Source organism: Myxococcus qinghaiensis, from assembly GCF_024198215.1.
Lineage (GTDB): Bacteria > Myxococcota > Myxococcia > Myxococcales > Myxococcaceae > Myxococcus > Myxococcus qinghaiensis.
The window spans coordinates 230,687-282,301 of record NZ_JAKCFA010000016.1 but is presented as its reverse complement, the minus strand read 5'-3'; the positions used below and the strand labels follow the sequence as shown (position 1 = coordinate 282,301).

Annotated in this window: 30 protein-coding genes (1 of these 30 running past the window's edge); 18 read left to right on the top strand and 12 right to left on the bottom strand. The window is 68.7% G+C overall.

Annotation, left to right across the window (positions count from 1 at the left end; translation table 11 throughout):
• Positions 1 to 20: 20 nt before the first annotated feature.
• Positions 21 to 1,496, bottom strand: a complete 1,476-nt coding sequence (locus LZ199_RS28430; protein ID WP_253996913.1) for an AAA family ATPase — start codon at positions 1,494 to 1,496, stop codon at positions 21 to 23.
• A 597-nt stretch (positions 1,497 to 2,093) separates the two neighbouring features.
• On the opposite strand from LZ199_RS28430, the gene LZ199_RS28425 reads away from it, so the two are divergent.
• The 4 genes from LZ199_RS28425 (at position 2,094) to LZ199_RS28410 (ending at position 9,597) form a co-directional block, all read left to right on the top strand.
• Positions 2,094 to 3,707 carry a DUF4041 domain-containing protein gene (locus LZ199_RS28425; protein ID WP_253996912.1) on the top strand — a complete coding sequence of 538 codons (1,614 nt, stop codon included), beginning with the start codon at positions 2,094 to 2,096 and terminating at the stop codon, positions 3,705 to 3,707.
• A gap of 297 nt (positions 3,708 to 4,004) precedes the next feature.
• Complete coding sequence (locus LZ199_RS28420; RefSeq protein WP_253996911.1) at positions 4,005 to 5,417, top strand: L-serine ammonia-lyase; 1,413 nt, start codon at positions 4,005 to 4,007, stop codon at positions 5,415 to 5,417.
• A 123-nt stretch (positions 5,418 to 5,540) separates the two neighbouring features.
• The gene (locus LZ199_RS28415; RefSeq protein ID WP_253996910.1) at positions 5,541 to 8,300 is read left to right on the top strand and encodes a TonB-dependent receptor domain-containing protein; all 2,760 of its coding nucleotides are present in this window, start codon (positions 5,541 to 5,543) and stop codon (positions 8,298 to 8,300) included.
• A gap of 1 nt (position 8,301) precedes the next feature.
• On the top strand, positions 8,302 to 9,597 hold the full coding sequence (locus LZ199_RS28410) for a hypothetical protein (protein ID WP_253996909.1): 1,296 nt from the start codon (positions 8,302 to 8,304) through the stop codon (positions 9,595 to 9,597).
• An 8-nt stretch (positions 9,598 to 9,605) separates the two neighbouring features.
• On the opposite strand, the gene LZ199_RS28405 is transcribed toward LZ199_RS28410, so the two are convergent.
• On the bottom strand, positions 9,606 to 10,523 hold the full coding sequence (locus tag LZ199_RS28405) for a class I SAM-dependent methyltransferase (protein WP_253996908.1): 918 nt from the start codon (positions 10,521 to 10,523) through the stop codon (positions 9,606 to 9,608).
• A gap of 321 nt (positions 10,524 to 10,844) precedes the next feature.
• Here LZ199_RS28405 and LZ199_RS28400 point away from each other — a divergent pair, with 321 nt between their 5' ends.
• The 9 genes from LZ199_RS28400 to LZ199_RS28360 all read left to right on the top strand — a co-directional run bounded on the left by LZ199_RS28400 (position 10,845) and on the right by LZ199_RS28360 (position 23,703).
• Positions 10,845 to 12,056, top strand: coding sequence for a tetratricopeptide repeat protein (locus LZ199_RS28400; protein ID WP_253996907.1), 1,212 nt, complete (start codon positions 10,845 to 10,847; stop codon positions 12,054 to 12,056).
• On the top strand, positions 12,053 to 13,177 hold the full coding sequence (locus LZ199_RS28395) for a HupE/UreJ family protein (RefSeq protein WP_253996906.1): 1,125 nt from the start codon (positions 12,053 to 12,055) through the stop codon (positions 13,175 to 13,177). Before LZ199_RS28400 ends, LZ199_RS28395 begins: the two co-directional genes overlap by 4 nt.
• A 105-nt stretch (positions 13,178 to 13,282) precedes the next feature.
• Entirely contained in the window at positions 13,283 to 14,809 is a 1,527-nt protein-coding gene (locus LZ199_RS28390; RefSeq protein ID WP_253996905.1) for a DUF4331 domain-containing protein, read from the top strand.
• 4 nt (positions 14,810 to 14,813) lie between these two features.
• Entirely contained in the window at positions 14,814 to 15,122 is a 309-nt protein-coding gene (locus LZ199_RS28385) for a hypothetical protein (RefSeq protein ID WP_253996904.1), read from the top strand.
• Between the two features lie 326 nt (positions 15,123 to 15,448).
• Complete coding sequence (locus tag LZ199_RS28380) at positions 15,449 to 16,270, top strand: carbonic anhydrase (RefSeq protein ID WP_253996903.1); 822 nt, start codon at positions 15,449 to 15,451, stop codon at positions 16,268 to 16,270.
• 271 nt (positions 16,271 to 16,541) lie between these two features.
• Positions 16,542 to 16,847 (top strand): hypothetical protein, encoded by a 306-nt coding sequence (locus LZ199_RS28375; RefSeq protein ID WP_253996902.1) that lies wholly within the window; start codon positions 16,542 to 16,544, stop codon positions 16,845 to 16,847.
• A gap of 184 nt (positions 16,848 to 17,031) precedes the next feature.
• Positions 17,032 to 20,418 (top strand): DUF4082 domain-containing protein, encoded by a 3,387-nt coding sequence (locus LZ199_RS28370; protein ID WP_253996901.1) that lies wholly within the window; start codon positions 17,032 to 17,034, stop codon positions 20,416 to 20,418.
• A 208-nt stretch (positions 20,419 to 20,626) separates the two neighbouring features.
• Positions 20,627 to 21,313, top strand: coding sequence for an SRPBCC family protein (locus tag LZ199_RS28365; protein WP_253996900.1), 687 nt, complete (start codon positions 20,627 to 20,629; stop codon positions 21,311 to 21,313).
• Positions 21,314 to 21,561: 248 nt separating this feature from the next.
• A complete protein-coding gene (locus tag LZ199_RS28360) occupies positions 21,562 to 23,703 on the top strand; it encodes a catalase (protein ID WP_253996899.1) in 2,142 nt (713 codons plus the stop codon).
• 2 nt (positions 23,704 to 23,705) lie between these two features.
• On the opposite strand, the gene LZ199_RS28355 is transcribed toward LZ199_RS28360, so the two are convergent.
• From LZ199_RS28355 to LZ199_RS28320, 8 genes are all read right to left on the bottom strand, one after another.
• A complete protein-coding gene (locus LZ199_RS28355; protein WP_253996898.1) occupies positions 23,706 to 25,121 on the bottom strand; it encodes a hypothetical protein in 1,416 nt (471 codons plus the stop codon).
• A gap of 47 nt (positions 25,122 to 25,168) precedes the next feature.
• Entirely contained in the window at positions 25,169 to 27,481 is a 2,313-nt protein-coding gene (pbpC, locus tag LZ199_RS28350) for a penicillin-binding protein 1C (RefSeq protein WP_253996897.1), read from the bottom strand.
• Positions 27,478 to 33,450, bottom strand: coding sequence for an alpha-2-macroglobulin family protein (locus LZ199_RS28345; RefSeq protein WP_253996896.1), 5,973 nt, complete (start codon positions 33,448 to 33,450; stop codon positions 27,478 to 27,480). The genes pbpC and LZ199_RS28345 overlap by 4 nt, the downstream gene beginning before the upstream one ends.
• 276 nt (positions 33,451 to 33,726) lie before the next feature.
• Positions 33,727 to 35,148, bottom strand: coding sequence for a serine/threonine protein kinase (locus LZ199_RS28340; RefSeq protein ID WP_253996895.1), 1,422 nt, complete (start codon positions 35,146 to 35,148; stop codon positions 33,727 to 33,729).
• A gap of 75 nt (positions 35,149 to 35,223) precedes the next feature.
• Positions 35,224 to 35,706 carry a GNAT family N-acetyltransferase gene (locus LZ199_RS28335; RefSeq protein ID WP_253996894.1) on the bottom strand — a complete coding sequence of 161 codons (483 nt, stop codon included), beginning with the start codon at positions 35,704 to 35,706 and terminating at the stop codon, positions 35,224 to 35,226.
• 60 nt (positions 35,707 to 35,766) lie between these two features.
• Positions 35,767 to 36,726, bottom strand: a complete 960-nt coding sequence (locus tag LZ199_RS28330) for a hypothetical protein (RefSeq protein ID WP_253996893.1) — start codon at positions 36,724 to 36,726, stop codon at positions 35,767 to 35,769.
• 21 nt (positions 36,727 to 36,747) lie between these two features.
• Entirely contained in the window at positions 36,748 to 40,719 is a 3,972-nt protein-coding gene (locus LZ199_RS28325) for an annexin (RefSeq protein ID WP_253996892.1), read from the bottom strand.
• A 164-nt stretch (positions 40,720 to 40,883) separates the two neighbouring features.
• A complete protein-coding gene (locus LZ199_RS28320; RefSeq protein ID WP_253996891.1) occupies positions 40,884 to 41,702 on the bottom strand; it encodes a hypothetical protein in 819 nt (272 codons plus the stop codon).
• A gap of 272 nt (positions 41,703 to 41,974) precedes the next feature.
• Between LZ199_RS28320 and LZ199_RS28315 the strand changes: the two genes are divergently transcribed.
• From LZ199_RS28315 to LZ199_RS28300, 4 genes are all read left to right on the top strand, one after another.
• On the top strand, positions 41,975 to 44,233 hold the full coding sequence (locus tag LZ199_RS28315) for a family 2 encapsulin nanocompartment cargo protein terpene cyclase (protein WP_253996890.1): 2,259 nt from the start codon (positions 41,975 to 41,977) through the stop codon (positions 44,231 to 44,233).
• 50 nt (positions 44,234 to 44,283) lie between these two features.
• Positions 44,284 to 45,693: a family 2B encapsulin nanocompartment shell protein gene (locus LZ199_RS28310; protein WP_253996889.1), complete on the top strand. Its 1,410-nt coding sequence runs from the start codon at positions 44,284 to 44,286 to the stop codon at positions 45,691 to 45,693.
• A gap of 15 nt (positions 45,694 to 45,708) precedes the next feature.
• Positions 45,709 to 47,115, top strand: a complete 1,407-nt coding sequence (locus LZ199_RS28305) for a family 2B encapsulin nanocompartment shell protein (protein WP_253996888.1) — start codon at positions 45,709 to 45,711, stop codon at positions 47,113 to 47,115.
• Positions 47,116 to 47,427: 312 nt separating this feature from the next.
• Entirely contained in the window at positions 47,428 to 49,182 is a 1,755-nt protein-coding gene (locus LZ199_RS28300; protein ID WP_253996887.1) for an alpha/beta fold hydrolase, read from the top strand.
• 81 nt (positions 49,183 to 49,263) lie between these two features.
• Here LZ199_RS28300 and LZ199_RS28295 read toward each other — a convergent pair whose 3' ends face one another.
• Positions 49,264 to 50,148, bottom strand: a complete 885-nt coding sequence (locus LZ199_RS28295; RefSeq protein WP_253996886.1) for an SRPBCC family protein — start codon at positions 50,146 to 50,148, stop codon at positions 49,264 to 49,266.
• Positions 50,145 to 50,573 carry an ArsR/SmtB family transcription factor gene (locus tag LZ199_RS28290; RefSeq protein WP_253996885.1) on the bottom strand — a complete coding sequence of 143 codons (429 nt, stop codon included), beginning with the start codon at positions 50,571 to 50,573 and terminating at the stop codon, positions 50,145 to 50,147. The genes LZ199_RS28295 and LZ199_RS28290 overlap by 4 nt, the downstream gene beginning before the upstream one ends.
• Positions 50,574 to 50,887: 314 nt before the next feature.
• Between LZ199_RS28290 and LZ199_RS28285 the strand changes: the two genes are divergently transcribed.
• On the top strand, positions 50,888 to 51,615 hold the 5' end (the start) of the coding sequence (locus LZ199_RS28285) for a hypothetical protein (protein WP_253996884.1). It continues 1,195 nt past the right edge of the window; the window shows 728 of its 1,923 coding nt (coding positions 1–728); the start codon lies at positions 50,888 to 50,890; its stop codon lies beyond the right edge, outside the window.

Sequence of the window (51,615 nt, the reverse complement as noted above, 5' to 3'; positions counted from 1 at the left end):
ACAGCCGGTCGAACGCCCCCTCATCCGCAGAGGGCAAATACCCGAATGGACCTCTTCCCACGCGACCGCCTCCTTGAATGCGGTCGCGGCAGTATGATCCTTCTCGCCCTTAACTGATCGGCATTGGTCTTAAAGCGCGAGTACGTCCTCGTGAGTCGATTCTGATAAGTCTTTACTTCAGACAGGAGTTGGGCCTCTGTTTCTTGAGCATCGTCGAGCCGTTGGCGTAGCTCTGCGGGGCGGGGCCGAATCTTCCCATCATTGAGTGAAGGCAACGGCTCGATCCGCGCTGGCGATTTGAGCGCGCGGGAAGTAACTTGCAAAGAAAGGCGATCCTCCTCTCTCTGGGCTAATTGTAGTTGTCCCTTAGTGGCACGCCTCCGGTCGTCGAGAACACGTTGAGCGCGTAGCTTCTCAGAGAGTTGCGACTGGAGACTTGAGAGTTCCTGCCAATCGCCGGATTCCTCCATCGTCCCACAGACAAGACATTGGGAATCATTGGCGTGTTTATGCGCAAGGCGCTGCAATTCCGCACTGTGCGATCCACATGCAGGGCACAGTCCTCGCTCCAGCAGCTTTGCAAGCGGAAGTCGTCGCTCAGTTTCGATCTCGCCTAGTGACTCCTGAACAAGCGCAACCTCCGCTGCATCAATTTTAGTTCGAAGCTGCTCGACATCGTGGCTTCGCTGTGCGAGTTGACGGTCGAGATCCTGTAGCGTATTTTCGGCAACTGTTCGTGCGCCAATTGCGCGTTCGAGTGCCTCAAGTACATCAATTGCGCTTGTCCCGGATTCGTCCTGCTCGTCCGGTCCAGGAGCTATCGGTGGCACCTCACTGGCACTAGGCTTGAGCCGTTCCACCTTTTGCCCAAGCATACCTTGAAGCTTGCCCACCGCCACGTGTGCATGCCTCCGGCTTGAATCAACCTTCTTTAGATTCTCCCTGCTCTTGCGAAACTGTTCTTCGCTAATTGCTTCAGGGCTAAGCAGCATTAGTAGGCGCACTTGGGCTGAGGCATCCCAGGCTATCGCGCGCCGATCTTCTGCAAGGTAAAGTAGCCGATGTACGACGAATGCGAAGTCATCTATCGACCTGAAGCCTGCAGTTTCCAATTCGCTCGCGAGTACGGAGGCCGCTTTTTTTCTATCCGTGATCCACTCGTCTGAATCCGTGAGTTTTACGGCGGAGACGCTGGAGGAGGAAAAGTGCCTTCGGATCCCAATACGCCGCTGGCCAAGATGAAACTCAATTTCAACAAATGCACTTGACGCTTTTTCTGGGTCAATGCGGCCGGAGAACCACTTGTGGTTCCAGCGGAATGAACGGTCAGGCTCAAACTGCTTCGTAATGCCGCCGCTAAGCGCATATGCAATGGCCTGTATGGTGGTGGTTTTCCCGAGGCCATTGCCGCCTAGAATGAAGTTGACGCCGGCTGTGACCTCTCTCGAAATGTCGCTCTTAAATACCGGTGATGCACCGGAGACCTTGAAGGACATCAACCTGGGAAGTAGCACCTTTGTGGTCATATCGGCTTCTCAGCGGCTTGTTGCCATTGGGGCTTCCGTGGTTCAAAATCGACTCAGCCAGAAGGATTCTGCTGAAGTATTCCTTGAGTGGAACGTGCAGTTCCGTTCAGTTGGAGCGTGCCTTCTTTGGAATAGCCAGTAAAGAGGGAACGTGCCTTATGACTTAGGCCTGATCCATTCTTAGGTGTCGGCGAATTCGTAAGGACGGATCCAAGAGTGCAGCGCGCTGGAATAGAGCTTCGCCCTTCGGGCTATGCCGGAGGCCCTCGACTGCGGATACCCGCTTGACACAAGGACGAACCGCTTGGCCACCCCCCCAATCTTGTCAACACCATGAACTCGACGACGACGCTCTGCCGAGTTCTCCAGCGCAATTAGACCAACCGCCCCTCCCGCAGTCCATCCCCTGTCTTTGACTCAAAAGAGCAGGGATCCCTGCGAGTACTCGGTAGTGCAGGGAATGGAATACCCCCCAGGGGTGATACCCCGGCAAACCTCCCCAGGCGCACAGTCCTCCTCCTCCACGCCAGAACCTCACGGCGGGGACACCTCACGGGGGAGACCTCCATGCAGCCTGCCGTCCTGGCCCTGGCGATTTCGAGCCTGCTGTTGACCGGGCTCCTGGTCCGCACCGCCCTCCAGCTCCGAGCCGTCCGCGCCCGCTTCAAACCCGTGCTCGACGTGGAGGCCGAGCGACAGCGCGTCCTCTCCTCCCTCGAACGCCTCAAGGCCGAGTCCGAGCACATGCTCGCCACCGAGCGCAACCGCGTGGCCTCGGAGCTCGCCCGGGAACGCGAGCTCGCGGACGCCGCCATCCGGGGCGCGAAGGCCGACCTGGAACAGGTCAGGACCTCCACCGACCAGGCCATCCGCCTCGAACGCGCCCGCATCGCCTCGGAGCTCACCCAGGCTCGCGAACAGGCCCAGACCGAACTCACCCGCGCTCGCGAGCAAGGCCGCACGGAGCTCGCCCGCGCCAGGGAACAGGCGGACGCCGCCGTCCGCGAAGTCGAGGCCCGCCGCAATCACGCCCGCGAGGAACAGGCCCGCCTCGAACCCCTCATCGTGAAGCTTCGCGCCGAGCTGCGCCCCCTCGAAGAGGAGACCATCCTCCGCTCCTACGGGTTCTACAAACCCATCTACAACCTCTCCTCCTCGGAGAAGTACGAACAACGCCTCGACACACTCCGCGAACGACAGAAGGCCATGCTCAAGGGCAAGCAAGCCGCCTTCTGCAAGATTCAATGGGAGGTCAATGGCAGCAAGGCCGAAGGCAAGAAGCAGACGGAGCGCACCCTCAAGTTGATGCTCCGCGCCTTCAACGGCGAGGCGGACGCCTGCGTGGCCAAGGTCACCTACAAGAACATCAAGGCCATGGAGGCCCGCATCCAGAAGGCCTCCGAGGCCATCAGCGGCCTCACCGAGATTCAGCAGTGCTTCATCGCCACTGACTACGTCGAGCTGAAGCTGGAGGAGCTGCGCCTCGCCCACGAATACGAAGAGAAGCGCCAGGAGGAGAAGGAAGAACAACGCCGCATCCGCGAGCAGATGCGCGAGGAGGAGACCGCGCAGCGAGAGCTCGAACGCGCGAAGCTGGAGGCCGAGCGCGAAGCCCAGCGTGACGAAGAGGCCCTTCGCAAGGCCCGCGGGGAGCTGGAGCGCAGCAAGGGCGCCGAGCAATCCAAGCTCCTCGAACGCATCGCCGAGCTGGAGCGCCGCGTCGCCGAGGACCAGGAACGCCAGCGCGCCATCTCCCAGGCCCAGCTCACCCGCACCGGCCACGTCTACGTCATCTCCAACATCGGCTCCTTCGGAGAGGACATCTACAAGGTCGGCATGACGCGACGACTCGTCCCCCAGGACCGCATCGACGAGCTGGGCGACGCCTCCGTCCCCTTCGAGTTCGATGTCCACGCCATCATCCGCACCGCGGACGCGCCGTCGCTCGAAGCCACCCTGCACCGGACGTTCGCCCAGCGCCGCGTCAACCGCATCAACGAGCGCAAGGAGTTCTTCCGCGTCACGCTCGACGAAGTGGCCAAGGCCGTGCGCGAACACCACGGCGAGTTCGAGCTGACCCGCATCGCCGAGGCCGCCGAGTACCGCAAGTCACTCGCCCTCACCGAAGAGGAGCGCCGCGCAAGTCCCACCCCTCTGCGCCCCGAGCGCGCCGTCGCCTGAGCCGCCACCCCGCACCCCTACCCCCACCGGGTCGTCGCGCGTTCAACCCGACTCGCGAGGGCTCGCTCCACCCATTCCAGTCTCCGAAGAGAAGAACAGCCCAGCGCTCACGACGCAGTGCGTTCGCCATGGCTTCCCGCGGCAAGAACCCGCGCATTCCCCCGGGCGTGCTCGCTCGCCACCTCGCCGAGCTTCAGCTCCTTGGCACGCCAAGAAGTCGCGCGCTTCACATGGAGCAGGAACGTCACGCCGCGAGGCGCTGGGACAAAAGTGGAAACGTGGCATGTTGCGCCCGCGATGGCTGTCAGCGTTTTCGACCTCTTCAAGATTGGTATCGGTCCCTCGAGCTCCCACACGGTGGGGCCCATGCGAGCCGCGCGCACATTCGTGCTGCGACTGGTGGAGCGCGGTCACCTGGAGAAGCTCACGCGCCTGAAGGTGGAGCTGTTCGGCTCGCTCGGCGCCACGGGCAAGGGCCACGGCAGCGACAAGGCGGTGGTGCTCGGCCTTCGCGGCGACACGCCGGAGGCCGTGGACGTGGAGGCCATCCCCGCCATCGTCACGCGCTGGCGCACCGAGGGCCGCATCAGCGTGCTCGGTCAGCGGGACATCGTCTTCAAGGACGGCGAGCACCTGGTGATGCACCGCCGCCGCAGCCTGCCCTTCCATCCCAACGGGATGCGCTTCTCCGCCTTCGGCGCGGACGGCGCGGAGCTGGACGCGTGCGTCTACTACTCCGTGGGCGGCGGCTTCGTCGTCGATGAATCCGCGTCCGTCGGACAGGACCCGCTGCGCAAGGACACCACGCCCCTGCCCTTCCCCTTCCAGTCCGCGGCGACGCTGCTGGAATTGTGCGAGCGGGAGCGCATGCCCATCAGCGCCCTGATGATGGCGAACGAGAAGACGGTGCGCTCCGAGCAGGACATCCGCTCCGGCCTCTTGCGCATCTGGGACGTCATGCAGGCCTGCGTGCGTCGCGGCTGCGCGTCCAGCGGCATCCTCCCGGGTGGACTCAAGGTGGAGCGCCGCGCCGCCGCCATGTACCAGCGGCTGCTCAGCCGCCCCGAGGCGGGCCTCACCAACCCGCTCACCGTGCTCGACTGGGTCAACCTCTACGCGCTCGCCGTCAACGAGGAGAACGCCGCGGGAGGCCGCGTCGTCACCGCGCCCACCAACGGCGCCGCCGGCATCATCCCCGCCGTGCTGCACTACTACTGGCGCTTCTGGCCCGGGGCGAGCGAGGACGGCGTGGTGCGCTTCCTCCTCACGGCCGGCGCCATCGGCGTGCTCTACAAGGAGAACGCCTCCATCAGCGGCGCCGAGGTCGGCTGCCAGGGCGAAGTCGGCAGCGCGTGCTCCATGGCCGCCGGCGCGCTCACCGAGGTGCTCGGGGGCACGCCGCTCCAGGTGGAGAACGCCGCCGAAATCGCGATGGAGCACAACCTGGGCCTCACCTGCGACCCCATTGGCGGCCTGGTGCAGGTGCCCTGCATCGAGCGCAACGCCATGGCCTCCGTGAAGGCCATCAACGCCTCACGCATGGCCCTCTCCGGCGACGGACGCCACTTCGTCAGCCTGGACAAGGTCATCCGGACCATGCGCGACACCGGCCGCGACATGAAGGACAAGTACAAGGAGACCGCGCGCGGCGGGCTCGCCGTCAACGTGCTCGAGGTCGCCAACCTCAGCGTCGGTCTGCCGGAGTGCTGAATGGCCCTCGGGGGCCGTGCCGGACCCGCCCCCATGGGTAGACAGTTTCGCTTGTCTGTGCTTGGGCCCCCATCGGCGGTCGCCTGAGCCAGCGCCGGGAGGTGCCCTCGTATACGTCGGACCATGGGCTCCCCCCGACCCGTCCTCGTCCTGCTCCTGCTCTGGACTGTCTGCCTTCCAGCTCCCGCTCGCGGACAAGCCGCTCCGGCCGCCACCAGTGAGCCCCGCGCGGTGGAGGTCGACGTCCAGGCCACGGACGCGGGCACCACGGTCTCCGCCGAGGACGCCGAGCGGCTGAAGCTGGCGGCGGATGGAGGCAGCGTCTCGCTCCTGACGCCCCAGCTCGTGACGGAGTCCCCCGCCGCCTGGCCCGAGGGCGTGGAGGGCTCCCCGGACGAGGTGAAGCTCATCCTCCAGATTGACGAGCAGGGCCTCGTCGTCGACGTGACGGTGAAAGAGCCGGCCATGCTGGCTCCCCTCACGGACGCCGCTGTCCGCGCCGCGCGGGGGCTGCGCTTCACCCCCCCGAGCCTGGGCGGGGGACCGGTGTCGGTGCGCCTGCCCTACGCCTACCATTTCGAGCCCCCTGCGGCCCTGCGCTTCACCCAGTCCCGACTGCGCGGTGAGGTCCGCGCCATGGGCACCCGCGTGCCGCTGGCGGACGCGGCCCTGTTCCTGGACGGCGCGGAGGAGCCGGTCGCCGTCACGGACGTGGACGGCCGCTTCGCGCTGGAGCTGGCTCCAGGCGCCCACACGTTCCGGGTGCGCGCCCCGGCCCACCAGCCCGCGACGTTCGAGGAGTCGCTCGAGCAGGGCCAGTCACTCGACGTCGTCTACCGGCTCCAGCCCACCCGCTTGAATCCCTATGAGACGGTGGTGAGGGATGACCGCCCCCGCACCGAGGTCAATCGCATCACCCTGCACGAGCAGGAGCTGCGCGAGGTGCCCGGCACGCAGGGCGACCCCTTCCGCGTCATCATGTTGATGCCGGGCGTGGGCAGCGTCGCCTCGGGCCTGGGCTATCCCGTGGTGCGCGGCGGCCAGCCCGGCGCCACCGGCTACTACCTGGATGGCGTGCGCGTCCCCATGCTGTACCACCTGCTGCTCGGGCCCGCGGTGGTGCATCCGGAGTTCATCGACACCATCGACTTCCATCCCGGGGCGCCGCCGGTGCAGTACGGACGACTGCTCGGCGGCGCGGTGGAAGGGCGGCTGAGCAAACCGCGCGAGGACAGGCCGCACTTCACCGCCTACGCGGACCTCATCAACGCGGGCGGCTTCATCGAGGTGCCCTTCGACAAGACAGGCACCTCCGTCACCATGGCGGGGCGCTACAGCTACACCGGGCTGCTCATCCCCCTGGCCTACGCCCTCCTCAAGCCCCACGAAGACAATCCCATCCACGCGGCCTTCTGGGACTACCAGGCCCGCGTGGAGCAGAAGGTGGGCGAGGGACGACTGCGCCTGTTCGCGCTCGGCAGCTCCGACGACGCGGGCGAGGCCACCGACACCTATGAAGACAGCATGGGGGCCACCATCGTCTCCCGCTTCCACCGCGTGGACCTGCGCGGCACGCATCCCCTGGCCGGCGGAGAGGGCGAGCTGGGCGTCACCGTGGGCAAGGATGAGGTAGGGCTCCTGGGGTATCGCCGCGTGATTCGGGTGCCAGGGAGAGCCCCCGAGGAGGTGCTCGCGGGGAAGTACGCGCTGGAGCAGCTCAGCTTCGCCGCCCGGGCCGGCTGGAAGCGGAGCCTGGCGAAGACTTTGGACCTCCAAGTGGGAACGGACGTGGAGCACCGGCGCGTCGCCACGGCCATCACCGGCTCCGCGCGGCCTCCAGGCTGGCGGCCGACGGACGACGCCCATCCCCTCAAGCAGCCCTCGGCCCTGGCCACCTTCGTCGGAGGCTTCGTCGGCGCGACGTGGCGTCCCTCGGAGACGTGGGTGGTGTCTCCCGGCGTTCGCGTGGATGGCTACCACCTGGTGCCCGGCATCCAGCACGTCGTCGTGGAGCCCCGGCTGGCCGTGCGCCACCAGCTCACGGAGTCCCTCACCCTCAAGGGCGGCGGTGGCCTCTACCATCAGTCCCCCACCGTGCTGCTCCACCTGCCGGCGCTGGACGTGTCGGGCCTGCGCTACGGCGTCCAGGAGGGCGCCCAGTTCGACGTGGGCGCGGAGTGGAAGGCCACCGAGGGACTCGAGGTGACCGCGGACATCTACTTCAACCCCCTGTTCCGCACGGTGGAGTTCGACGTGCAGGACATCCTGGAGAACCGCAAGCGACGAGGTCAGCAGCAGGAAGTTCCCGCGGCCCGAGGCCATGCGTATGGTCTGGACTTGATGGCGCGACACCCGCTGGGCCGCGACTGGTTCGGCTGGGTCAGCTACAGCTTCCTCCAGAGCAAGCGCCACCGGCGCTTCGCGCGCTACGCCGATGACAACTCCATCCGGGAGATGACGGAGGGCGAGCTGCCCTTCGCCTTCGAGCAGGCGCACGTCTTCAACGCCGCCATCAGCTACAAGCTCGCGGACAACTGGACGGTGGGGACGGTGGTGCACTTCAACACCGGCCGCCCGGAATCCGGAGAGGTCTCCTCCGTCACCCAGCGCCCCGTCGTCAACGAGGGTGGCTTTCGCACCTGGACAAGACAGGACGCGGACCGCGTGGAGCGACTGGCGCCCTTCTTTCGCGTGGACTTCCGCGCCGCGAAGTCCTGGGCGTACGAAGACTTCAACCTCGAGGCCTATCTGGACATCCTCAACCTCTCCCTCCAGCAGGAGGTCTTCGCCTACGAATACGACCGAAGGGCCGGAAAGCTTCACCGCGAGGCCATGGGGTTGCCCGTCATCCTGCCGATGCTCGGTTTGAAAGGGAGCTACTGAGATGCGTCACCCCTACCTCTGTCTGGGATTGCTCTCCCTCCTGCCGCTGGCCTCGGGCTGCGAGCGTCTCCAGGATGACCCCGTCTTCGTCTACGGACGCCTGGAGCAACGCGACGGCACGCCCGTCAGCGGCGGGGTCCTTCCCTATGCGCGAACCATCCACCGAGACCCCAAGGGCGAGACAAACCTGGTGTACGAGCTGCCGGACTTCAGCGCCTATGGGGAGGTCTCCACCGAGGCACGCGGGGACTTCTTCCTGGAGATGCGCTACGGCGACGTGGAATCCATCGTCACCCCCAACCTCGGACTCCAGCCCTATCGCTTTCGCACGTCATGGAGGGACGAGGTCGGCGCGGGTGTCTTCGCGTCCTTCATCTTTCACGACGATGTGGAACTCCCCACGCTGCGCATCTGGGACTCCCAGCTCACCGTGACGCCGCAAGCAGAGGGTGCCGTGGTGACATTTGGCGCGCCGCCCCCCCTGCCGGAGGCCCCGATGAATGGCGAGTACTTCTCGGATGTCGGCTCCGATGGGAACTTCATCCCCCTGCTCCCATCGACGCCCGAAGCCACGCTCTTCATCCAGAGTGGCGGACAGATGCTGTTCCGGACCTGGCTCCCGAGCTCACTCCTGACTGTGAGCCGCTACGTGCTGGAGGACTTCGCCGAGCCCACCGTCATGCTTCGCGCGGTGTCGCTGGGTGAGTTCATCTTCTATCCGCTCGGGGGAAAGACCTCCATGCTCTGGCTCCGCATGGATTGGCGCACCGAGGAACTGCCCCTGCCTTCGGGCGGGCTTGTGCCTGTCAGTCGAGGCGCCGCGTGCCAGCCCTCGCCTCCCGGTGGCTGTCCGTGGACGGATGGAAAGCTCGACCCCGTCCCTGTCGGAGAAAAGCCCGTGGAGTCACTGGTCGTCACGCTCGCCGAGCCACGGACGCTTCGCCATGTGGTCGTCCGTGGCGCGGAGGAGGCAACCCCCGCTGGCTTCGTGCTGGAGGGGAGTCAGGACTCCGAGCAGTGGACCCGGTTGGCGGTGTTGCGCAAGATTTCGGAGGAAGACACGGTGTCGCGACACTGGATGATGCGGGCGCGCTTCGAGAAACAGTCGCAGTGGGACAGCCCCTTCGACGGGCAGCTCTCCCATATCTGGGGACCCCACTTCATGGAGGCTCCCCTGGCGGCGGACGCGGGCCCCGTGCGGTACGTGCGGCTGCGCGCGGTGTACTTCAACTTCGTGGGCGACCCCCAGCCCAGCACGATGATGGCCCCCATCTCCGAGCTGTCCCTGTTCGAATAGCGCGGCCCTCAGCCCGCGCGCAGCGGCACGTCCCACCGCCGGGCGAGCCTCGCCTGCTCTTCCGGCGCGCGCACGTCCGGAGAGGGCAAGGCCACCCCCGGCCGGTGCAGGACATACAGGTTCCAGAGGCCCCGGAGCCCCAGCGCTTCGATGTCCGCGGACATCCGCTGCTCCAGCACCGGGGCATGCACGAAGCCCGCGGACTCGAACTGGCGACGCCACCAGGCGAACGACGCAATCGTGACATGTCCCTCCAGCGGCCTTCCCCATTCGTCGCGCGCCAGGTCCTCCTCCGGCACCGGGCCCGTGTAGTCGGGCCCGAGCGATTGATAGTGCGCGAGCCGCTCCGGCCGCACCTTCCCGTCGAACCAGCCGTCCGGCCCCGTGCCGCACGGGCCGAAGGACGGCGCCGTCACGACGAGGAAGCCCCGAGTCACGCGGTACAGCTCCGATATCGCGTGAGGCACCAGGGCCGGCGGCAGGTGCTCCAGCGTCTCGAAGGCAGACACCAGTTCGAACTGGCCATCGTCGAAGGGCAGCCGCTGGGACAAGTCACCGAGCGACAGGTGCGGCTTCACGTCCCACGGAGCATGGTGGATGGCGAAGTCACTGAAGTCGCTGCCCTTGGCGTCCCAGCCCAGCTCCCGCAGCGCCTGCACCGTGAAGCCCAGCGCGCAGCCCGCATCCAAGGAGTCGCGCACGTCGAAGTGCTTCCACAGCAGATAGGCGGCCTTGTTCGCGTGGCTGGAGTCCCGGCGGTAGTGCTCGTAACCGCTGTTGCCTTCGCGGTCTTTCGGGTTGCGTCCGGCGCCGTAGTAGCTGGCGCCGTACAGGTCCTGACTCTTCTGGGCGAGCAGCAGCGACAGCTCGAAGCTCAGCAGCTCCAGCCCGCTCCTCAGGGGCGGAACCCTGGTGACACCCATCATCACCAGCCGCCGCGCCTCCAAAGCGAGCCGCCTTCGGACACGGGCGGGCAATCGCTGGAGGCCGTCTTTGGCGAGGAGGGATGAGAGTCTCAAGAACAAAGCTCCAAGAGGCAGGGCGCCGTCGTTTATGACACAAGGCGCCAGGACAAGGGACCCGGCCCCCTCTCGAGAGCCGGCACATGGGCAGCGGCGGGCCCATGAGGCATACGGAGCGCGGCGGAGTCCCCGGTCACCCGCCCCAGTCGACACGGAGCCCTCCGGCGCACCCCTCCGATAATCGGCGTGAAATCCAGGGACGACACAGGGCCGTAAGGAGGGGCAATGCACTCCGTCATGCGGCCCCGTCACAGCGTCCTGGGTGTCGTGCTCGCACTGGCCTGTGGTTGCAGCCGGGGACCCGACACCGCGTCCGCGCCCTTCACGCCCCCAAGCGACACGGAGGTCCTGGAGCAGGTGCCCGCCCGGGCGACCGACGCCCGCGCTCGCGAGCGCGCGGCCCTGCGGCAGGAGCTGGACGCCCGGCCTCGTCAGCTGGAGCTGGCCGTGCGGCTGGCTCGCCTGGAGCTGAAGGAGGGACGCGCTCGGGGAGACCCACGGCACCTCGGGTGGGCTCAGGCCGCGCTCGCGCCCTGGTGGGACGAGCCCCAGCCGCCGCACGAGGTCCTCCTGCTGCGCGCCACCCTGCGCCAGAGCCGCCACGAGTTCGACGCGGCCCTCGCGGACCTGGACGCCGCCGTGCGCGAGGACCCGAGAGACGCCCAGGCCTGGCTGACGCGCGCCGTGGTGCTGGGTGTCCGGGGCCGGCACGCGGAGGCGGAGAAAAGCTGCGCGCCGCTGGACACCCTCGCCGGAGCGCTCACCGCCGCCGTGTGCCGCGCGCAGGTGGACAGCGTCGCGGGTCACTCGGGGCGCGCCTATGCGCGGCTCTCCGAGGCCATGTCCCGACGCGGGGCCCTGGGCAGCCCTGAGGAGCAGGCCTGGGCGCTGTCCACCCTGGGCGAGGCCGCTGCTCGCTCGGGAGACTCGCGACGCGCGGAGCTGCTCTATGCGCAGGCGCTCGCGGCCGACCCGGAGGATGCGTACACCCGCGCGGCGCTCGCGGACCTGCTGCTGGACTTGAACCGGCCGGCCGAGGCCTCGCGGCTGATGAAGGACCACGCCACCGATGACGGCCACCTGCTGCGCCGCGTGCTCGCCGAGACGGCGCTGGGCTCGACGGAGGCCGGGGCGCTCACCACCGAGCTGGCCTCGCGCTACGCGGCCAGCCGGCTGCGGGGAGACACCCTGCACGGACGGGAAGAGGCGCGGTTCGCGCTGCACGTGGAGAAGGACGCGAACAAGGCGCTGACGCTCGCACGGGCCAACTGGGAGGTGCAGCGCGAGCCCTGGGACGTGCGCATCCTGCTGGAGTCCGCGCTCGCCGCCGGCGCACCCGATGCGGCGAAGCCCGCCCTCGCCTGGCTCGAGGCCATCGCCTGCGAAGACCCCGGACTGCTCGCCCTCGCCACGCGCCTCAAGGAGGCAGCGCCATGAATCGCTTCCTCGCCCTGCTCGTGCTGCTCCCCTCCGTGGCCCTGGCCCACAAGCCGAGCGACAGCTACCTGCGCCTGGAACGCGCCCCACACGGCTTCACGGGCCGCTGGGACGTGGCGCTCAGGGACCTCGACGCGGTGCTGGGCCTCGACTCCAATGGAGACGGCGCCCTGGCCTGGGGCGAGGTGCGCACCCGACAGCAGGACATCATCCGTCACGTCCTCTCGCGGCTGTCCGTGGGCACGGCCGGCGCGCCCTGCCCCACCACCCCCGAGGGCGAGCTTCGCGTGGCGCGGCACTCCGACGGGGCCTATGCGGTGCTCGACTTCCAGGCGGCCTGCTCCACCCAGCCCTCCGCGCTGACGCTGGACTACACGCTCCTGTTCGACCGCGACCCGCAGCACCGAGGCATCATCCAGGTGGACGGCGGACAGGGCCAGGGCACCCTCGTGCTCTCCGCGTCCCACCACACCGTGGACGTGCCGCTGGCGAACCTGTCCGCGTGGAGCCACTTCGGCGGCATGGTGCTCTCTGGAATCGAACACATCTGGGCGGGCCTGGACCACCTGCTGTTCCTGCTGGCGCTGCTCTTGCCCTCCGTCCTGAAGCGCTCACCCGAGGGCGGATGGGAGCCCGTGGACCAGTTCGGCCCCGCGCTGCGGGACGTCGTGAAGGTCGTCTCGGCCTTCACCGTGGCCCACTCGCTCACGCTGAGCATCGCCGCGCTCGGGCTGGTGGCGCTGCCCTCCCGGCTCGTCGAGTCCGCCATCGCGGTGAGCGTCATCCTCGCGGCGGCCAACAACGTCTTTCCCTACCTCCGAGGCACCCGCTGGGCCGTCGCCTTCGCGCTGGGCCTGCTGCACGGCTTCGGCTTCGCGTCGGTGCTCGCCGACCTGGGCCTGCCCGCCGAGGGGCTCGCCACGACGCTGCTGGGCTTCAACGTGGGCGTGGAGCTGGGGCAGCTCGCGTGTGTCGCCGTCTTCCTGCCCGTCGCCTTCATGCTGCGCGGAGCGACGGTGTATCGGCGCGCGATTCTCGTCGGCGGCTCGGCGGCCATCGGCCTCATCGCCTGCGTGTGGCTCGCGGAGCGGGCCCTGGACGTCAGCGTCCTGCCGCTCTGACCCATCCAATCGCCTCGCACCGCCGTAATACATGCACCACCGGATGCGCGGCGCCGTCTGGGCCCGCCGGTGGGACTCGCCCCCCAACGTAGTGTGGAGACACGCATGCCAAGACGACAACTCGCGAGCGCGCTGGCGCTCGCGGCGGCGCTTCTCGTACCCACCGCCCAGGCCTCCAGCCACCGTGAAGCCCCCTTCATCACCCGGATGCCCAAGGTCGACGCCACCGACTTCTACATGTTCCGCAGCTATGAGCCGGACCGGGGGGACTTCGTCACCCTCATCGCCAACTACCTGCCCCTCCAGGACGCGTACGGCGGCCCCAACTACTTCTCGCTGGACCCGGACGCCCTCTACGAAATCCACGTCGACAACACCGGGGACGCCATCGAGGACCTCACCTTCCAGTTCCGCTTCACCAACACCCTGAACGGCGCCAACGGCATCACCCTGAACGTGGGTCCGGCTGGCAACACCAAGAGCGTGTCGGTGCCCTTCACCAACGTGGGGGCCATCACCGCGGCGGACCGGAGCGCGCAGACCGTCCAGGAGAACTACACCGTCAAGCTCGTCCGAGGCCCCCGCCGCGCGGCGGCCGGACAGGACGTGACGAACACCGCGGGCGGCGCCGCCGTCTTCGCAAAGCCCGCGGACTACGTGGGCACCAAGTCGCTGGGCAACGCCGCCACGTACGAGGCCTACGCCCGCCAGCACATCCACAACGTCAACATCCCCGGCTGCACCGGCACCGCGAAGCTGTTCGTGGGCCAGCGCCGCGAGCCCTTCGCGGTGAACCTGGGCCCCGTGTTCGACCTGGTGAACGCGCCGGCGGCGGTCATCATCGACCCGAGCAAGCGCGACGCCGTGCCCAATCCACTGGCGAAGAAGAACATCACCACGCTGGCGCTCGAGATTCCCATCTCCTGCCTCAAGGCGGGCACCCAGGACGTCATCGGCGCATGGACCTCCACCAGCGTCCGTCAGGCGCGCGCCATCAACCCCACTGCCTCGTACACGGCGCCCTCCCGCGAGGGTGGCGCGTGGACGCAGGTGAGCCGCCTGGGCATGCCGCTGGTCAACGAGGTCGTCATCGGCATCAAGGACAAGGACCGCTTCAACGCCAGCCAGCCGAAGGACGACGCCCAGTTCGCCGACTACGTCACCCATCCCACGCTGCCCGCCATCCTGGAGCTGCTCTTCAAGGAGGATGGCGTGAGGGCGCCCACTGTCTTCCCGCGCGCGGACCTGGTGGCCGCCTTCCTCACCGGTGTAGCCAACGTGAATGCGAACGGGTCCACCGCGGAGATGCAGCGGCTCAACACCGCGCTGCCCGCCACGGCGAAGGCCGGGCAGAACAACCTGGGCGCCGCCGCGTGCTTCGTCAACGGCCAGCTCACCCTGAACAACCCCGGGTGTGACCCGGCGGGCTTCCCCAACGGTCGCCGGCCCGGCGACGACGTGGTGGACGTGGCGCTGCGCGTGGCCATGGGCTACCTGCTCGCGAACGACACGCAGGCCCCCTCGCGCAACCTCCCGTTCCACGACGCGGTGCTCCAGGATGCCTCCCAGTTCGACGCCGTCTTCCCCTACCTCACCACGCCCCAGGCGGGTGCCAACGGCGACGGGACGTGAGCCCATGAGCACGCTCCGAGCAGTGGCCTGTGTCGCCGTCCTTGGCACCGTCCTCGCCTACACGGGATGCACCAACGACGACCACGACCCGCCGCCCTTCCCGCCCCATCGGGACGCGGGAACGAACACGGACGCCGGCACCGACGCCGGGACGGATGCCGGAACGGATGCGGGCGTGGAGTTCACCGCCTTCGTCAGGGACCTGGTCATCAACCAGACCTCTGACACCACGACGCCGGTGACGCTCGACGACAAGAACCTCGTGGACAGCGCGCCCGCGGACGCGTTCGCCCCGGCGTTCTTCCAACCCTGAGCGCATTCCCGCCTCACCCGACCTGAAGCAGCGGGGCCGCGGACACCCAGGTGTCCGCGGCCCTTTTTCATTTCCGCCAGCGCACCGCGCCACGAGAAAATGAGAGTCTTTGCGCGGTGCGGTGTCACATTGCTGTTTCATTTCACATTATTTCAAAACATTCCGAATAATTCCGGATGGGTTAACTACGGGACCCAACCCGAGACGCAGGTGCCGGCAACGGCACGACACCCATGAACCCCGCTTGATGCTGGGGCCGTATCTGGCGTGAGCCGGAGAGGCCCCACGGGTGTCGGACGCCTGTATGCAACAAGGAATCCACACCCATGTCACTCATCCGAACTGTTTCCGTGCGCGCCCTCCAGGGCGCGTTGATGACCTCCCTGTGCCTGAGCTCGGCTGCTCTCGCCAATGACACACATCGACAATCCTCCGCCGCCACGAGCAGCGAGGAGGCTCACTGGGGCTATGCGCAGACGCTGAGCCCCGAGCACTGGGACGAGGTCGCCGGCGCGGCGATGTGCTCCACGGGCGTGCAGCAGTCCCCCGTGGCGCTGTCCACGTCGGGCTCCGCGCACACCAACGTGGCGGCGCCCAGCTTCCACTACGGCACCAGCCGGGTGCGCATGGTCAACAATGGCCACACCGTGGTGTTCAACTATGACGCGGGCAGCACCATCACCGTCGGCGCCAACGAGTACAAGCTCGCGCAGTTCCACTTCCACACCCCCAGTGAGCACACCAAGGACGGCGTGAGCTATCCGCTCGAGGTGCACCTGGTGCACACGGACGCCAATGGCACGCCCAAGGCCGTCGTGGGCGTCCTCATCGAGGAGGGTTTCCTGAACGCGGCGCTGTTCACCGCCTTCCGCCACCTGCCCCGGCACGAGGGCGAGGAGAGCGCTCCGGCGGGCGCGCTCATCAACGCCAGCGCGCTCCTGCCCTTCAACCGCGCCTTCTTCCAGTACGCGGGCTCGCTCACCACGCCCCCCTGCAGCGAGGGGCTCCAGTGGTTCGTGATGAAGAATCCCATCCAGATGTCCGACGCGCAGATCGCCGCGTTCGAGCGGATTCCGCACATCAACCCGAACAACCGTCCGGTGCAGCCGCTCAACGGCCGCACGGTTGGCGTTCAGTCCGCCCACTAGGCTCGCGGACGTCACCACCGGGTTCTGGAGCCTGTGACTCCAGAGCCCGTTGAGCCACGAGACCCGGTAGAATCATGGGATGAAAGGACCGCTCTCCCTCCGCGTCGCGCAGTCAGTCCAGCTCAAGGCCAGCCCGGAGGCAATCGACGAGCGGCTGACCGCCTGGGTGGGCTCCTTCAGGCTGCCACCGTCTCCTGGCGGGCACAGCGGCCCTCAGTGGTATGCGGGCCGACGGCACGGTCCTCGCCTTGTGATTCAGAGACAAATCCCGGTGTGGGAACCCGCGGCCGAAGTGTGGCGCCCGGTGTACCACGTCGAGTCGGAGCTGGAGCGCGTGTCCGAGCGTGACGTCCAGGTGGTGACCCGGCTGGCGTGGCACCCCGAAATCATCGTCACCCTCCTGGGGCTGACGGGAGCGATGTTCGCGGCCCATGGACTCATGTCCGGGGCACCCGAGTTCTGGGGACTCGTGGCCCTGCTGGCTGTCGGCGTGAGCCTGCGCTGGTTCCTGGCGGCCAGACGTGTCCGGCGCGAAGCGCGTGTCCTGACGCACGCGCTGGAGATGCTGGACGCCTGAAGACGGCCCGGAGGAATCCACGCGGGGAGACCGTTTCGCGTCGTGCACGCGGAAAAATCGAGCAAGACGGCAACAGCAAGTGAGACCTGTGCTCACGGCATTGTCGGTGTCAGAGACAGACAGCAAGATGCCGCGGTTTCCGCGTCCCCCTCTGTCCTGTCGTGCCCCCCAAGGAGAAGTCCGAATGACACCGTCGATGTCGCGACCCCACCAGGTCACGAGCACGCCACGCGTCCACGCGCTGGCCCTGCTCGCGGCCGTCCTGCTCGTCCTCCCCACCGCCGCGCGCGCCCAGACGACGTACACGCTGTTCACCCCGGCCTCCACGCCGGCCGTCCCCTCCGTCACCAACGACTTCTCCGCCGTGGAGGTCGGCGTGAAGTTCCAGTCCGACGTCGAGGGCGACATCCTCGGCATCCGCTTCTACAAGGGCACCGCCAACACCGGCACCCACGTGGGCAGCCTCTGGAGCGCCGCGGGCGCGCGCCTCGCCTTCGCCACCTTCACCGGGGAGACGGCCTCCGGCTGGCAGGAGGTGACGTTCTCCACGCCCGTGCGCATCAGCGCCGGCACCACGTACGTCGCCTCGTACCACGCGCCCGGCGGCGCCTACGGCTTCACCAGCGCGGGCCTGGCCTCCGCCGTGGACTCCCCGCCCCTCCATGCGCTCGCGGGCGGCACCAGCGGCGGCAACGGCGTCTTCTCCTACGGCGCCGCCGGCACCTTCCCGTCGAGCAGCTTCGGCAACTCCAACTACTGGGTGGACGTCGTCTTCCGCCCCGCCGCTCCCGTCACCCTGTGGCCGTCCACCGCCACGCCCGCCGTCGCCTCCGTCACCAATGACTCCATCCCGGTGGAGCTGGGCGTGAAGTTCAAGACGAACGTGAGCGGCAATGTGCTGGGGGTGCGCTTCTACAAGGGCGCCGCCAACACCGGCACCCACGTGGGCAGCCTCTGGAGCGCCAACGGACAGCGCCTGGCCTTCGCCACCTTCACGGGTGAGACGGCCACCGGCTGGCAGCAGGTGACGTTCTCCACGCCCGTCGCCATCGCCGCCAACACCACCTATATCGCCTCGTACCACGCCCCCGTCGGCTCGTACGCCTTCGACAACGGCGGCCTCGCCAGCGGCGAGGACAACGCGCCCCTCTTCGCGCTGCCCGGCAGCACCAGCGGCGGCAACGGAGTCTTCACCTACGGCGCCGCGGGCTCCTTCCCCATCAACAGCTTTGGCAACTCCAACTACTGGGTGGACGTCGTCTTCCAGGCCACCGGCGCCCAGCCTCCGACGCAGCCCCCGGGCAACACCTTCCGCCTCTTCGCCCCCACCGCCACGCCCGCCACCGCCACCGCCAATGACACCGCCGCCATCGAAGTGGGCGTGAAGTTCCGCGCGGACGTGGACGGCCTCGTGAGGGGCGTGCGCTTCTACAAGGGCAGCGGCAACAGCGGCACCCACGTGGGCAACCTGTGGAGCGCCGCCGGCGCGCCCCTGGCCTCCGCCACCTTCACCAACGAGACGGCCGTCGGCTGGCAGGAGGCGACGTTCTCCGCCCCCGTCGCCATCACCGCCGGCACCACGTATGTCGCGTCGTACTTCGCGCCGCTCGGCGGCTACTCGTTCGACAACAACGGGCTGGCCACCGGCGCGGATGCCCCTCCGCTGCACGCCCTGCCCGGCGCCACGACTCCGGGCGGCAACGGCGTCTTCGTCTATGGCTCCACGTCCACGTTCCCCAACGGCAGCTACCAGAACTCCAACTACTGGGTGGACGTCGTCTTCGAGACCTACGGGCCGCCGCCCCGTCCGGGCGTCCAGGGCGCGGGCCCCGTGCTGGTGGCCACTTCTCCCGGCAATCCCTTCACCGACTACCTGCGCGAAATCCTGGAGGCCGAGGGCATCGCCGCCTTCGCCACCACGGATGCCGGCAACCTGGGCGTCTCCGTCAACCTCAATGACTACAAGGTGCTGGTGCTCGGCGAGCAGACGCTGACCACGGCCCAGGTGACGCTCATCACCAACTGGGTCACCGCCGGCGGCAGCCTCATCGCCCTGCGGCCCGCGGCGAACCTCCAGTCCCTGCTCGGCCTCAATGCCTCTCAAGGCACGCAGGCCAATGGCTACATCCTGGTCAATGCCACCCAGGCCCCGGGCACGGGCATCACCGCGGAGACCATGCAGTACCACGGCCTCGCGGACAAGCGCACCGTCGTCACCGGCACGCGCACCGTCGCCACGCTCTACTCGGACGCCACCAACGCGACGACGTTCACCGCCGTCAGCCAGCGCACCGTGGGCACCGGCACCGCCACCGCCTTCATGTATGACCTGGCGAAGTCCGTCATCTACACGCGCCAGGGCAACCCCGCCTGGCAGGGGCAGAACCGGGATGGCTCCTCCATTGGGCCGGGAGCGCGCGCCAGCGACATGTTCTACGGCAACGCGTCCTTCGACCCGCAGCCGGACTGGGTGAACCTGGCCAAGGTCCAGATTCCCCAGGCGGACGAGCAGCAGCGCCTGCTCGCCAACGTGCTGCACCAGACGAGCACCACGCCGCTGCCGCGCCTCTGGTACTTCCCCAGCTCGAAGAAGGCCGTCGTGGTGATGACGGCCGACGGGCACCCGGGCGGCGCCACCACCCAGCGCTGGAACCAGTACCTCACGGACAGCACCACCGGGTGCAACGTGGCCGACTGGGCGTGCATCCGCGGCACCGTCTACGACTACGTGGGCGGACTGAGCACCACCCAGGCCAACAGCTACGTGGCCCAGGGCTTCGAGTACGCCCTGCACATCAACACCGGCTGCGCGGACTACACGGCCAACACGCTGGACCCGAACTTCTTCACCCCGCAGCTGGCCAGCTTCGCGTCCGCCTTCCCCGCCGTCCCCGCGCCCGTCACCAATCGCACGCACTGCATCGCGTTCAGCGACTGGGCCACCCAGCCCAAGGTGTCGCGCCTGCACGGCATCCGCATGGACACCAACTACTACTACTGGCCCGACTACTGGGTGCAGGACCGCCCGGGCATGTTCACCGGCTCCGGCCTGGCCATGCGCTTCGCGGACGTGGACGGCACCCCGCTGGACGTCTACCAGCTCGCCACGCAGATGACGGACGAGTCCGGCCAGTCCTATCCGCTGCACATCGACACGCTGCTGGCCAACGCGCTGGGCACCAAGGGCTACTACGGCGCCTTCAACGCCAACATGCACGTGGACTCGCAGCCGTCGGCCGGCTCCACCGGCTCGGCCGCCATCATCGCGTCCGCCAAGCGTGACGGCGTGTCGGTCATCACCGCGAAGCAGCTCCTGGAGTGGCTGGACGCCCGCGAGGCCACCCAGGTGTCCACCGTGGCCTTCACCGGCACGGTGCTCACGTTCAACCTGACGAGCCCCGCGCGCAACCTGTCCCTCATGGTGCCCCGGAGCACCACGACGGGCCGCACGCTGGTGTCCGTCACCCGCGCGGGCTCCGCCGTGACGACGGTGACGCGCACCATCAAGGGCGTGGACTTCGCGTTCATCGACGGCGCCCTGGCCGGCACCTACACCGCCACCTACAACTGAGTCACTCGCGCCCCCAAGGCGCGAACACACTCCCCGGGGCTCGACGCATCGCATCCGCGTCGGGCCCCGTTTCCTTTCTGCGCCGATGAAACCCTGGAGGTCCTGACCGTGACGTGGGGTGCCTTGCGTCGGATGGCCCGCAGCCTCTATGACGCGCCTCCGGGAGGGCGCCCCGCTGGCGGCCCCCCGAACAAGGACTTCACACCCCATGCTCAAGAAGATTCTCGTCGGCCTCGCCGCCCTGCTGCTCCTCTTCGCGGGCGTCGTCGCCACGCGTCCCTCGGAGTTCACCGTGACGCGCACCGCGACGCTGCCGGCGTCCCCGGACATCGTGTTCGCGCAGGTGAATGACTTCCACCTGTGGAGCGCGTGGTCGCCGTGGGAGCGGCTGGACCCCAACATGAAGCGGACGTACTCCGGCGCGGAGTCCGGTGTGGGCGCCGTCTATGGGTGGACGGGCAATGACGACGTGGGCGAGGGGCGGATGACGCTCGAGGAGAGCAAGCCCTCCGAGCTGGCCCGCATCAAGCTGGAGTTCATCAAGCCCTTCGCCGCCACCAGCGTCACCACCTTCACCTTCAAGCCCACCGCGGCCGGCACCGAGGTCGTCTGGGCGATGAGCGGCACCAACGGCTTCATCGCCAAGGCGATGTGCATGTTCATGGACATGGACGCGATGGTGGGCAAGGACTTCGAGTCGGGCTTCGCCAATCTGAAGACGGTGGTGGAGGCGGAGGCGAAGAAGCGCGCCGAAGCCGAGGCCGAGGCCGCGCGCGTGGCCGCCGCCGCGAAGGCCGAGGCGGAGAGGGTCGCCGCCGAGGCCGCCGCTGCCGCCGAGGCCGCTGCCGCCGCCGCTGGCATCCAGCCGGCCATGGCGGCGCAGCCCACGCCGTAGCCGCATCCCCGCCTGACTGCCTCGGGCAGTCCTCCCGACGCCCCCGTGTCGCGGTCCACCCGGTCCGCGCGTGGGGGCGTCTTCGTTTCCGCCGCACGCAGTGTCGACCGTTGACACCTCGGGGCACCCGACGTGGCGGGTGGTGAACGCTCGCGCGCTTCCCCTGTACCTCTCTTTCCCAGACATGTGGCGGCGGGCGTAGACCGCGAGCGCGCCGCATCCCGGCGCCATTCCCCTGGGAGCTGCTCATGCCGCCGCGAAGGACTCCGTCGAAGCCGACCCCTCCCCCGCCCAGCAAGAACGAACAACTGGAAGCCTACCGCGCACACCAGGAAGACACGGTGCTGACGACGGACCAGGGCATCCGCATCTCCGACACGGACAACTCGCTGAAGGCGGGCCTGCGGGGCCCCACGCTCCTGGAGGACTTCCACTTCCGCGAGAAGATGATGCGCTTCGACCATGAGCGCATCCCGGAGCGCGCCGTCCACGCGCGCGGCGCGGGCGCCCATGGCTACTTCCAGGTCTACGAGTCACTGGAGCGCTACACCCAGGCGCGCTTCCTCACCGACCCGAATCTGCGCACGCCCGTCTTCGTGCGCTTCTCCACCGTGGGTGGCTCGCGGGGCTCCGCGGACACCGTGCGCGACGTGCGCGGCTTCGCCACCAAGTTCTACACGCCCGAGGGCAACTACGACCTGGTGGGCAACAACATGCCCGTCTTCTTCATCCAGGACGGCATCAAGTTCCCCGACTTCGTCCATGCGGTGAAGCCGGAGCCGCACAACGAGATTCCGCAGGCGTCCTCCGCACACGACTCGCTGTGGGACTTCGTCTCGCTCGTCCCGGAGACGGCGCACATGGTGATGTGGCTCATGTCGGACCGGGCCATTCCGCGCAGCTTCCGGCACATGGAAGGCTTTGGCGTCCACACCTTCCGGCTGGTCAACGCCAAGGGCAAGGCCACGCTGGTGAAGTTCCACTGGAAGCCGGTGCTGGGCACGCACTCGCTCGTCTGGGACGAGGCACAGAAGGTGTCAGGCAAGGACCCGGACTTCCACCGCCGGGACTTGTGGGATGCGATTGAGCAGGGGAACTACCCTGAGTACGAGCTGGGCCTCCAGCTGGTCCCCGAGGGCGACGAGCTGAAGTATGGGTTTGACCTGCTGGACGCGACGAAGCTCCTGCCCGAGGAGCAGGTGCCGGTGCTGAAGGTCGGCAAGCTGGTGCTGGACCGCAACCCGGACAACTTCTTCGCGGAGACGGAGCAGGTGGCCTTCTGCGTGGCCAACGTCGTCCCGGGCATCGACTTCACCAACGACCCGCTGCTCCAGGCGCGGCTCTTCTCCTACCTGGACACGCAGCTCACGCGCCTGGGCGGGCCCAACTTCGCGGAGCTGCCCATCAACAAGCCCGTCTGCCCGGTGAACAACCACCAGCAGGACGGCTTCGGACGGCAGACCATCAACACCAGCCGAGCCAACTACCACCCCAACTCCCTTGGCGGCGGCTGCCCGATGCTGGCCAACCCCAAGTCGGCCTTCGTCCACCGGCAGGAGCGCGTGGAGGGGCACAAGATTCGCGAGCGCAGCGGCAGCTTCGGGGACCACTTCAGCCAGGCCACGCTCTTCTTCAACAGCCTGTCGAAGCCGGAGCGCGAGCACCTCATCTCGGCGCTCGAGTTCGAGGTGAGCAAGGTGGAGCGCCCGGAGATTCGCGAGCGCGTGGTGAACCAAGTGCTGGTGAACATCGACCGGCAGATGGCGGAGCGGGTGGCGCGCGCGGTGGGTGTCGCTCCGCCAAAGCCGCCCAAGGCCTCGGAGCTGGTGGCGGGCAAGCCCGCGCCCAAGCTGACGAAGGTGTCCCCGGCACTCAGCATGGAGAACTCGCCGCACGACTCCATCAAGACGCGCAAGGTGGCGGTGCTGGTCGCGGACGGCTTCGCGGGCAGGGAGCTGTCCCAGGTGCGCAAGACACTGGAGGGGCTGGGCGCCCTGGTCGAAATCGTGGGCCCCACGCTCGCCCCCGTCTCCAGCGCGGACGGCGGCGAGGAGACGCCGGTGAAGACGTTCCAGAACACGTCCTCCGTGCTCTTCGACGCCGTCTACGTCCCGGGCGGGGAGAAGAGCGTGGCCACCCTGAAGAAGCTGCCCCTGGCGGTGGACTTCGTGCGGGAGGCGTACGTGCACTGCAAGGCGCTGGCGCTGTCCGGCGCGGCCACCACGCTGCTGGACGCGGCGGGACTGTCCCAGCCCATGGCCAAGGGGCTGGATGACGCGATGGGCGTCGTGCGCAGCGCGAAGAACGAGACGCGGGGCTTCGGGCAGATGTTCGCCAAGGCCATCGCCGCGCACCGCCACTGGGTGCGCGAGGCGCCGCCCCCGGCGTAGCGTCAGCCGGGCGTCCGCCCCACGAAGAGGCCCAGCGCGAAGGCCGCCCCCATGAGGAGCAGCACCAGAATCATGGGGACGCCGCCTCGCGCCGGGGCCCTCGCGGCCGGCGCCGCCAGTCCCGCACCGGCCTGCTCTTCGGGGACGATGAGGCGGACCTTGATGACGGCCTTGACGAGCACGTCCTCCACGTCATGGAGGAAGCGCTCGTACTCCTCGGTCGCCAGCTCCAGGGGCTCGCCGTGGTGGGCCTCGTAGCGCTTCGCCACGCCCTCGAAGCCGCGCAGCTGGGCCTCGCGCTTCGACACGTCCACCCAGCCGCACACGACGGAGGGGCCGGTGCCCTTGCGCGGCACCAGGGAGATGGACTGACGGGCCTGCTTGCCTCCGCCGGTGCTCGGCCCTTCCGGGTCGTCGATGCGCAGCACGCGGTGCGGCCCGCGCCCGTACATCTTCTTCCCCAGGGCGTCGCGAAGCTGCTCCGCGAGCAGCGCGGAGTGGTTGGCGAACATCGTCCGCAGCGCGGGGCCGTCCTCCGCCGCGGCGGCCACCTTGCCGGCGGCGGGCTCCAGAGGACTGAGCCGCACCACGCCCGCGGTGAGGCCTGGCGAGGGAGGCTTCTCGCCCCCCTTCGACAGCCAGCCGGTGCCCTTCGCGGGCGGTGGCGGCTTCGGAGACCCGGGGGCCTTGCCCTTCTCCGGCCGGAGCACGGGAGGCGCGGGCGGGCGCAGCTCCGTGGCGGGAACGGCCGGAGCGCCACTGCCCCGAAGCTCGGTGGCGAAGGGCAACAGGTCCTCGTCGCGACGCTCGCCGGTGGTGAAGAGCTGGTACTCCTCGTCGCCGCCCTTCACCGCCGCCGCGGAGGTGTCCTCGTCGTCGTCATCCATGGCGGAGACGTCGGGCCCCCGTCCTCGCGCGCCCGTGGCTCCACGACTGGCGCCTCGTGCCTCCGTGGCGATGACCTCCTGACCGCGCCCCGAGGGGCCTCGGCCGGTGCCTCGCGCTTCCGTCTGGATGACCTCCTGACCTCGGCCGGTTCCGCGTGCTTCGGTCTGGATGACCTCCTGACCTCTTCCTGCCCCACGCGCTTCGGTGAGGATGACCTCCTGACCTCGGCCGCTCCGGTCGTCCGAGGCGCCCCTGCCGCCTCCGCGCGGCTCAGGAGGACGGGCCGTGGCGGCACGGCCTCCACGGGCCTCCGCGGACTGGCCCTTGCGCACATCGGTGATGATCTCCGCCTGCTCGTCGAGCGGGCCGATGCGCGTCTCGGAAGGAGCTGGCTCCGGTGGCGCCAGGCGTGTCTCCTCCGGGCGATAGGCAGCGGGGATGTCCCGCGTCGCGTCCTCATCCTCCTCGGGCGCGATACGCGTCTCCTCGCTCCGGCCGGGCCCGCTGCCCCGCCTCTGTCCGTTCGCCATGGCCACTCCTCGTCCCGCCGAGGATAGCCCGGCCCGTGCCCGTTGGGTCAGCGCACGAGGCGAACCCGCAGCGTCCTGGCATCCGAGCGGCCCCGGTCATCCACCGCCCGTACCACGTACGTCCCTGGTTTCGCGTCCCACTGGAGCGGCTCCCCCCGCGAGGCCGTGCCCACGAGCTGCTCGTCCACGAACCAGAACACCCGCCGCACGTCCGCATCCGTCACCGCCGACAGCGGCACCGCGCGCGAGGACTCCGACGAGGCCCGCAGGTTGTAGTCCACGCCTTCCTCTGGCGTGGTGATACGCGGCGCGGTGCCCGTGCTGGCGCTGTGCTCCAGGCCGCAGTCCTCCCCCTCCGGAGGCGGCACCCGCCGTGGCAGCCCCGCCTTCTGGAACAGGCGCAGCAGGTCCGACGGCCAGAACTCGAACACCTCCGCGCGGCTGGAGGGCCCCGGCCCACACGCCCGCAGGCCCGTGCGAGTGTCCACCCACACCTCGCGGTGCACATCGCACGTGTGGATGGGCGAGGTGCCCGGAATGAACCACGTGTCCACCTTGCGCGAGCAGTGCGGCCCCGGCAGCCCACCGGACAGCGCGCACACGCGCACGCGGCTGACGCCCGGGGGCGCCGTCTGGCGCACGCGACGCACGTCCGGGTCGCGCGAGCGCACCGAGTCCACCAGCTCGAACATCAGCGGCGCGGCGGCCGTCTGCCCCACGAACGCCGGGTTGGGCTGGCCATCGAAGTTCCCCACCCACACCGCCACGACATAGGGGCCCACCACGCCCACGCTCCACGCGTCCCGGAAGCCGGTGGACGTCCCCGTCTTCCACGCCACCGTCACCGTGTCGCGCGTCCACTCGGAGCGAAAGGACTGCGAGGGACGGCTCGCCGTGGCCAGCGACTCCAGCACCAGGAAGCTGGCCTCCGGGCTCAACAGCTTCACGCCCTCCTCCACGGGGGCATCCACCGTCCAGCGCAGCGGGCGCAGATGTCCCCCGTGGCCCAGCATCGCGTACAGCTCCACCAGCTCCGACATGGTGACTTCTGCGGAGCCCAGCGCCAGCGAGAGGCCATAGTGAGCCTCGTCGCGAAGGTCCGTCACGCCCGCCTTGCGCAGGAAGCCATGCAGGCCGGGTGCGCGCAGCTGCTTCGTCAGCGCCACCGCCGGCACGTTGCGGCTGCGCACCAGCGCCTCCACCGCCGGGAGCGGGCCCGCGAACTCCCCGTCGAAGTTCTCCGGGTCATACCCCCGGAAGCCCAGCGGCGAGTCCTTCAACATGGTGCGCGGGTGCAGCAGGCCCTCGTCGAAGCCCAGCCCATAGATGAACGGCTTGAGCGCGGAGCCCGGCGAGCGCTTCGCGTGTGTGCCGTCCACCTGTCCGTCGATGCGCGCATCGAAGAAGTCCGCCGAGCCCACCGCCGCGCGCACCTCCATCGTCCGCCAGTCCACCAGCATCGCCACCGCGTTGCGAATGCCCACGTCCCGGCGCCGCTCCACGTACTGCCGGACGTGGCGCTCCAGCAGCCGTTGCAGCGGCAAGTCCAGCGTGCTCGTCAGGCTCGCGCCCACGGGAGCCCGCCGCAGCACGCTGCCCACGAAGTGCGGCGCGAGGAAGGGCAGGTCCTCCGGCTGGTGCACCGGGAGCGGCTGGGCCAGGAGCGGCCGGCGCTCCGCGTCCTCGGGGTGTTGCACCCGCCAGCGCTCGAAGAGGCGCAGCCGCGCCGCGGTCAGCGCCCCCGCGTCCCGGCCCGGGTCCCTGCGCGCCGGGCTCTGCGGAATGACAGCCAGGGTGAGCGACTCGCCCAGCGTCAGCCGCGCCACGTCCCGGCCGAAGTAGACGAGGCTGGCCGCGCCCACGCCCTCCACGTTGCGGCCGTAGGGCGCGAGGTTGAGATACGCCTCCAGGAGCTCGTCCTTCGAGTAGGTGCACTCCAGTTGCAGCGCCCGCAGCATCTGCCGGAGCTTGCCGCCGGGCGTGCGCGACTCGATGCCGTAGCGGATGCGCGCCAGCTGCATGGTGAGCGTGGAGCCGCCCATGCGCCGCCCGCCCGTCAGGTACGTACTCCACACCGCGCGCCCCAGGGCCACGGGGTTGATGCCCGGGTGCGCGCGGAAGTGCTGGTCCTCGTGGAGCAGCGTCGCCTCCACCAGGGTGGCGGGGATGCGCTCCAACGGCACCCACAGCCGGTACTTCTCGTCCGGGGACAGGGTGAGGCGCAACAGCCGACCCTCGTGGTCGAACACCGCCTGCGAGAAGCCCAGCCCCTCGCGCAGTGGCGGCCGGGGCACCGCGACGTACAGCGCCGCGAGCCCCAACAGCACCACCAGCACCTTGCGCCACCCCCGTCGAATCACGGCGCCGTCACCGTCACCTGCGACGCCACCGAGCGAGCGCGGACGCTCCGGTCATACATGCCCTCGGCGAAGGCCGGAGGCATCACGAAGCGGCCCGAGTTGGTCGCCTTGATGCGGTAGATGAACTCCGTGACGGTGGTGCCCGCCGTGCCGTAGAGCACCACCCGGTCCTCGCGCACGTCCACGTACTCGGGGCTGAAGCTGGAGCGGTCGCTGCCCACTGGAGGCAGCCACCCACCGGCCACGGGCGCGGGCTCCGGCTCCCGGTAGGAGTTGTCCGGCGGCTCGTCGTCGGCCCCGCCCTCGTAGGACTCGTCCCCTTCGGAGGAGCTGTCGCCCTCGCTGTACTCGGAGTCGCTCTCCGGCTCGGACTCCGGCTCCGGCTCCGGCTCGGGAGGCGCGGGACGCTCCAGCACCACCTCGAAGCCGCCCGGCAGCAGGTCGGTGATGGCGACGTGGGACGTGTTGCCCTGCAGCCCGCGAAGCTTGAGGTGCACCTCCACCTCGCCGCCCAGCGGGACGTCCGTCACCACCTTGCCGTCCAGGCTCCTCAGCTCGCGCTGCACCTCCAGTCGCTCGATGATGGGCACGGTGGGCACCTGCGTGTCGTAGCCCGCCTGCGTCACCTGGAAGAACAGCGGCGCGTTTGCCCCTCTCTTCACCCGGACGGCGGTGGCCTGCTCGGAGAAGGCGACCTTGGGGAAGAGGCCCTCCGGCACCGTCAGCGGACGCATGCTGTCCGCCACCTTCTCCAGCAACGCCACGCCCGCGCGAGACGGCGTGCCCTGCTCGCCCAGCGCGTTCGCGTAGGCCTCCAGGCCGAGGATGGCGTAAGCGGAGGACAGCGTGTTGAAGCGCTCCTCGGCGAGCGGCTTCGCCAGCGCCACCAGCATCTCCCCGGTGATGCTGGAGAGCCGCTCGGGGAAGTGACGCGAGAGCAGGTAGAGCACCTGCGCGTCGTAGACGAGCCCGTCGTAGAGCGCCGCGTAGTCGGCCACCTGCTCTTCGCCGATGCGCACCTTCTTCATCGCGCGCGTGGCCTCCTTGTCCTGCTTGAGCAGCTTGTACGTCGCGCCGACGTACGCCGCCGTCAGGTCCACCGGCCACTCCTCCGCGACGTTCTCGTCCAGCCACTCGCGAAGGACGGTCACCGCCGAGCCCGGCACCTGGCCGTTGCGGGTGAGCACGTACTGCGCATAGGCCACGTTGCGCGCCTGCGTGAGGTCCCGCGGCTCGCGCGACGCCAGAATGGCCAGCCAGGTGAGGCCCCGGTTCAGCATGTCCGTCGGCACCGCGAAGCCGCGCTCCTTCGCCTCGGTGAGGAAGTGCAGCGCGTAGATGCTCGGCAGCACGGGCGCATACGAGTTGGCCGCCCAAAGGCCGAAGGCGCCCTCGTCGTTCTGCCGGGTGCGCAGCGTGTGGATGACCGCGGCGAAGCTGGCGTCGGCAACCTGCGGCCCCTGCCCCAGCAGCTCACGGCGGCCCTTGAGCGTCACGGCCGGGAAGGCCCGGCTGACGAGCTGCTCGGTGCAGCCATAGGGGTACTTCTCCAGGTACGCGGACAGGCCGCGCGCCAGGCCCAGCGGCATCGGCGACGCGCTCACCTCCAGCGTGCGGAAGGCGCCGTGCATCTTCCGGGACACCGCGAGGTCCACCTCGCCATCCTTCACGTAGCCGCCCTTCACGGACGTCAGGAAGGGCACGGCGGGACGGACGCTCAGGTCCACGGACTGACGCGCCTTCTCCTTGCCCAGCGACGCGGTGAAGGCCAGCGTCCCAGAGCCGAGGACGGACTTCGCGCGCACCCGGAAGGTGGTGCTCCCCTCGCGGCCCTCGTCGATTTTCAGCGTGCGCCGGGCCTCGTCCAGCACTTCCAGGTGCTCGGAGGTCTTCAGCTCCAGCGTCACGTCGCTCCCCTTGCCCGCACCCTCCACGCTGTTGGCCACCGCCACGCCCACGTTGAACTCGTCTCCGGGAGCCACGAAGGTGGGCACGCTCGGGGTGATGACGAAGGGCCCTCGGATGACCGCGCGGCGAGTCGAGGCGCCCACGGACTCCTCGCCCACGGCGACCGCCATCACCCGCAGCTCCCCGTTGAAGCTGTCCGGCACGGGATAGACGAGCTCGCGCTCCGTCTCGTCGATGTCGACGATGCCGGACCAGTACGCCACCGGCTTGTCCCGCTTGCGCTTGAAGGGGTTGAGGTTCTTGCCGATGGCGGCCATGCCCTCGTCGTCGCCGCCCATGGAGGACACGGCCTTCGACACGGAGAACTCCGGCAGCAGCAGGTCCAGAATCTGCCCCGTGCGCACCTCCAGCGCGCGCTTCTTGAAGAAGTGCGACAGCGGGTCCGGCGTCGAGTAGCTCGCCACCTGGAGGATGCCCTCGTCCACCGCGTACACGACGGCGCGGCCCGGCTTGTTGCCCCTGTAGCGGATGCGGTACGGCTCTCCGGGACGCGCCTTCTCCGGGCTCGTCAGCGTCACCTGCAGGACGCGGCTGTCCTTGCTCACGGAGAACGGCACCACGCCGTAGCTCAGCGGGCTCATGAAGATCTCCTGCGAGTCCATGGCGCGCACGAACGTCACGTTGACGTACCCGTTGCCCTCCAGGCCCGGTGGCAGGCGAATCTTCTGCACCGTGCTGGTGGCGTCCGCCTTGAACCAGGCCCACGCGTGGACGCGCTCGCGCTCCAGGGTGATGAGGCCCGCGCCGGTGTAGGGTGCCTTGATGTTCAGCTCGATTTCGTCGCCAGGCGCGTAGTCCTGGCGGGCGAGCTTCACCTCCAGCTCCGCGTTCTTCTCCAGCGTGCGCGTGAGGTTGGCGTGGCCCGCCACGGTGTAGTCCACGCGGCTGAGCTCCGTGCCCTCCGCGTCCTTCACCACCACCACGAAGTCGCCGGGCTGCTCCGTGGACAGCGCGTACTTGAAGCCCGCCTCGCTGATGGCCAGCTCCCGCGTGCGCACCACGGTGTCGCGGCGCGCGGACTGGTAGGCGTACGTGCCATTGGGCTGCTGCGTGAGGACGGACACCCAGCGTCGCTCGACGAGCTCCGCCTTGAGCCCCTGCACGGCCTTCTTCTTCAGCGTCGGGTCCACGGCGATGAAGTCCACCGAGCGCGCCGAGCCCTGGCTCAGGTAGGTCAACCCACCATCCGGCTTGAAGCCGACGAGGTACGGCAGGGGCGACACCAGGATGGAAGCCTCCGAGGACACGCCCCGTCCACCCTCCGCCTCGTAACCCTCCGCGAGCAGCGACACGCGCCACGTCGCCTTCTCGAACTTCTCCAGCCCCAGCTCCAGCTCCACCTCACCCTCTTCGTCGGTGGTGGAGTCCTCCAGGCGCTCGCTGAACGTGCGCGTCGCCATCATCGGGTCGTGGAAGGTGTAGCCGGGGTGCTGACGGAAGCTGGGGTACACCGGGCTGAAGGACAGCTCCGCGGACACGCGCCGGTCCGCCGCGGCGATGCCAAAGAGGTTCTTCAAACTCACCTTCCCCTTGAGGCCCTCGGGCGGCACCCAGCCTTCGAGCCGGTCGGTGTCGAAGCGCGTGGTGATGCGCATCCGGTCCGGCAGGAACTCCTCCACGCGCACCTGCGTGGAGCCGAGCAGGCTGCCTCGCAGCCCGTCCTTCACCACGTACAGGTTCACCGCGTAGTGACCCGTGGGGGACGTCTCCTCCGTCATGTACTGGAGCGCCTCCAGGCCGGTGGCGGAGAGGGAGAGCTTCTGCTTGTGCACCTCCAGGCCGCGCGGGTCCGTGACGGTCGCCTCCAGCGGCACGCCCGTGGGCGGCTGGCTCCAGTCGGACGGCTTCACCACCATGGCGACGTGGAAGGTGTCACCAGGGCGGTAGAGGCCCCGGTCCGAGAAGAGGAAGGCCGTCAGACGCTCCGGCGTGGAGCCGCTCGTCACGCCGCCCACGTCGAAGCGGCTGAAGTTGAGCTGCCGGTCCGAGCGATTGAAGGGCAGGAAGGCGAAGTCCTCGCCCTTGCGCGCCAGGTACGCGATGGGCGTCTGCTCGCGCGTGAAGTCGGTCAGCTTGGGGAAGGCCACGTGGCCGTCCGCGTCCGTGGTGGCGCTGAGCACCGGCAGGCCGTTCTTGCCGAGCACGCTCACCGTGACGCCTTCCGCGGGGATGCCCTCGCCCAGCGACTGCACGAAGACGTCATGCGAGCCGTCCGCGCTGTCCTTCACCACCAGCCCCAGGTCCGTCACCAGGAGGAGCCGCGAGTCCTCCTTGCCTGTCGTCCGCTTGTACGTCGGGTCCCAGCTCTGCACCTTGAAGAAGAACAGGCCGCGACGCGCGGACGGGCTGTTCGCGGGGGTGAGGTACTCCGTCAAGTCGAAGGCGGCGTACTGCGCCTTGCCCCGGCCCACGCCCTCCAGCGGGCGCACCACGGAGAAGCTCTCCGTGACGTTCTCCTGGTTGAAGCGGTAGTTGCTGAAGCTGGGGTGCGCGAAGCGGCCCTCCGTCTGGCTCACCAGGTGGTTGAGCTGGTCCGGCAGCACACGACCGAGTTCGAAGCGCAGCGCCTGGACGTCACGTGAGAGGACGGTGACCTTCTTCTCGCCCGCGAGGCTCAGCAGGGCGCCCTCGTGGAGGATGCTCACCTCCTCGGGGAAGCGGGGCACGGACTCGGTGCTGTTGAACTCCGCGGCCAGCACATAGCCACCGGCGGAGAGGGTGCCCTTCTTGAGCCGGATGTAGAGGTAGCGACCCACGTCCGCGCGGATGCGGAAGCTGTGCAGCGTGGCGTGCTCCTTGTCGGTGGGCACCGGGTCCAGCGCCAGCTTCTCCGCCTTCGCGAGCAGCTCGTCGCCGATGACTCGCGCATCGCCCCAGGAATGATTGGGGCTTGCGGCCTCCTCCCGGGTGGCGGGCTTGTCCTTGGGCAGCACCCAGACCTGGAGGTTCTTTCGCAGCTCCGCCTCGGTGACGCCCGTCGTCAAGTTGACGATGAGCACCTGCTCGGGCTCGTAGCGGTCATTGCGCACCAGCGACACGTTTGTGCCCGACACGCGGAAGTAGCTGAACATGCCGGGGATGGTGACCCGCCGCTCCTGTATCCCTTCGGTCCCCCTGCCTCCCCGCGCGGCCTGGACGTCGGGCGCCATCCGAAACACCATGGCGGCCTCCTTGTCGGGGATGGGGATGAGGTCCGACTGGATGTAGGCCTGTCCCTTCAGCTTGTCGTAGGTGACGTTGAACTTGTGCTCTGGCGAGCGCGAGCCCAGCAGGCCGTCCTTGGGCACATCGAAGCGCAGCGAGAGGTTGCGCACGAGCGAGGCCGGGTCCACCGGGTGCGAGAAGCCCAGCGTGGCCACGACGCGCTTCTCCTTCGGATTGCGCGGGTCCTCGTAGAACTCCAGGTTGTTGATGGACGCGGTGAAGGGCTGCGACTGGAACGTCGTCTCGTAGGACTCCAGCAGGATGTGCTCGGGGAAGAGCGAGCGGTCCAGCGTGACGCGGTACTCCTGCCCCACGCCCCAGTCCGCACCGGGGACGAAGGAGAGCGTCCGGTCATTGGACCAGCGCCACGTGCCAGGGTGCTCGGGCTTGAGGGTGATGCCCGCCGTCACCGGCTTGCCAATGGCGTCCAGCGGGGCCACCGAGCCGGTGAACCGCACGTGCACCGAATCCCACCGAGGCGTGCCGTCGTCGAGCGGCGTCAGCGAGGGAGACGTGGCGCTGAGCGAGTAGCGCACCGGCTGCGGCCGGCTCTGATACCAGCGCCAGGTGGCATCCGCCCCGACGACGAGCAGACACAGGGCGACCACCGACAGGGCGATTCGCTTGGGATTGCGGCGAGCCCACCCGAACAAGGCGCGCGCGAAGCGGGCGAGGGCGTGGCCCAGCGCGACGGCCCAGGAGGGAGGCGTCCAGCGAAGCTCACCGAAGAGGTGGCGAGCGATGCGGCGAGCGAGCCGAGGTCTCGGCGGGGTGGGTTCGGATTCGTTTGAGGACATGGGGTGTCGTGCGGCGGCGGGAGCCAGCCCGACGAGAGAGCAAGCACGGGGCCACCGCGTCGCGATGTAAGCACGACGACCGGGTGGAACTGAAACCGGGGGACTGTGTATCGATGACCGCGCGTCCCGTGCGCGGGGAGCCACGCGTCAGCGCCCACGCGCGGCTGGCTGGCCGCTCACCCGAGACGAAAATGACTCAGGAGGGAGGGCCTCTGGCCGCACGGGCTCGCAAGGCGTCTAGGCGTCGCGTCTGGGGCCCCGCGGAGGCTGCCCGATTCAGCGCGAGCCGGATTCACCAGACCAGGGCGTGCGGAAGTTCCGGTGGGTGCCCGTACCTGGAGGCATCGCGGGCTGGGCAGGCGGTGCGGCCTGGGTAGGGCGACCCCAGTCGGGAGAGTCGGTGACCATCACCGCGCTGCCGCCCTGGGCCATCACGAATCGCAGCACGCCCAGGAGCATGCCCGTCGCGGACAGCGCGGCGAGCGCCCAGCGCAACTTCCTCCGGCGCGCCGACAGACGCGGGGCCTTCGTATCCTCGTGCATGGCCTCGGTGGCGGACGACGGCGGCACTTGCGCGACCTCGGCGGCCTCACCAGCGACGGGCACGGAAGCGCCATCAACGGCCGCCTCTTCGAGAGGCCTGCCCCGCGCATCACGCAGGGCACCTGCTTCCGCACCGACGCCTGTCGCTGCTGTTTCCGTAACGGCCTCTACACGTGGAAGCGCCCCGCCCCGACCTTCACCCGACGCCTTCGCGCCTTCGTCCGGAGCAGCCGAAGCGACCCGCGAGGAGCGCCCGGCGGCCAGTGCCTCGACCGAAGCCCGCAGAGCGGAGAGCGCCTCCACCGCCGATGCGAACCGCCCCGAGCGCTTCGGCGCGAGCAGCCTGCCCAGGAACACGCGCAGCGGCTCGGAGACCTGGAGGTGCTGCTCGAACGACAGCACCAGTCCCTCGTCGACGAGGTCCGCGGGCTCGCGTCCACTCAGCGCATGGACCAGCGTCGCGCCCAGCGCATAGAGGTCGCTGGAGGGCTCCACCGTGCCGCCGAGCTGCTCGGGCGGCATGTACCCGAACGTCCCCACCAGCGTGGACCCGTGCGTCACATCGCGCGCCAGGTGGCGAGCCGCGCCGAAGTCCACCAGCGCCACACGGCCATCCGGCTTGAGGATGAGGTTCGCCGGCTTCACGTCCCGGTGCACCAGCGCGGGCGTACGCCGGTGCAGCGCCGAGAGCGTCTGGAGCACCTGCTCCGCCAGCGTCCACGCCTCCGCCTCGTCCAGCCGGCTGCGTGAGATTCGCTCGAGCAGCGTCTCCCCTTCGAGCAGCTCCTGCGCGAGATAGAGGCGCGTCCCCACCCCGCTGCCCTCCTTGAAGCTCGCGACGAAGCGCGGGATGTCCGGGTGCTCCAGCGACCGCAGCACGGCGGCCTCACGCTCGAAGGCGTCGAGCTGCTCCACCCCAGGAACCAACGCGAACAGCAATTCCTTGAGAGCGACACGCGTCCCCTGCCCATCCACCGCCAGGTACACGCGACCATGCGGAGACTGCGAGATGAGCCGCAGGACGCGATACCCACCCGGCGCCATGGCCGCGCCGCAATGGCCGCAGCGAGCCCCCTCCAACGCGGCCTCGCAGACGACGCACGCCGGCGCCGCCTCGTCCTCGTGCCGCGCCGCAACGGCCTGAACGCGCTCCACTCCACACCTCCCGCGAAGACTCCAGTCTACGGAGTCCTCCGAGACGAATGCGAACCGTGGGCCAACCGCGCTCCACTACGTCCGGCTGTACACGTCCGGGTCATGCCGCTCCATGAACCGGTCCGGGCTCTTCAGGGGCGTGAAGCCATACTGGGCATACAGTCCATGGGCATCCCGCGTGGCCAGCAGGAAGCGCCGCAGCCCCTGGAGGTCCGGATGGGCGAAGACGGCCTCCATCAGCCACTTGCCCAGGCCCTTGCCCTGCTGCGTCTCCAGGATGAACACGTCACAGAGATAGGCGAACGACATCCGGTCCGTGACGACGCGCGCGTAGCCCACCTGTGCGCCGTCCGCGGCATACACACCGAAGACGAGCGAGTGACGCAGGGCCTTCTCCACCAGCGCGCGAGAGATGCCCGGGCTCCAGTACGAGCGCGTCAGGTAGCCATGCACCACGTCCAGGTCGATGCGGGCAGCGTCGTCGGAGATGACGAAACCGTCCGTGCCATGAACCCCATACACATCCGACACGGCGGGAGGCACTGCGGGCTGGGTCATGCGAGTCATGTTTCCCAGCCCGAGGCAGCCACGCAAGCCCGGAATGCGGAAGCGCCGGGCTCAGCGCTTCGACACGCCCGCTTCCCGGGCCTCCACGGCCTTCACCCAGTCGGGCTTCACCGGCGTCGGGCGGTAGTCCTTGTCCAGCCGGACCTCCTTGCCCATTTCAAGGGTCCAGCACTCCAGCTCGCGCAGCCACAGCTCGTGCAGATGCGCGCGCGCCCGCTCCGGCTCCATGAAGACATACGCCACGCGCGTCAGCGGCTGCCCGGGGCCCACCGCGCCATCCAGGCGCAGCGAGCACGCATCCAGCATCTCGCTGGCGGACACGTCGCGGCCGTGGATGACCATGCGCAGCAGCTGGTCCTTCGGCTCGTAGAAGCCGTCGAGCCTGTGCTTGCGCGCGTACCCCGAGCGGATGACGCCACCCTCCGCGTTGGCGCCCATGCGAGCGTGGCCAGGCTTCGCCTGCTCGAGCGCGGTGGCCGGGTCCGCCTCCAGGTCATGGAACTGGACCAGGGAGACGTCGTCCGGTCCCTTCAACAGGCGCCACGGCCCGAACTCCAGCCACCGACGCGACACCAGCCGCGCGTGGCCCTGCCCGCGAAACGCGCAGCCCCAGCCGTGCGGGTAGTGCAGGTCATCCAGGATGGGCGCGGCGTACGCCTTGCCGTCGACCTTCCAGTCCGAATACAGGCTGGCGAACGACGCCAGGAAGAAGGGCAGCGGCGCCAGCTCCGCGAGCACCTGCCGCGCGTCCCTCGCATGAGGCCCCGCGATGAGCGCCACGGGAGACTCGACGAGGAGGAAGTTCCAGGAGTCGCCCGCCCAGACGGCCTTCGCGCGCCGCCGGGCCTTCAGCATGCGCGTCTCCAGCCAGTCCGCGCCGGGCGCCTGGTCCGTGAAGTCCACCGAGAGCGCGCTCGGGGACGTCTTCGGAAGGAGTCGGCTGACCATCGCCCGCACCAGGACTGGCAGGTCAGGACCCGACAGCCCCACCTTCATCTCCGTCTCCAACACCCTGAGACCTCCTGGCCCCCGCTACTTCGTGATGCCGAGGGTCTTCTCGAGCTCCGCCTGACTCTGGTTGAGGATACCCCGGTTGTTGGCGTCAATCACCAGCGTCGTCCCGTCGGCCTTGAAGACCTCCACCTTGAGGTACTGGCCACCGGAGCCGTCGAACATGTCGTGCAGGAACTTGGAGTTGGCGACCACGCCGCGCGGGTCCACGAAGGTCTCCACGACCTGTTCAATCGGCGTGTCCGTCCCGTCGAGCGTCTTGCCGTAGAGCTTCACCAAATCCATCAACTGGTCGTGCTCGCGCTCACCGAACCTGGTGGAGACGTTCTTCAGCTCGCGCACCGTGCCCGGCTCCAGCACGTCGATGCGACGGTCACCCGTGAAGGTGATGCCCAGGTCGGCCGCCGCCTGCTTGCTGACGCTGACCTCCGTGACGCCCTTGCGCGTGCTCTCGAAGGTGGACTGATACCAGCGCTGGGCGAGCGCGCCCTTGTCCGCGGGCCCCAGCTCCCGGGTGATGCGCAGCATCTCCGTGTGGCTGGCGGCGACCAGCGCCTGCTCGGGATTCTGGGTGACCTTGAGCGCCTCCGCGTAGGCGGGCGTGGCGCGCAGCCGGGCCGGGTCCGTCATCCGCGAGAGGAGCTGGTCGGAGTACTGGTCCTTCAGCTCGTGGCGCACGGTGCCGAACGACAGCCCTCCGGGCGACTCGCGCAGCATGCCGACGAGCTCCTGCTTGTCCTTGATGAGGCCCTCGGCCTCCAGCGACTTCACCCACGCGCCGAACGGCGACTTCGGGTTGTTGCCGCCCAGCGCGTCGAACGCCTCCTCGCGCGTGACGCCGGCGGGGAACTTGGGCTCGATGTAGCCGAGGGGCGCGTCGGTGAAATCCCCGAAGACGCCTTCGGCCTCCCTGCCGGACGGCTCGTACAGCTTCCGGGGCCCGCTCTCCACGGAGTTGCGCTGGAGGTAGAGCTGGCCGTTCTCGTTCTCCACCCAGAAGTGGTCCTTCGGCAGCCCCTCGGCCTCCGTCGTGGGATAGCCGCGATTGAGCGCCTCCGTCTTCCCCTTGCTGAGCTGCTCCGCCGCGACGTAGCCCCGCGCCGGGGCCAGCGAGCCCACCTGCGCCGCGTGGGTGTCCAGCTGCGAGCGCAGGTCCGCGATTTCGCGCTCCATCACCTCGCGCTGCGCCGCCGTCGGTGCCTGGCCGCTGCCGTTGAGCTTCTGCAGCCGCGTGTCGATGCGCTGCTGCACGGCCTCCAGGTCCTTGATGATGGCGTTGAGCTTCTTCACCTCGAGCTGGGACTCGAAGCCCTGGGTGCCGTAGCCCGGCTGCCCGGTGAGCGCCTGATTCACGCGGTCCTTGAGCTGACGGACCTGCCCGAGCGGCCCCTCGTACTTCTGGAGCGTGCGGGCCGTCTCCATGTGCGCCTGGATTTGCGCGGGCGTGGCGTTGGGGCCCGCCTCGATTCGCACCCGCCCCTCGCCGTAGCGCACGTGCACGGTGCCGCCGTCCAGCGCCGGGTTCGTCAGCACCGGCACCTCGCGCGGAGTCGTCAGGCGGGAGGCGCCCTGCATCACCCCGTCCATGGCCACGCCGCCGCCCGCGCCGAACACGGTTCCCACCGTGCCGTCCACCACCGCGCGCTGGCCCACCTGCTGGAGGCCCGGGAGCAGGCCGTTCTTCCACGTCTCGCTCTGGAGGGACTGGTCCGTCGCGCCGCCCAGCGCGCCACCGACGCCGCCTTCCCAGGCGCCCTGGATGGCCGTGCTGCGCAGCCGCTGTCCCACGGTCTGCTTCGCGACCTGCTCGACAGTCTCCGTGGCCGCCGTGGCGCCCGCGCCGCCCAGGCCCTTGGGCAGGGGGATGACGACGGTGCCGCCCTCCACCGCGCCCACCACCGCCTGCTGCGCGACACCGTCCATGCCCAGCGAGTCGCCCTTGAAGTACGCCTGCGTGGCCACGCGCGTCGTCGCGCCCAGCGCCGCGTAGCCCGCGATGGCCAGCGGCGTCGCCGCGCCTCCCGTGGCCACCACCGCCGCCGTCGTCACCACCGCGACGGCCGCCGTGGCCGCCATGTCCGCGGTGCTGTCCTTCGTCTCCTGCAGGTCCTTGACGTCGTCCGTGGCGTACGTGGTGCGCCGCTGCGCCGCCGCCGTGTCACCCGTGGAGATGGCCGTCTCCGCCGCCGTCAGGTTGCGCTCCAGGCGCTCCGAGTCCGACTCGCCCTTGGTGACGTTCTGGAGGGTGTCGATGATGCCCAGGCCGCCGCTCTGCTCGAACTGCTGCTGCGCCCGCAGGCGGTCCACCTGCTGCTTCGCCGCGTCCGGCGCCTTGGGGTCGATGGCCCCCAGGTCATACATCTGGTCGACAATCTCGAACTTGTCGCGCCCGCCCAGCTCCGACGTCAGGTCCGAGCGCAAGTCCCGCTTGTAGAGGTCGCGGTACGCGGCGGTGATGTCATTGATTTGCGTCTTGGACTTGTCGCCCAGCACCTCGCGCAGCGCCGCTTCGTCCGTGCCCGCGCCGTCCATGGCGCGGTGGAGCTGCTCGGCCGCCGCCTGGGCCTGGCCCAGCGTGTCGTTGGCCGCGGGCGGGTTGAGGTAGCGCAGGCCCACCTGCGTGTCCGCGCCGCCCCAGCCCTTGACCTCGGACTCCAGCGAGCGGCCCGTCTGCTTCTGGAACTCCGCCTTGAGGGCGGGCATGTCCTCCGGCTTCGTGCTCTTCAGCACGTCGAGGATGGCGCTCTCGTCCGCGCCGAACCAGCCCTGCGTCGCGCTGTTGATTTGCGCGGCGCTCGCGGCGGCCGGGTTGTCCTCCATCAATCCCCGGGCGCGCGCGTAGTCCTCCTTCGACAACTTGCCGCGCAGCTCCGACTGGAGCGCCGCGTCCGCGAGGAGGACCTTCTTCTGCTCCGGAGGCAGGTTCTTCAGCGTGTCGAAGACCTTGTCGCTGTCCGCGCCGAAGAAGCCCTGGAGCGCGTCATGCACCTTGGAGCGCGCCGCGCCCGCCTCCAGCTGCGTCACCTGCTCCGGCGTCGAGGCGCGGGTGGTGTCCAGCAGGCTGTTGAGCTGCGTGCGCTGGGCGGCGTCCAGGCGGGGGCCCAGCGCCTGCTTCATGAACTCCTCGGGCGTGGCGGCCCGGAGGTTCGGATGGTCCTTGCCGTACATCTGCTGGAAGGAGCGGGCAATCGCCTGACGCTCCGTGGGGGAGGCGTCGCGCAGCGTGTTGACGATGGCGTCCTTGTCCCCGAAGAAGCCCGTCTGCTCCTGGATGGCCGCCGCGCTCGCATTGCCCTTGTTGCCGGACAGGATGTTGTTGACGCGAGTGAGCTCGTCACCGCCCAGTTCCTTGCGCAGGACGGAGTCCAGGTCCTCCTTGTAGTGCTCCCGGAAGGACTGGCGGATGAGCGCGATGTCCCCTGGCGTGCGCTTGTCCAACGTCTTGAAGATGGCGGCCTCGTCCGTGCCCCAGCCGGTGAGGCCCCCCTTCGTCGCGCGGTACAGCTCCGTGGCGTCCTTGGCTGCCTGCTCCCGGGTGTAGCCCGGCGTGACGCCCGGAGGGCCCGCGGGCGTCTGCCGCTGCGCGGGCACCTGGGGGGTATTGGCCGGAACGAAGGAGCTGGCGTGGGTGGCCCGGTTGCCCGCATTGCGCGCGGACGTCGCGGCCTGCTGGGCGAACGTCGTGGCCTGCTTCACGGCCTGCTCCGCGCGCGTCAGCTCCGCCTTGGGCGCGTTCTTCTTCTTCGCCTCCGCGAGCGCCGCCTGCGCCAACTTCAGGGCCTCTTGCGCTTGCCTGGCTGCTGCTTCCGCGCGGGCCTGGGCCTGGGCCGCCTGTGCTGCTTGAGCCCGGGCCGCTTCCGCCGCCGCGCGGGCCGCCGCTTCCGCCGCCAGCTGCGCGGCGCGAGCCGCACGCTCAGCCGCTGCCGCCGCGCTCGAGGCGCCTGAATCCCCTGTACCCGTGGCCCGAGTGGAACCGCCCTCGTTGACTCGCATGCCCCCGACTCCGCGAAAGTCCGCCACGGCGGACATGGACCTACACGAGTCCAGCCCGCAGTGCGGCTTCACTCGTCCTACGATAGAGATTATCCGAGATGGCGCTGCTTGAGTTGTGTGAGGCCGCAGGGCGGGCCGTCAAAGCAAGACGTCCCAGGTCCCGCTCAGGCGTCCTTCTCCTCCAGGCGCACCTTCACGTCGGTGATGATTTTCAGTCGACGCGGCGGCTCCTCCTTCTCCGCGGACAGGTCCGCCTGGACGCGCATCTCCATCTCACTGCTGGCGGGCCAGAGCCTGTCCAACCGGAACGCCGTCTCGCCCTTCGTCTGCGAGCGGATCATCATCCGCTCGGAGCCGTCCGGGCGCGTCTGGTATTCGGCGGGCACCGGCTGGTTCTTCGACGTCTGCTGGATGAGGAAGCGCGTCCCCGCCCGACTGGCGTCCAGGGAGAACAACTCGAAGCTGGCGGTGCCCTGCGTCCCCACGGGACCGCTGCCATACAATGGCTGGTCCCACCGCGCGCCCAGGCCAATGGCTTCCTGCGGAAAGGGGTTGCCCACGAACTGGAGCGCCTTGGCCAAATCCTGGAGCTCCCTGCGTCGCTGCGCGTCAAGGTGGGCGGGCAGCTTCAAGTCGAGGGAGTTGCCCCGCCGCCCGGACACCCCCGCGCCGGTGAGGCCCGGCAGGAACGCGAGGCTCTTGCGCACCTCGTCTACGTGCTGCTCGGACGTGCCGGGCTGGACGAGCAGGTCCACCGCGTCGAGCGTGAAGTCATAGCGCGTGTCCCCCTCCGGCGAGACGGACTGGACGTGGATGATGAAGGTCATCCGCGTGGAGGGCGTGGGCGGCGCGCGGCGCGGGGTGCCCCCCGTCTCCACCGTCACGGTCGAGGCGTGCACGGCGGAGACCACCTGCTTCGACCCGGGTGAGGGCTTGAGGAGCAACTGACGGCGCGGCTCGCGGCCCTGGGTGACGAGGAGCATGGCCTGGACGCTAGCCCGGTCCCTTGACGCGAGCCAAGCCAGCCCGGGCGCAATCACAAGCAACTTTTCCATGAACATCAATGACTGTCTTCACGATTACTCTCCCTTCCTGAGAAAACGAGCCAATCAATATCACCCCACCGGGTGCAGGATTACCCTGTCTGGAGACTCAGGAAGAACAGCGTTCCTTCGATTTTATCTGTTGAACACGTAATTCGTAGATTCATCATTTTGAACACTCTACAAGGCGCCCGTCACAACGAGGGGCACCCATGGCCAAGGCGCGAGACAAACATCCTTTTGTATTGCCAGAGTTCTATGTCCCCTGGCCGGCGCGTCTGAATCCAAACCTCGAAGCAGCCCGGGTGCACTCGAAGGCCTGGGCGCGCGAGCTGGGCATCATCGGCGCTCCCAAGGACGGCAGCGCCCCGGAAATCTGGAGCGAGCGGAAGTTCGACGCAATGGATTACGCGCTCCTGTGCGCGTACACCCATCCGGAGGCGCCGAGCCCGGAGCTGGACCTCATCACCGACTGGTACGTCTGGGTCTTCTACTTCGACGACCACTTCCTCGAAATCTACAAGCGTCCGCAGGACCGCGAGGGCTCCAAGGCATACCTGGACCGGCTGCCACAGTTCATGCCGGTGGACCTGTCCACGCCCATGCCCAAGCCCACCAACCCCGTGGAAGCGGGCCTGGCGGACCTGTGGATGCGCACGGTGCCCTCCAAGTCGGTGGAGTGGCGCAAGCGCTTCTTCGAGAGCACCAAGGCGCTCCTGGACGAGTCCACGTGGGAGCTGGACAACATCAGCGAGCAGCGGGTCTCCAACCCGATTGAGTACATCGAGATGCGCCGCAAGGTCGGCGGGGCGCCCTGGTCCGCGGACCTGGTGGAGCACGCCGTCTTCGCCGAGGTGCCGGACCGCATCGCCGCGAGCCGGGCGATGCTGGTGCTGAAGCACTCGTTCGCGGACGCGGTCCACCTGCGCAATGACTTGTTCTCCTACGAGCGGGAAATCCTGGAGGAGGGCGAGCTGTCCAACGGAGTGCTCGTCATGGAGCGCTTCCTGGACATCACCCCGCAGGCGGCGGCCCACCTGGTCAACGACGTGCTGACCTCGCGGCTCCAGCAGTTCGAGAACACGGCGGTGACGGAGCTGCCCTCGCTCTTCGCGGAGCACGGCCTCAGCCCGGTGGAGCAGGCCAACGTGCTCGTCTACCTCCGGGGGCTCCAGGACTGGCAGTCCGGCGGCCACGAGTGGCACCTGCGCTCCAGCCGCTACACGAAGCCCGCCTCGGGCGGCCCCGGCACCGAGCTGAACATCCCGGGCCTGGGCGCCTCCGTGGTGCGCCTCCCCACGACGCCCGGCGCCCTGGGTCTCAAGCGCTTCAAGAGCTTCGCCCACGTGCCCTACCAGCCGGTGGGCCACCTGGTGCCGCCGAAGTTCTACATGCCGTACACCACGGGGCGCAGTCCCCACCTGGACGGCGCGCGCAAGGACTCCAAGGCGTGGGCGCGGCGCATGGGCATGCTGGACGCACTGCCCGGCCTGCCCGGCGTGTACATCTGGGACGACCACAAGTTCGACGTCGCGGACGTGGCGCTGTGCGGCGCGCTGATCCACCCGGACGCCACCGCCGCGGAGCTGAACCTGACGGCGGGCTGGCTCGTCTGGGGCACCTACGCGGACGACTACTTCCCGGCGTTCTACGGCTACACCAAGGACATGGCCGGGGCGAAGCTCTTCAACGCCCGGCTGACGGCGTTCATGCCGGATGACCCGTCCACCAGCACCGCCGTCGCGACGAACCCGGTGGAGCGGGGCCTGGCCGACCTGTGGGCGCGCACCGCGGCCAACCTGACGCCGAGCGCGCGCAACCTGTTCCGCAAGGCCATCCAGGACATGACGGAGAGCTGGCTGTGGGAGCTGGCCAATCAGATACAGAACCGCGTCCCGGACCCGGTCGACTACGTGGAGATGCGCCGCAAGACGTTCGGCTCGGACCTCACCATGAGCCTGTCGCGGCTGGCCCATGGCGACGCGATTCCGGCGGAGATCTTCCACACCCGGCCCATCCGCTCGCTGGAGAACTCGGCGGCCGACTACGCCTGCCTCACCAACGACGTCTTCTCCTATCAGAAGGAGATTGAGTACGAGGGCGAGCTGAACAACGGCGTCCTCGTCGTCCAGCGCTTCCTGGACCTGTCCCCCACGCAGGCGGTGGAGGTCGTCAACGACTTGATGACCGCGCGGATGGAGCAGTTCCAGCACACCGTCGCCACCGAGCTGCCGTCGCTCATCCGCAACTTCAACCTGGATGCGCGGGCCCAGGAGAAGCTCAACCTGTACGTCGTGAAGCTCCAGAACTGGATGGCCGGCGTGCTCATCTGGCACCAGACGGTGGACCGGTACAAGGAGTTCGAGCTGCAGGGCAGCCGCAAGCCCATGCCTCACGTGCACGGCCCCACGGGGCTGGGCACCTCCGCGGCGCGAATCGCCTCGATGTTCAGCGCCCTGCGCCAATCCTGATTCGTTCCCAACCCCAACCTCTTCCCACCTCTGAAAGACAAGGTGTCCTCATGGCGAACCCAATCAAGCCCGGTAACGAAGCGGAGAACCAGCTGTTGAGCCTCGGGACGGCGGCGGCGCGGCAGCTCGCGACGACGACCAAGTCCGTTCCGCAGATGCAGGGCATCTCCTCCCGGTGGTTGCTCAAGCTGCTGCCGTGGGTGCAGGTGTCCGGTGGCGTGTACCGCGTCAACCGCCGCATGACGTACGCGGTGGGCGATGGCCGCGTGACGTTCACCACCGCCGGCGCCAAGGTCCAGGTCATCCCCCAGGAGCTGTGTGAGCTGCCCCTGCTGCGCGGGTTCGACGACGTGGAGGTGCTCCAGGCCCTGGCCAACCGCTTCGAGCAGAAGGAGTTCAAGGCGGGCGAGGTCATCACCGCGAAGGGCCAGGAGGCGGACTCCATCTGCCTCATCGCCCACGGCAAGGTGAACCAGATTGGCGCCGGCAAGTACGGCGACGAGACGGTGCTGGGCGTGCTCGCCGACGGCGACCACTACAGCTTCCAGGCGCTGCTGGAGTCGCAGGACTACTGGACCTTCACCGCGAAGGCCGTCACGCCCTGCACCGTGCTGATGCTCCAGCAGTCGGCGTTCGAGGCGGTGCTCGCCCTGTCGCCCTCGCTCCAGAAGCACATCGAGCAGTTCAAGGCGCGCTCGAAGAAGAAGCAGGACACGTCGGGCCAGGCCGCCATCGAGCTGGCCGCGGGCCACACGGGCGAGCCGGTGCTGCCGGGCACGTACGTGGACTACGAGACGTCCCCGCGCGAGTACGAGCTGAGCGTCGCGCAGACGGTGCTCCAGATTCACAGCCGCGTCGCGGACCTCTTCAACGAGCCGATGAACCAGACGGAGCAGCAGCTGCGCCTGACGGTGGAGGCCCTGAAGGAGCGCAAGGAGCACGAGCTCATCAACAACCGCGACTTCGGCCTGCTCCACAACGCCGACCTGAAGCAGCGCATCCACACCCGCTCCGGCCCTCCGACGCCGGACGACATGGACGAGCTGCTCTCCACCGTGTGGAAGGACCCGTCCTTCTTCCTGGCGCACCCGCGCGCCATCGCCGCGTTCGGACAGGAGTGCAACCGCCGGGGCATCTACCCCACGAGCGTGGAGCTCAACGGCAACATGGTGCCCGCGTGGCGCGGCATCCCCATCTTCCCGTGCAACAAGATTCCCGTCTCCGACTCCCGCACCAGCTCCATCCTGCTGATGCGCGCGGGTGAGAAGAACCAGGGCGTCGTCGGTCTGCACCAGGCCGGCATCCCCGACGAAATCGAGCCCAGCCTCTCCGTGCGCTTCATGGGCATCAACGAGAAGGCCATCATCAACTACCTGGTCAGCGCGTACTTCTCCGCCGCCGTCCTCATCCCGGACGCGCTCGGCATCCTGGAGAGCGTCGAGATTGGCCGCTCGGAGTAACGGAAGGCCCACGCCATGACGAATCCAATCAATCCAGGCGGTGGTGGCATGGACTCGCAGCTGACGAGCTTGAGCACGGCGGGTGCTCGTCAGCTCGCGACGACGACGAAGACTGTTCCGCAGATGCAGGGCATCACCCCCCGGTGGCTGTTGCGCATGCTGCCGTGGGTGGAGGTGACGGGCGGCACGTACCGCGTCAACCGTCGCCTGAGCTACGCGGTGGGAGACGACCGGCTCAACTTCGGCAACGTGGGCGCCCGGGTGGAGGTGCCCGCCCAGGAGCTGCACAAGCTGCCGCTGCTGCGCGGCTTCGAGGGTGACAACGCGGTGTTCCAGGCCCTGGCGAGCCGCTTCGTCCAGAAGGAGTACAAGGCCGGGGAGTCCATCGTCGAGGCGGGCACTCCCGCCGAGCACGTGTTCCTCCTGGCCCACGGCAAGGCGAAGAAGCTGGGCAAGGGCAAGTACGGGGACGAGCTGACGCTGGAAGTGCTCGCGGACGGCGACCACTTCGGTGACCAGGCGGTGGTGGAGTCGAACGACCACTGGGGCTTCACCGTCAAGGCGACCACGGCCTGCACGGTGCTGGCGCTGCCGCAGCAGGTGTTCGAGACCCTCATCCTCCAGTCGCCCGCGCTGCAGGCGCACGTGGAGCGGTACAAGGAGCGCCTGAAGAAGCCCCAGGACAAGATGGGGCAGGCGGCGATTCCGATGGCCGCGGGCCACTCCGGCGAGCCGTCGATTCACGGCGGCTATGTGGACTACGAGCTGGCCCCGCGCGAGTACGAGCTGAGCGTGGCGCAGACGGTGCTCCGCGTGCACACCCGCGTCGCGGACCTGTACAACGGGCCGATGAACCAGACGGAGCAGCAGCTCCGCCTGACGATTGAGGCGCTGAAGGAGCGGCAGGAGCACGAGCTCATCAACAACCGTGACTTCGGCCTGCTCCACAACGCGGACCTGAAGCAGCGCATCCACACCCGCTCCGGCCCTCCGACGCCGGACGACATGGATGAGCTCTTGAGCCGGCGCCGCAAGTCGCGCTTCTTCCTGGCCCACCCGCGCACCATCGCCGCGTTCGGTCGGGAGTGCACCCGTCGCGGGCTGTACCCGACGGTGGTGGACGTGCAGGGCACCAAGGCCATGGCGTGGCGCGGGGTTCCCATGCTGCCGTGCGACAAGATTCCCATCACCGAGCAGCGCACCAGCTCCATCATCGTGATGCGCACCGGTGAGTCGGACCAGGGCGTCATCGGGCTGCACCGCACGGGGCTCCAGGACGAAGTCGAGCCGGGCGTGTCCGTGCGTCGCATGGACATCAGCGAGAAGGCCATCTCGTCCTATCTCGTCAGCACCTACTTCTCAGCGGCGCTCCTGATTCCGGACGCGCTCGGAGTGCTCGAGAACGTCGAGCTGGGCAGCTGAGGTTTCGCCACGGGAGCGGGCTCGAAGGTGGGGCCCGCTCCTGCGCGGAGCGCGGTTCGGTGCGGGCTGGGTCCAGGCAGACCGGGAGTCCTCTGTTCCGAATCATGGATGTTCATTCCGGGCTGACGTGTCACGCGGCCTGGCGGTCGTGCCCCTGACGCGTCCGTTTTGACTGTCTTCGATTGTTGGCGTGAGGAACATCGCTCCGCCCTGCTCTTGGACACGTTCATTCCAATCGCGGGTCCAGCGCTTGCAGACCACCGCCGCGCGCGCGGCGTGGCCTTGGCTCGCTGCCGCAGGGAGAGTGACTCCATGACGCAGCCCCGCTTGATGACGCTTCGCAGTAGCCCACCCGTGCCCGTGCGCCGCATGACACGGCTTGGCCTGCTCGCCATGCTGCTCGTGGGCACCACGGCCTCGGCGCAGGTGACCTTCGATTGTCAGACGCTCCAGGAGCGCGCCCCTGGCACGGGCCTGGGTGCCAATCCGAAGGCCGTGGCCTCCGTGCCGCTCGCGAAGCAGCAGCAGGGCTACGTGCGCGTGGGCGGCGGGTGCGAGGTGTCGCGCTTCGGCTACGACTCCGCGCACGCCGCGGTCATGGTGCAGAACGCGCCCGACGGGGACTTCGGCTGGCGGTGCAAGGGCGCCGACCCCGCGCTCGTCATCAACCCCGCGTGGGCCAAGGCCTCCGTCACCTTCTGCAAGGCCAGCGCGCCGAACGTCAGCAGCCTGCGCTTGCAATGCAAGACGCTCAGCTCGAAGACGGGCCCCTCGCGCAACCCGCTCGCCGAGGTGTCCCTCACGCCGCAGCTCGCCACCGAGGGCTATGTCGTCGTCTCCGGCGGCTGTGATTCCTCCCACGCGCTGAACGGCTCCATCCACGCGGAGAACATCGTCGTCTCCAAGCCCACGGCGAACGGCAAGGGCTGGCGCTGCCAGGCCGCGGACCCGCCGAACCACCCGCAGGACGCCACCGTCACCGCGTCACTCGTCGCGTGTCAGCTCGCGGTGGACCCCGCACAGGCCGCCCTGCTCACCCCGAAGCCCGCGCTGCGCTGCGCGGTGAGCCAGGGCGTGAAGACCTCGGGCGTGGCCTATCCCCGAGCCCTCGCCGCCGCCACCGGCAAGGTCCTCAGCGGTGGGTGCGACCTCTCCTATGCCGGCAATGGCTCCGCGCACGCGCAGTTCATGGTGCAGCACGGTCCCCAGGCGGATGGCGCCTGGTCCTGCTGGGGCGCGGACCCGCCGCTCATCAGCAACCCGGGCAGCGCGCAGGCCAGCGTGCTGAGCTGCGGCATCACCACCGTCCCCGCCACCACGCCGCTCCCCGCGCCGACGCCGACTCCCACGCCCACCCCGACGGCGCGAAAGAATCCGGTGCTCATCGTCGGCGGCACGCTGGCGAGCGAAATCCTGTACTGGACGCTGGAGAGCCGGTTGGACCGGGATGGCTACCAGCGCTTCTTCTTCGAGCTGCCCAGCGGCGGCCTGATTGACCTGTACGAGAGCGCGCGCCAGCTCAAGTTCAAGGTGGCGGACGTGCTGCTCCAGACGGGCGCGAGCAAGGTCCACCTGATTGGCCACAGCCAGGGTGGCGCGGTGGCGCGGGCGTACGTGCGCGACTCCGGCAATGCGTCGGTGGAGAGCATCATCAGCCTGGGCACGCCCCACAAGGGCACCGACGACGACCCGCTGCTCGCCCTGGTGGCGCGCCTGCTGTTCAACTGCACCGGCACCGCGGCGGACCCGCTGCCCTGCAAGCAGATGAAGGCGGGCTCGGCGTTCATCGCGGAGATCAACACGCGCCCGCCGAACGACCCCATCTACTACACCAACATCAACACCTTGCACGACGTGTTCACCAAGGCGAACTCGAACGGGAAGATGGACAACTGCGACCGGACGAGCCCCTCGGGTGAGGCGCTGCAGTGCAACGTGACGGTGCAGGACTTCTGCAAGGACAACCTCGTCGAGCATGTCGGGCTCGCGTCGAACGGGGTCGTCTACAGCGGCATCCGGCAGGCGCTGGAGCACCGGAAGATTGCGCTCAACTGCACGGAGCTCTGAGGCACGCCGTCGCCCAGCAAACCGCCGTCCGCGCGTGGGATGCAACCGCGTGCGGACGGCGTTCGAGACTCGCCGACGGGCTCAGCTCGCGTCGGTCGCCACCTTGGCGAGCATGCCCAGGAACCCGGCCCAGCCCTGCAGGTAGTCGCTGCGGTCGACCGGCAGCTCGAAGCGGTCGTGGATGACGGTGACGCGGGTACGGCGCCCTTCCTCGAGAGATTCGAGGAGCCACGTCACGCGCGTCATCGGCTTGTCCGGCTCGCCCCGCCAGTCGGTCCAATCGGTGACCAGTCGCTCGTTCTCCACCTTCTCGAGGATGCGCATGGGGCCACCCGCCACGGCCCTGCCCTCGCAGGTGTAGTTCCATCCGTACGAAATCTCGCCACGGTCCACGTCGACGCGCGCGGCGCCAAAGAGCCAGCGGTTCATCAGCTCGGGGACAAGCAAGGCGCGGTACACCTTGGCGGGCGCCGCGGCGATTTCAATCGACGCGCGCACCTCGGGGGCGCCGCTGGTGAAGTCGGGCAGCGTGATTTGCTTGCCCTCTCGAAGGTGGTCCTTGAGATTGCCGGTGTGGATGCGCCACAGGTCGTCAATCACGTGCTGCGGCTTGCGATATGGAAGCTGACCTCGCACCGCGTGGCGAATCACCAGTGAGCTCGTGTCCGGGCCCTCTCCTGGCTGGAGCGTGTAGTTCACTTCGGTCGGGACACCTTGAATCGTCCAGCCGAACCCGAGGCCGCGGCCGGGCTCGAGCGACGTCAGTACCTGGTCGCGGCCAGGCTCGCCGGGCGCGCCGAGGGTGGCCTTGCCCCAGAAACGATAAGCCCCACCGACGCGCGGCTCGACCTCGGCATGCTCGGCGAACCAGTGGCGCAGCTCGGCCGCATCTGTCAGTGCGCGGAAGACCCGCTCGGGTGAGGCCGGCAGCTTGAAGGTGAACTCGTGCTCGAACGACGGGCTCATCGGGGTCTCCTCTTGGGGGAACGTGGGGCGCGAGGCGCGGGGTCTTGGGGTGGGACGGGGTCGTCGGGCATCGACTCGACGAAGTCCTTGAGGTCATGGAGCCGCGCGGGCCAGAACACGCGGTAGTCCTCGAGCCAATCGCTGATGAGCTGCAGGCGTCGCGGCTCCAGGGTGTAGACGCGCTCGCGTCCCCGGCGCTCCTCGCGGACCATCTCCGCCTGGCGCAGCACGCGGAGGTGGCGCGACACCGCGGGCCGGGTCATCGCGAAGCCCGTGGCGAGACTCCCCGCGGTCGCCTCGGAGCCTCGGAGCCGGGCCAGCAACGCCCTCCGGGTGCTGTCGGCGAGCGCGAAGAACACCGCGTCGAGCGTCGAGGACGGCCCTGAAGCCGTGGGCAGGCGGGCGTGGGCGGAGCGAGGACTCATATGTCAACGACTCGTTACCTATCAGCGCGCCCGAAGACGGGGCAAGCAGATTCGAAACGAGAACGTTACGCGTCGGCCACTTCCCCGAAGTCGGGCGCACGCCCGCTCACCCGCGCCCTCCAACACTCCGCGTATCGACACACATTCCCAGACAGTCGCCATCCACATCTAGGAGAGAGGCTGGTCATGCAATTCCAGCTTCGAAGTCATTCAAATGCGCCATCGAGCGTGTGGAATGTCAGTCAATTGGGCTACCATGCGCCCTCGTGGTCCCGTATCGGACCCGAGGCGTCGCTGGCCAAGGAGCATCTGGAATGAAGAGCACTCGCGGACGAAACCTCCTTCACGCGCTCCCTGCCACGGCCGCCCTCCTGCTCATCCCCGGAGGGGCCCATGCCCAGGACATCACCAACATCCCAAGCTCGGACCGGATCCCCCGCCCCTCGGTCCGCCAGGACAGCTACCGGAACCAGCTTGCTTCGGAGATCAGCAACGGGGGATGGAAGACCTTCCTCGGGGACCTCCACGTGCATTCACGTGGCCACACCTTCGGGCTCGTGGTCCCCAATGTGAACCGCTCCGAGGTGCACCAGGCGGGCTATCTCTTCGGTTTCGACTTCCTCGCCATCACCAACCACTCCACCTCCTGGAGTGACGCGGACGAGGACGCCAGCCTGTTCCAGTATGGGCCAGGGATCGACGGCTACGGTCAGCCTCACTACCTCGGGATGAAAGGCTCGGAGGATTACGTCGGGCCCGATGACATCGCCCACACCACCAGCTTCAACCGCCTCCTCAAGCTGAATACCAACGACATGGGCGTGTGGCACGAGATGATTTTGGACCGCTACACCGCGAATCCTCTCAACAGCGTCCACGTCCAACTCAATCATCCCAAATATCTCAACCCGTACTTTCGTCTGCCACAGAGGTCACACTTGTGGAGCGCGGAAGGCGTCGCGAAGGTCCGCGATGCCATCGAGCTGGTCGAGTACACCAGCCTCCCGTCCTTCCTTGAGTTTCTGAGGCTGGGCTTCCGGGT

What these genes read in the sequence shown, in the direction of transcription:
- LZ199_RS28415 (WP_253996910.1), top strand. Translation starts at nt 5,541, where the DNA reads ATGGGCTCCCCCCGACCCGTCCTCGTCCTGCTCCTGCTCTGGACTGTC.
- LZ199_RS28425 (WP_253996912.1), top strand. Translation starts at nt 2,094, where the DNA reads ATGCAGCCTGCCGTCCTGGCCCTGGCGATTTCGAGCCTGCTGTTGACC.
- LZ199_RS28390 (WP_253996905.1), top strand. Translation starts at nt 13,283, where the DNA reads ATGCCAAGACGACAACTCGCGAGCGCGCTGGCGCTCGCGGCGGCGCTT.
- LZ199_RS28325 (WP_253996892.1), bottom strand. Translation starts at nt 40,719, where the DNA reads ATGCGAGTCAACGAGGGCGGTTCCACTCGGGCCACGGGTACAGGGGAT.
- LZ199_RS28345 (WP_253996896.1), bottom strand. Translation starts at nt 33,450, where the DNA reads ATGTCCTCAAACGAATCCGAACCCACCCCGCCGAGACCTCGGCTCGCT.
- LZ199_RS28360 (WP_253996899.1), top strand. Translation starts at nt 21,562, where the DNA reads ATGCCGCCGCGAAGGACTCCGTCGAAGCCGACCCCTCCCCCGCCCAGC.
- LZ199_RS28305 (WP_253996888.1), top strand. Translation starts at nt 45,709, where the DNA reads ATGACGAATCCAATCAATCCAGGCGGTGGTGGCATGGACTCGCAGCTG.
- LZ199_RS28395 (WP_253996906.1), top strand. Translation starts at nt 12,053, where the DNA reads ATGAATCGCTTCCTCGCCCTGCTCGTGCTGCTCCCCTCCGTGGCCCTG.
- LZ199_RS28380 (WP_253996903.1), top strand. Translation starts at nt 15,449, where the DNA reads ATGTCACTCATCCGAACTGTTTCCGTGCGCGCCCTCCAGGGCGCGTTG.
- LZ199_RS28315 (WP_253996890.1), top strand. Translation starts at nt 41,975, where the DNA reads ATGGCCAAGGCGCGAGACAAACATCCTTTTGTATTGCCAGAGTTCTAT.
- LZ199_RS28430 (WP_253996913.1), bottom strand. Translation starts at nt 1,496, where the DNA reads ATGTCCTTCAAGGTCTCCGGTGCATCACCGGTATTTAAGAGCGACATT.
- LZ199_RS28385 (WP_253996904.1), top strand. Translation starts at nt 14,814, where the DNA reads ATGAGCACGCTCCGAGCAGTGGCCTGTGTCGCCGTCCTTGGCACCGTC.
- LZ199_RS28400 (WP_253996907.1), top strand. Translation starts at nt 10,845, where the DNA reads ATGCACTCCGTCATGCGGCCCCGTCACAGCGTCCTGGGTGTCGTGCTC.
- LZ199_RS28410 (WP_253996909.1), top strand. Translation starts at nt 8,302, where the DNA reads ATGCGTCACCCCTACCTCTGTCTGGGATTGCTCTCCCTCCTGCCGCTG.
- LZ199_RS28420 (WP_253996911.1), top strand. Translation starts at nt 4,005, where the DNA reads ATGGCTGTCAGCGTTTTCGACCTCTTCAAGATTGGTATCGGTCCCTCG.
- LZ199_RS28310 (WP_253996889.1), top strand. Translation starts at nt 44,284, where the DNA reads ATGGCGAACCCAATCAAGCCCGGTAACGAAGCGGAGAACCAGCTGTTG.
- LZ199_RS28355 (WP_253996898.1), bottom strand. Translation starts at nt 25,121, where the DNA reads ATGGCGAACGGACAGAGGCGGGGCAGCGGGCCCGGCCGGAGCGAGGAG.
- LZ199_RS28405 (WP_253996908.1), bottom strand. Translation starts at nt 10,523, where the DNA reads ATGATGGGTGTCACCAGGGTTCCGCCCCTGAGGAGCGGGCTGGAGCTG.
- LZ199_RS28300 (WP_253996887.1), top strand. Translation starts at nt 47,428, where the DNA reads ATGACGCAGCCCCGCTTGATGACGCTTCGCAGTAGCCCACCCGTGCCC.
- LZ199_RS28295 (WP_253996886.1), bottom strand. Translation starts at nt 50,148, where the DNA reads ATGAGCCCGTCGTTCGAGCACGAGTTCACCTTCAAGCTGCCGGCCTCA.
- LZ199_RS28335 (WP_253996894.1), bottom strand. Translation starts at nt 35,706, where the DNA reads ATGACCCAGCCCGCAGTGCCTCCCGCCGTGTCGGATGTGTATGGGGTT.
- LZ199_RS28370 (WP_253996901.1), top strand. Translation starts at nt 17,032, where the DNA reads ATGACACCGTCGATGTCGCGACCCCACCAGGTCACGAGCACGCCACGC.
- LZ199_RS28365 (WP_253996900.1), top strand. Translation starts at nt 20,627, where the DNA reads ATGCTCAAGAAGATTCTCGTCGGCCTCGCCGCCCTGCTGCTCCTCTTC.
- LZ199_RS28320 (WP_253996891.1), bottom strand. Translation starts at nt 41,702, where the DNA reads ATGCTCCTCGTCACCCAGGGCCGCGAGCCGCGCCGTCAGTTGCTCCTC.
- LZ199_RS28290 (WP_253996885.1), bottom strand. Translation starts at nt 50,573, where the DNA reads ATGAGTCCTCGCTCCGCCCACGCCCGCCTGCCCACGGCTTCAGGGCCG.